Here is a 57,671-nt window from a genome sequence, read left to right as displayed (position 1 = left end):
CCAAATCTCCATTAGCCAAAAATTTTGCCTTTACAGAAGTTGGGCTTCGATAACAGCCGAAAGTTCCAGTTCCCATTCCGTAACCCACTAGCCAGTTTCCTTCTTTAACAGAACCGGGTTCATTTTTGCGGTTTTTCCAGCCAATACGTTCCATTCCGCCTTCGTAACATTCTAAAAGAAATTTACTACTCCACGGTTTATTTTGTTCCTGATCTTTCTCGGCATAATTCAGTTTGCGAAATTCAATCGGATCTAAGTTTAATTTATAAGCCATTTCATCCATCGCACTTTCTAAGGCAAAAGAACCTGTCGCCTCGCCCGGTCCACGCATCCAGATTGGTGTGCACGTATCCAAAGGCACAATTCTGTAACGTGTCGAAACATTGGCACAATCATAAATAAATCGGGACATGTTTACGGTTCCTTCCATGAAATCTTCATAGCTTGAAGTCATTGCAACCGCTTCATGCGTTAATCCAGTCAGTTTTCCATCTTTAGTTGCCCCAAGCCCCATTTTCTGAATCGTGTAAGGTCTGAAACCAACATTGGTAAACATCTGTTCGCGATGCAGTACTAATTTCACAGGACGATTTAATTTCTTAGCTCCAATTAAAGCTGCAATTTCATACGGCCAAGTGTGCAATCCCATTCCGAAAGCGCCTCCAAGATATTCGGCGTGAACTTCAACATCTTCGACAGGCACTCCAAAAACTCCGGCAACACTTCTACGCGTTCCCTCGACACCTTGACTTTTTGTATATAAAATGGGGTTATTTCCCTCCCATTTGGCTATGATATTTGCCAGTTCCATTGGGTTATGCACCTCGGTTGGAATCGTATATTCGGTTTCTAGAACAACCTCAGCATTTTTATAACCGTCATGTTCACCACGATGGTAATCATTTCCTTTATCGGTTTCGACTTTCTTTTCTTTTTCAGCTGCTTTTTTAAGTTCTGTCGAATGCTCTTCTTTAAAATAATCGGCTTTAATTAAACTCGCCGCATATCGCATACGCTCAAAAGTATCGGCAATAACCAAGGCAATGGGCTGATCGTAATACAAAACCGAATCGTCCTTGAAAATCTGCAAGGGCTGACCAAAATTATGCTTATCTTTTGCTTTTTCGTAGCCAGCAGGTTTATCCACATTTAAATGCGTAATTACAGCCAAAACTCCTGGCGCCCATTCCGCTTTTTTAGTATCAATGGTTTTAATTCTTCCCTTCGCAATCGTACTTCCTACCAAACAAGCATAAACAACGCCTGCTGTTTTATATTCTGCCGAATAAGTCGCTGAACCCGTTACTTTAGCAAATCCGTCAACTCTATTAATATTACTTGTCTTGCTCATAATTTAATTATTTTGATGCTGCTATTGTAAGTGCTTCTGCTATTGCATTCTCTCCAAGCGTTATTTTAAAATTATTATCACCGAATCCTTTTGCCCCTTTCATAGACAAATGGCCTGCTTGTTTAAATAGATCTTCCGAAACTGTTTTTCCTTTCAGGAATTTTTCTGTTTCAGTCAATCGCCATGGTTTATGTGCCACACCTCCCATAGCCAATCTGACATCATTTATGGTATTGTTTTTTATATCTAAAGCCACAGCAACAGACACCAATGCAAAAGCATAACTCGTCCTGTCACGAACTTTTAGATAATGCACATTTTTAGTGAAATTATTATCTGGAATTTCAACAGCAGTAATCAATTCTCTGCTGTCAAGTGTATTGTCTTTTTCTGGTGTATTCCCAGGAAGTTTATGAAAATCAGTAAACTTAATTTCTCGTTTTCCTTTTGGACTATCTACCAAAACTGTTGCATCGAGCGCTGCCAAAGCCACACACATATCACTTGGATGAACGGCAATACAACTATCCGAAGTTCCAAAAACAGCCGCCATTCTATTAGAACCGCCAATCGCACCGCATCCGCTTTTTGGTACTCGTTTGTTGCAAGGCATATCGGTATTGTAATAATAAGAACATCTCGTTTTCTGCAGCATATTACCTCCAACTGTCGCCATGTGGCGAATTTGCTGAGAAGCTCCAGCAGCTAATGCTAACGCCAACAAAGGATATTTTTCTTTAATAGAAGCATCTTCGGCAACCTGACTATTTTTTGCCAATGCACCAATCGAAACTTTTCCTTTTAAAAATTCTATTTTCTTTAAGTCTAATCCGTTAATATCAACCAATTTATCTGGAGCGACAATATTCTTCTTCATCAAATCCACCAGATTTGTTCCTCCCGCAATAAACATGGAAGAATCATCTTTTGCTTTTCCCGTAATTGCCGAAGAAGATGACAAAGCTTTAATTATCTGAAAGTTTTTCATATTTCCTTTCCTCCTTCCTTCACTTCCGTTATGGCGTCAACGATATTATGATAAGCACCGCATCTACAGATATTACCACTCATATATTCACTAATTTCTTCTCTGCTATTAGCATGGCCTTCTTTGATACAAGCAATTCCAGACATAATTTGTCCTGGAGTGCAATAGCCGCACTGAAAACCATCATGCTTGATAAAAGCTTCCTGCATTGGATGCAGTTTTTTTCCTTTCGAAAGTCCTTCAATCGTAGTTACCTGTGCGTTTTGCTGCATTGTTGCCAAAGACAGACACGACAAAATTCTAGTTCCATTTACATGCACCGTACACGCGCCACATTGTCCGTGGTCACATCCTTTTTTGGTTCCAGTAAGCTGTAACTGTTCGCGAAGCAAATCTAACAACGTAGTTCTTGGCTCAATATTCAGATTGTGTTTTGTGCCATTTACTTCAATAGAAAGCGGTACTGTTTCTAAATATTCCGCTATTTTTTCATCCCATTTCTTTTCTGTAGCCATAACCAATGAAGGCGGCGTCAGGGCAAGGGCGGTAAAAAGTCCTGATTTCTTTATAAAGTCACGACGCGAATTGGAATCTTCGGGTGTTACTTTATTCTGATTTGTTTTTTTAGAAGCCATTCAGTCTATTTGTTAAATTAGCAAATTCGCTTTTGTCAATCTAACAAATTTAGCGATCTTATGTAAGAAAAAATTATAAAATTCAAACATTACTCTTATTTAGAATAATTACAATTTCTTTCTTTTTTTAACCGCAAAGAGCGCAAAGGATTTTCGCAAAGTTCGCTAAGTTATTTTTCTCTCGCAGATTTGGCAGATAATGCAGATTTTGAATACGATGAAAAGATTTACACAGATTCTTTATGATAGAAATAAATAAAAAATCTGTTTAGATCTGCAAAATCTGCGAGAAACAAAAATTATACACATTAAAATTTTGCGTTCTTTGCGAAAACCCTGTGCGCCTTTGCGGTTAATTTTTTCACGTAGATTAATTCTGAAATTGTATTTTTACTGAACTAAGCCCAAATTATGCCACAACAAGAAATCATTTATCTTGATAATAATGCCACGACCCGTGTTGATGAGCGAGTTTTGAATGCAATGCTTCCATATTTTACTGATTTGTATGCGAATTCAACAGGAACGCATTTAGCGGGATTAACGGTAAAAGAAGCTATTGAAAACGCCGCATGGCAAACGGCAGATTTAATAAATGCCGATGCGGAAGAAATAATATTTACTTCGGGCGCGACTGAGGCAATTAATCTCGCAATTAAAGGTTTAGCCGATCAAAACCGAAAACATATCGTTACCATTCAGACCGAACATAAAGCGGTTCTGGAAACCTGCCATTTTATGGAAAGCATTGGTTTTGAAGTAACTTATCTCCCAACTCATTCTGACGGACTTATAAGCCTTCAATTTTTAGACGAAATAATTACAGATAAAACACTGGTTTTCATAGGAATGTTTTCTAATAACGAAACTGGTGTCATACAAAACATCAGTGCAATTTCTAAAATATTGAAAGCTAAAAATGTGCTTTTTATGTGCGATGCTACACAGGCTGTTGGAAAAATTCCTGTTGATGTAAAAAAACTCGGAATTGATCTTTTGACTTTATCCGCACATAAATTTTACGGTCCGAAAGGAATTGGTGCTTTATATGTTTCGGCGAAAGCCAAAATAAAGTTATCTCCTCAAATTCTTGGAGGCGGACAACAAAGAAAATTACGAAGCGGAACGCTAAATATTCCCGGAATTATAGGTTTAGGAAAAACATCGGAAATTGCTGTAAATGAATTAGAAAAAGATCAAAATAGAATTTCTCTATTAAGAGACAAACTTGAAAAAGGTTTGTTGCAATTTGAAGGTTCTTTTGTAAATGGAAATATAGAAAACAGAATTTACAATACTTCTAATATTTGTTTTCCAGGCGTGAATTCAGAACAGCTGATTTTGGCTTTAGGAAATATTTCTGTTTCGAATGGCGCTTCTTGCTCTGCAGTTACTTCTAAGCCTTCTCACGTTTTAAAAGCCATGGGATTGTCTGATGAAGAGGCTTTGAGTTCGATTCGTTTTAGTTTAGGAAGATTTACTACTTTTGAGGAAATTGATATTGCTATTGAGCGTGTTTTGAGTCTCGCTAGGCAGTTTGCCACGAAGACGCTAAGGCGCTAAGTTTTTTTCTTTTTTTATACTTTTAATCTCGCAAAGCCGCGGAGACGCAAAGTTTTTATGAATTGCTTCCTGTTAGTCTGCCACGAAGGCGCTAAGGCGCTAAGTTTTATTTTTTTTTATACTTTTAATCTCGCAAAGTCGCGGAGACGCAAAGTTTTTATGAATTGCTTCCTGTTAGTTTGCCACTAAGGCGCTAAGACTCTAAGTTTTTTTTCTTTTTGTATGTTTTAATCTCGCAAAGTCGCAGAGACGCAAAGTTAATTTTTGTCATCCTGACGAAGGAAGGATCACACTAGAAACTCCATAAAGTAAATCCTCAATCTTTGTCAACTCCCGCGTGTGATCCTTCCTTCGTCAGGATGACAAACTGCATCTAGAAAAGCCGTGTAAAAAAACTTTGTCACTCTGCAACTTTGTCCCTTTGCCCTTCGCTTCTCTGCAACTTTGCGAGATTAAAAAAAATAAAACTTAGCGCCTTAGTGCCTTTGTGGCAAAATCAAGAAATCAACTTAGAGTAATCTTCCTCGGTATCAATATCAATATTCCCTTTTTCGAAAAGAACTGAAACTACATCTTCAGCATATTTTTTAATGAGCTTTTTAGCGCCTTCTTGTCCTTTTAGCTCTAGAAGTTCTTGAAAGTATTTTTTATGAAATAAAACTGGCGTTCCTAAAGTTTCAGAATAAGCTGAGGCTGCGATTCCTTTTTTGGTTTTATTAGACTCAAAAATTAAATTTTCAAAGACAGAAACCGTTACAAAAGGCTGGTCGCAAACAGCTAAAATGCATTGTTCACAATCTGGATTTAAAAGCAATAATTCCTTAATTCCTTTTACAATTGAAGAAGACATTCCGTTTTCCCATTCCGAATTAAATGAAAATGTTATATCAGTTAAATTAAGCTCTTTTTCAATTAAATCATGGTTTGAACCTGTCACGACTATTACAAATGAATTTTCAACCTTCAAAGCTTCTGAAACGGTGTTTTTCAACAAAGTCGATTCTTTATATTCCAGCAATTGTTTGGGTCTGCCTAATCTGGAAGAATTCCCCGCCGCCAAAATAATAATGCCTGTTTTATTTTGATATCTATTCTCCATAATGAATTTCATCATGAATTTTCCCTTCTTTATATTTCAGCGACGTTCCTATTCTTTCTGAAGCTACAGCTTTTATTTCGGAAACAATCGACAAAGCAATTTCTTCTGATGTTTCTGCGCCAATATCGAGCCCAATTGGAGTATGAATTCTTTTCATCTGCTCTTCGCTTACTGTAATTCCTTCGATCAAAAGATCGTCTAACATTCGATTGAATTTTGACTTCGGACCTAAAATTCCGATATAATGAAAATCGGTTTTTAGCAGCTTTTTCAAAACTGCTAAATCGTATTTGTAATTGTGTGTCATCAAAGCAAAATAAGTCTGATCGTCAATCACAATATTCTCTAAGAATTGTTCTGGATTTACCACCGAAATTTGATCGGCTTTAGGAAACCGTTTTTTAGTTGCATGTGTTGCGCGTCCTTCGCCAATAGCAATTTTCCAGCCTAAAATTGAAGCCATTTTTACTAAAGGCTGAATATCGTTTCCTGCGCCAGCAATTACAAGCGAAATAGAAGGTTTTATGTATTCGATTAAAGCTTCGTTGTCGTTTTCTTCCTGAAGTTTTTTCACTACAGAAGTTTTAGTTTTCAGCACTTCTTTTACATCCGAAATTAAATTTAAAACTTCCTTATTATGATTTAAAACAGGACTGTCTTTTCTAAAAAACAAAGTTGTTCCAATCTGAAAAGCATTTCTTTTCAAAGAAAAAACGGTTACAATTACAGCTTCTTTTCTTTCTAATTCCAATTGCTGCAAAAGCTCGATTGGATTATTTGGAATCTCTTCATCAATATATTCAAAAAGAATATGAACGATTCCGTTGCATCCGAGCTGTAAACCAACTTCCGCATCATCTTCGTTATTCGTATTGTAAGTAACTAATTTATTTTGTTTTTGATGGATTGAAAGAAGTGCTTTTCGTAACGCGTCGCCTTCCAAACAGCCGCCACTTATTGCACCGGTCAATTCTCCATCTTCTGTAACCAGCATTCGAGCGCCAGGCTGTCGATATGACGAACCTTCAACTTTAACGACCGTTGCTAGAGCTGTTTTTTTTCCTTCGGATTTTGCTTGCGAATAGGCTTTCAGAATTTCGTTGATTTCTTTCATAGATACTTCTTCATCAATAGAAACTTAATATTGATGATACTTTTTATTAGCCTAAAAGTAAAAAAATATTACAAACTTAAAGACTGCAAAGTCATTTAAGTTTATAATATTCTTTTTGAAAAGTCTTATTTAAACTGCCTAAATTCTTTTATTCATTTAATTCTAAAAAATAATTCAGCTTAGACTTTATTATTTTTTTGTTTCTGTCTAGCAGATATAGTTTTTCGGGATTTTTACTGTAATAACCGTAATAAATCTGATCTTTTTCTGGTTTATCCCAGTTTAAGATATAGATTGTTCCATCAAGATCTTTCTCTAAACCTCTTTCGGTATTGATAGTACCTTTTTCTTTAAAGTTTTTTTCAGGCTGTTTCCCTTTGTATGTACTAGATAATTGAAATGTATTATCTGCAATATCAATTTTTAAAACCGTTTCTATTCCTTCACAATCTGCACATGGCAGCGTTCCTTCATAAACAGAAATAGTATCATCTGGTTCGTTTTTTTCATTACTAGCAATAGTATCTGTCAAAACAGCATTGTTTCCATCTTTACCATTTTTAGAATTACAAGATGCTATAAGAGCCGATGCAAAAGCAAGAATAATTATTTTTCTCATAATATTTTTTTTATCAAATATAAGGAATATTCTTACTCTATTAATAACTTTAAATTTTAAATCTACAGCGATATCACTCCCATAATAATAGCAGTCTGTACGGCCTCGGCGGTATTGGTTACCTTTAATTTTTCAATAATATTTTGTCTATGGCGTCTTACAGTGTAAACCGAAATATGCATTTCTGTTGCAATTTGTTGGCTTTTATTTCCTTTTGCTACACTAGTCAAAACTTCTATTTCTCTTTTTGAAAGAATATTTTCTGTATTGTTTTTATACTTTTCTGGTTCGATTACCTCGCCTGTTTGAATATTAAAAATTTTTCCTTCAATTCCATTTCGAGGCTGCAAATCTGTTGAAGGCAGATATAAACATAAGGCAAGAGAAATACTTCCGTTATTGAATGTGTTCAAATAGATCGTTCGGTGATTTATATACGTAATTTTATCGTTAGAATCTTTCATTCTCAGACGACTCAAAGTGCTGTAATTACTATATTCTTCTTTTGGAATTTCTTTTAAAAACTGATAAAAATTGAGTTCTAAAACGTGACGCTCAACCAAATCGTCTGAATTGATTTTAGTAAAAATACATTCTTCGAAGGCAGAATCAATTACCATATTTTCATCAGGAAGTCCGAAGATAGAACCGAAACTTCCGGCATAAATATAACTTTTATCGGATTGATAATCGGATAAAACGGCTACACATTGCTCTATTTTGACATAATTGATAACAAATTGTTTGTACATTTCGATATCATTTGATTCTCCAATTTCAAATTTTTGTTCTAAAAACGTAGTCATTAATTGGTTTTCTATTGAAGAATTTTGAGGCATTATAAAGTATAATTGGTTAATTTTAGGTATTGCCTCTTTATTGAAGCCATTCTATTTTTGGAAAACTAAAAATATCACTTTCTATCCCAAAAAAATAATCTATGAAAACATTTTTTTACAACGCCATTATCCTCCTTGGTCTTTCTGCTTTAACGAGCTGCAATACTAAAAACGAAACTGCAAAAACAGCCATGAAAGAAGAAACAAAAACCGATTCTGCATTTGTAAATGGTTCTCCTTGCAATATTAAATTATCTTCTATACATTTTACAAAAGCAGTGAACGGTGCTGATACTTTAATTAAAACCGAAGCTAACGAAAAAGTCATTTTTAAAGCTGGCGAGAAATCTGATTATTTTTCTGATCCAGACGGAAAATTGTCGAATACAACAGCTCCAATGCTTTTATCTGAAGTAGACAATACCAAACCTTTTACGCTTACCACGAAAGTTACGCCTGAGTTTACAGAAAAAGGATTATACAACGCAGGAGTTTTATATATTTATGTGAATGATAGTTTTTATCAAAAATTTTGTTTCGAGCAAGATGAAAGAGGAAATCATCGAGTTGTAACAGTTCGTACGATGGGTACTTCTGATGATAACAATCACGATATTGTAAAACAGCCTTTTGTTTACATGAAAATTTCTTCTGACACAAAAACAGTCGCCAGTTATTATTCGTTAGATAAAAAGAATTGGCAAATGGTTCGTTTATACAAAAACAATTATCCTAAAAAAATCTGGATGGGAATTAGCACACAATGTCCTGTCGATAAAGGAACACAAAGTATTTTTGAAGAAATTAATCTGGAAGAAAAAAGTGTTTCTGATTTTCGCTTAGGAATCTAATCTTGATCTTTTAAGTTATTGAACAAAAACAAATTGTTATTGTTAACATAATTATTTTTTCAAATTGACGTATGATTTATATTACTAAGTTTTGTATTTTTATCTATAGCAAAATAAATATTACCTAACTTTAATAATAAACTACATGGGAAAATTTGTAATTACTACTAGAGCTAATGGAGAATTCCAGTTCAATCTAAAAGCTGGTAATGGCCAAACCATTTTAACAAGTGAAGGCTATACTACAAAAGCGGCCTGCAACAATGGAATTGAATCTGTTAAAAAAAATGCCCCAGACGATGATCGTTATGATAGATTAGAATCTAAAAGCGGAAAACCTTATTTTAATCTAAAAGCTGGAAATGGCCAGATTATTGGTTCTAGTGAAATGTACGAAAGCGTATCTGCAAGAGAAAACGGAATCGAATCTGTTAAGAAAAATGCTCCAGATGCAACAATTGATGATCAGACAGCTTAATTAAAAACTGTTTTAGAAATAAAGAAAAGCGAGGTACAATGCCTCGCTTTTTCTTTATAAATATGTGGTTTATTAATCCAATAAAAACACAATCAATCCTCTTGCTCCATGTGCACCAAGAACCAAAGACTGCTCAATATCGGCTGTTTTTGACGGACCTGCGATGAAAGTTCCAAAACCATATTCCATGTTTCCAATTCTCTGATAAGCCTGCTGCATTGTTGGAACAAGATCTTTTTTATGAACGATAATTGCTAAATATTGTGCTATGAAAGGCGCTACTCGCTGTCCTAAAATATCATCTGTAACCCAAAGTCCGCTATTTTCTGCAACTCCAAAATGTGCTTTTACAACCGTTAATTCAACATCTTGAAGCGAATGCGGATCTACTATTTTCCAATCTAAAGAAGCAATCTCAGAAAGTTCTGGAAGCGTTGTAATTAATCGTTTCTCCAGATTGTAATTCGATTTAATGTAATTGATGATTTCATTATAATCAGCAACTTCTACAGAATCTCCACCAATTCCTTTTAAAACTGTTTTGTAAGTTTCTAAAACATCAAATTGCTCAGAACCTAAAAGATTTAAATCTGGCAGTTCTGAAACCTCATTAGGCTGATTCAGTTTTATTCTTTTTAAAATTTCGCCTTTACTACTCATTCTTTTTATTTTTAGATTCTTTCGCCTTTTTCTTGTACCATTCTCTAAAAGATTCTTCTGGAACATCTGGCATTTCGCGCTGATCGTACCATTTATTCATTTTATTATTGACCATTCCTGGAACGTTCTTCATTACAAATCTTCCCGATTTTCCAGCAATATTAAAAACTGTTGGATTTGCCAATACCGTCGCCATCGTTTTCATCGCAACCGTTTTGGCAGTTGGCGTATGTCCTTCTTTTACCAAAACCTGACGCCATTTGTACAATTGATCGTGAATATCAATTTTAACGGGACAAACGTTGGTACAAGAACCGCAAAGCGTACTTGCAAAAGGCAGATCTGCATTTTTGCTCATATCTAAGTTTGGTGCCAAAATAGAACCAATTGGTCCCGCAACCGCATTATGATAACTATGTCCGCCGCTTCGTCTGTAAACTGGACACGTGTTCATACACGCACCGCAACGAATACATTTTAGCGAATTTCTAAAATCTTCTCTTCCTAATTGTGTACTTCTTCCGTTATCCACAATTACGATATGCATTTCTTTGCCATCTCTTGGTTTCTTGAAATGACTTGAAAAAGTAGTAATAGGCTGTCCTGTTGCGCTTCTTGCCAATAATCTCAAGAAAACGCCTAAATGTTCTCTTTTCGGAATCAATTTCTCAAATCCCATACAAGCAATGTGAACGTCTGCTAAATGCGCGCCCATATCGGCATTTCCTTCATTGGTACAAACCACAAATTCTCCAGTTTCTGCAACCGCAAAATTGACTCCGGTTAAAGCCACTTTTCTAGTCAAGAAAGTATTTCTCAAACTATGGCGAGCAGATTCTGTTAAATACTGCGGATTGAAATTTCCTTTTTCGGTACCTAAATGTTCGTGAAACGTTTCGCTTACATCTTCTTTCTTTAAGTGAATGGCCGGAAGTACAATATGACTCGGTGGTTCTTTACGAAGCTGTACAATATATTCTCCCAAATCAGAATCGATTACTTCAATTCCTTTTTCGGCTAAATAATCGTTTAAATGGCATTCTTCTGTAAGCATCGATTTGGATTTCACCATCTGCTTTACATCATGTTTAGCCATGATCGAATGCACAATTTCGTTATGTTCTTTGGCATCGGCTGCCCAATGTACAATTATTCCATTTCGTTGCGCATTAGCCTCAAATTCAACTAAATAATCATGAATATTAGAAAGTACATTAAATTTAATTTGAGAAGCGGTTTCACGCAAGAGTTCCCAATCTCCAATTTGATGTGCTGATTTATCTCTTTTAGCACGCACAAACCATAGCGTTTCATCATGCCAATTGACACGCTCTACGTCTTTATTAAATTTTGCTGCGGCTTCGCTGTGCTGTATTATTTTTTCTGATGACATCTTATAAAAGTTGTTTTTACCATTAAGACATTAAGTAAATTAAGCTAAACTTTATGAACTTATTTTCTTAGTGATGAAAAGAAAATTAAGTTTTAAAATTCACTTAAGTCTCTTATTTTTTTACCAATTAAATATTTAAACCAAGCTTTATGATCTTAAAATCTTAATGGTAGAAAAAAATTAGTTTTCGAGTGAATTTAATATTTCAGCAATATGAATGGTTTTGATTCTGCTTTTTTGCCTTTTTAGAATTCCATCCAAATGCATTAAACAAGACATATCTCCGCCTGTAATATAATCCACATCATGACTTTCGTGATCTTTAATACGATCTTGCCCCATTTTTACAGAAACTGCTTCTTCGGTAACGCAGAACGTTCCTCCAAAACCACAGCATTCATCTTTTCTGGTCAAAGCAACCAAATCAAGGCCTTCAATATTGTGTAGTAATTGTTCTGGTTTCGAGAAAAATGGTGCGTTCAATTCAGACATCTGCGAAAGCTTTAATCCGCGCTGACCGTGACAGCTTACGTGCATTCCCACTTTAAACGGAAATCTTCCGTCGATATGGTCAATTTTTAAAACGTCGGTTATAAACTCAGTAAGTTCATAAACCGTATTTCGTATTGCTGTTGCCTTCTCTTCTTGTTTTTCGTCATGCAAATGGTCTTTTACATGCAAAACACAACTTCCAGAAGGACAGACTATGTAATCAAATCCAGAAAAATTGGCAATAAAATTGGCGTCGCATACTTTTGTTAAATGCGCATAACCGCTATTGGCCATTGGCTGTCCGCAGCAGGTTTGCCCCATCGGAAATTCGACGTCACAACCTAATTTTTGTAGTAATTCGTAGGTTGCGATTCCTACTTTAGGATAAAATTGGTCGACATAACAAGGTATAAAAAGTCCAATTTTCATGTTGTAGTATTTAGTGTGTTGTTCATTTTGGCGTGTACTGTAAAAATGTAAAAAATACGTTTCTCAGCAAATTTACAACATACAGATCGTTTTTACCTAATGTTTATAGAATTTCAAATCAATTAAATCGTTTTGAATTGGTTTTGGATTCCAATTATCATGAATTGCCAACGCAGCTCCCAAAGCACTCGCCTGCGCCATCGAAGCAGCATAGACTTCAATATCTGGAAAAGCTTCTGCCAATAAATTCATATAAATTGAATTTTTACTGAAACCTCCATCCACAAAAATCTTTTTTACGGGACTGTTATGAATTACCAAATTGGTCGAAAAAACCTGCTGTTCTACCAAATCCAGCATTAATTGATGATAGGCTGTTTCGTAATTTTTATAATGCGAAAGGTCTCTTTTTTGAAAAGGACATTCTTTCAGAATATCAAAATTGTATTTTTTCGGATAGAAAATCTGATAGTTAAGCGCACGTAAATTGGCTACTATTTTTTTATCAAAATAAACTTCTTTGTACGTATCAACAGGAACATTAAAATGTTGCGCCAAACGTTTGGTTTGCACTTCGTGTTCATTTCCTGCAAATAATCGTGCTGCTTTTACAGGTTTTTCTGTGTACTGCATGTAACATAAACAATCGTTTTGCGATTCGTCAAATGTTAAAGGTTTATTATTGAATGGATTTAAAGAAATACTCCAAGTTCCTGTAGACAATAAGACAAATGGCTCAGTAAAATTAATTGTATACGGAATAATTGCCGATGAACTATCGTGAAGACCAACTCCAATTGCCAGATTATCGCGAGTCATAATGACATCTTTTCCAAAATGAATTGGTGGTATTTTATCTGAAATACCTTCTTCTTTCAGCCATTTATGATATTTCATTTTTTTGAAATTCCACAAATTGGTATGACAGCCAATACTGGTAATATCAGCGTATGCTTCATTCGTTAAAAGAAAACTTAAAAACTGCGGCAAGTGCAAGCAGTATTTTACTTTTTCAAAAATTTCGGGTTTTTCTTCTTTCAATCGGTAAATCTGCATTCCCGAATTTAAACTGCCCAAAACAGGAGAAGCTGTTTTTACAGCAAACTTTTTTTCTCCTTTGTATTTTTCATAGAAATGAGATTTTAATTCCTCTGGATAATCTTTTAGATAATTATACAGAGGAGTTAAAACTTTTCCGTTTTCGTCTATATAAACAAAACTTGCTCCGTAAGTGCTGAAATTGATGGCTTTTAAAACATAATCTTTAAGCTCTTTTATTTCAGATAATCGATCTAAAATCCAATTTTTAAGTACTTCGATATCTTCACACGGAAATCCGTCTTCGTCTTTGGTTTCTTCCAGATTAACCGATTTCTCCCAGACAATTTTATAATTTTCGTTAAATAAAAAAACCTTTTTGTTTGTTTTACCAATATCAAAAATCGCAACTACATTCATTCTTTTTAATTGTAAATTGTTAATTATCAATTGTCAATTTATAATTAACAATTAATAATTGATAATTATAATCCCGTTGCCATTGTTTTTAAACCTCTTTCTTCAATCAGATTTTGTCTTACTTGAATCGAACGGTATAATGCTACAGGGTTTAAAGCAGCTCCAGAACGAAGACGCGCTTCGGCAACTAATGCGCGAACATCTGTACGGAAAGCATTTTGAAGAATTTCTTGTGCTTTTACAACGTCATTTTCTTCTTGCGCTTGTTCCAATGCTTTTCTGTCTACAGAAAGTGCCTGAGCATAAGCAATCATAATCGCTTCAACAGATTGCAATAAATCTTCTAATGGATCTTTGATATTATGAGAAGCGTCGATCATCCAGCCTAAATCTTTGGCGTGATTCATTCCTCTTGCATCCATTCCTTCAACCAATTCATTAAAAATTAAGAATAATTGATATGGTTTTAAAGCTCCAGCTGTTAAATCATCATCACCGTATTTTGAGTCATTAAAGTGGAAACCTCCTAATTTGTTTTCCATCAATAATAAAGAAACAATCTGCTCAATATTAGCGTTTGGAAGATGGTGGCCTAAATCGACTAAAGTCTGCGCTTTGTCGCCTAACTTTTTAACATACGAATAAGACTGCCCCCAATCTGCTACAGTCGTAGAATAAAAGTTAGGCTCAGCACATTTATATTCTAAAAATAATTTCCAGTTTGAAGGCAATGCATCGTAGATTTCCTCTAAACTTTCTAAAGTATTTTGATATGCTTTTCTGAAGTTTAACTGCCCAGGGAAGTTAGAACCGTCAGCTAGCCAAATGGTTAAAGACTCAGAACCTAATTCGATTCCGTGTTTAATAACTTCAATATTATGAGCAATTGCTTGTTTGCGAACCGCTTTGTTTACATTTTGTAAAGAACCGTATTTGTAAGTGTGCTCAGAACTTGCTTGATCTTGAAAAGTGTTCGAGTTCATAGCATCGAATTTTAATCCATGCTGATTTGCAAGTGTTTTGATTGCTTTATAATCAGTCGGAATATCCCACGGAATATGAAGTGAAATGGCTCCCGAAGCATTGTTTAATTTGTGAAGCAAACCAACATCTTCAATTTTTTCTTCTAAAGAACGAGGTTCTCCTCCTCCAGCGAAACGTCCAAATCTTGTTCCTCCTGTTCCTAAAGCCCAAGATGGAATTGCAATTTGAAAGTCGATTAATTTTTGAATAATTGCTTCTGTATCATTTATTTCTGAGGCTGTAAAAACTAATTTATTCTGGTGTTTTTTGATTAAATCTTCGTTATGAGATTCGATGTGGTTTGATCCGATTAACATAGTTATTGATATTTTAATAGAGTTTACAAGATATAACTTTTATATTTCTAGTATATTTTTTTAACAAAATAGTGACGAAATTTTTGAAGCTGATTTTACGGATTCGCTATCGCGAAGACGCTGATTTTATTTTCTGGTTTCACGCAGATTTAAAAAGGATTTTAGCAGATAATGCAAATCTTATTTTAATCATCTAAAAATTAAAATCTGTTAGATCTGCTCAAATCTGTCTAAATCTGCGTGAAACAAAAAAACCCGTCTTTTTCAGCGTTTTCGCGATAGCGAATCCGAGTTATCTGCGTTCTATATCTTATGTGTTTTAAATATTTTTTGAACTTATAATTTCTATAGCTGTTAAACTCTGGTTGTACTTCACTTTTTTGTTAAGTTTTCTTTGTTAAAGCGAATTGTTATAGGCTAAAAAAATCTAACGTTCGAAAGAATCGAACGCTAGACCACAAAAAACCACTTTTGCTTAAACAAACTTATATAAAAAACCTAAACAATCTTTATCTATAAAAGCCCATGGCTACGCCACCATCTACGTTTAATGCGTTTCCTGTAGATTTACCAAGTAAACCTCCAACAAAAGCATAACAAGCGTTAGCAATATCATCTGGCAATATGATTTCATTTAATAACGTACGTTTTGCATAGTAAGCCGGAAGTTCTTCAACTGTAACTCCGTATGCTTTTGCACGACCTTCTGCCCATCCGCCAGACCAAATATTAGAGTCTGAAATTACAGCGTCAGGATTTACTGTGTTTACACGAATTTTATCTGCTCCAAGTTCTGCAGCCATTAAACGTGTTAAGTGTGCTTGCGCTGCTTTTGCCGAACCATAACCAGGATTATTCGGACCAGCAACTACAGCATTTTTAGAAACGATATTTACAATATCTCCTCCAAAACCTTGTTTGCGCATTACTTCGATTCCAGCTTTAGAAACAATAAATTGTCCCTTAACCAGAATATCATATAATCTATCCCACTCTTCAAGAGTATGTTCTGCAATAGATTTAGAAATACTAATTCCAGCATTATTCACCACAATGTCAACACCTCCAAAAGCTAAACAAGCTTCATCTAATGCTTTTTCTGTGCTTACTTCGTCTGTAACATTCAATAAAGTGCTAGAAACGGCATCTTTACCAAAAGCTTTAATAAACTCAGCAGATGCACCTTGCAAACGCTCTTCGTTAATATCGTTGATTACCACACAAGCACCTTCTTGAGCGAATTTTTTAGCGATAGCTTTACCAATTCCGCCCGCAGAACCAGTAATTAAAGCTACTCTTCCAGACAATGCTTTTGGTTTTGGCATACGTTGTAATTTAGCTTCTTCTAGTAACCAATATTCAATATCAAAAGCTTCTTGGTGCGGTAAAGAAGTATATTCTGAAACTGCTTCAGCACCTTTCATTACGTTTACTGCATTGATATAATATTCAGATGCCAAACGCGCCATTGTTTTATCTTTAGCAAAAGTGAACATACCAACTCCAGGATATAAAATTACAACCGGGTTTGGGTCACGCATTGCTGGCGAGTTTGATTTTTTACATGCATTGTAATAGTCTTTGTACATGGCACGGTAAGCCTCAAATGCAGGAGCTAATTTTGCTTTTACAGCGGCAACATCAGATAAATCTTCGTTTGGATCTAATTCTAAAACCAATGGACTGATTTTAGTTCTCAAAAAGTGATCTGGGCAAGAAGTTCCCAATGGAGCTAATTTTGAAAGATCATTAGAATTAATGAATTCTAAAACTCTTGCATCGTCTGTATAATGACCAATCATCTGACGCTCTGATGAACAGAAACCTCTTAAGATTGGAGCTACTTTTGCTGCTTTCAATTTACGATCTGCTTCTGGAAGACTATCGATTTTTTTACCTCCAAAAACTGGACGTGTTTTTCCGTAATTATCTTCTAAGTAAGAAGCACATTTCTCGATTACTTCCAGCGTATTGATATAACTATCAAACGCAGTATCTCCCCAAGTAAATAAACCATGAGAACCTAACATGATTCCGCGTAGTTTTTTACCGTTTTTTTCTGCTTCTTCCAAACAAGCTCTCAACTGAAGACCAAGATCAAATCCTGGACGCTGCCAACCTACCCAACCAATTTCTCCGTTAAACAATTCTTCTGTGATTTTCTTTCCATCTTTAGCAGCAGCGATAGCAATTGCCGCATCTGGATGTAAGTGATCGATATGTTTGAACGGAAGAAAACCATGTAATGGCGTATCAATAGAAGGTGCTTTAGAAGCTAAATCGAAAATACAGTGGTTGAACAATTCTACCATTTCATCTTCAAACTCAATACCTCTGTAAACATTTTCAAGGTTACGAAGTCTGTCCAAATACAAAGCTGCACAACCAGATTTTGTCAACGTTCCAATATCACCGCCAGAACCTTTAATCCACATTACTTCAGAAGATTCTCCCGTAAGAGGATCTTTGTCTGTAATTTTCACAGAAGTGTTTCCACCTCCATAATTGGTCAATCTTAAATCAGCCCCTAACAAGTTAGAACGATAAATAAAAAGCGCTACTTCATCACCTGCTAATGCGGCTGCCTTAGCTTCATCCCAAAGGTAGCTTACATGCTTAAAATTCATATTATTAATTGTGTTTGTATTCGACATATAGTATTTTAAATTATTTCTTGTATTTATAATGAGTTACCAATTCCTACCAAAACGATTGCAAGCATAATAAGTCCGATTCCCCAGAAAAAAGTCCTTAAAGTTCTTTTAGAAACTCCTTTCCATTCTTTCAAATAAAATCCCCAAAAGTTTGCTGTTAAAATGATGGTCGCCATATGCAGAATCCATGAACTGGCACCATTTCCAAGTTTGCTTTCTCCCATTCCGTAAAAGAAAAACTGTAAAAACCACATGGTTCCAGCAAGAGCAGAAAACAAGACATTTTTAGTTATTGGAGTCGATTTATCGGTGTAATTTTTAATTGATTTGTTTTTAAAATTTAAATAAAGACACCAGATAAAATTGGACGTTAATCCTCCCCATAGCAAAACCACATAAGTCACGTTGTTTTGAAATAACGGATTTGCACCATTTACTACTGCATGTTCTGCCATAGATTTTCCAGCTTCGATTCCGTAATTAAAGAAGGAACTCAAAATTCCTGAAATCACGGCTACGATCAACCCTTTTACTAAGTTGAAGTCTTTGTCTTTATCTTCGTGACCTGTTGCAAAATCCTTTTCTTTCAGCATTCCTGCTTTTCCAGAAATGGCAATTCCGATTAGATATACCACCACACCCAATAAGACAATCTGACCGCCAGTATTAGTAAGCATGTGAGAAAACGAAATCTTACCCTCTGTTGGAACAATATCATAATAAATGGATGGCACTAAAGCTCCAAATGCAGAGCAGAATCCTAACGTAATTGAATTTCCCAAAGACATTCCTAAATAACGAACGCCCAAACCATAAGTTAAACCGCCAATTCCCCAAATTAACCCCATTGTAAAAGTGAAGGTTTTTATTGATGGAGAAGCTGCTGCAATAATTTCTGTAAAATTTGGAATCGTTAAGTACGCTGCAATTGGTGGCACGATCAGCCAAGAGAAAAATCCTCCTACAAGCCAATAGCTTTCCCAAGCCCAGTCTTTTACTTTTTTAAAAGGCATATAAAAACTACCTGAAGAAAATCCTCCGATAGAATGAAAAATGATTCCTAATAATGATTCCATTTAATAAATTTTAGTTTTTGGTTTGGTAGATAGTGATTTGGTTTTGTAAAATAAGAGAATGTCAAAAACAAAACTGTCCTGTACTATCCTTTACGGATTTTATATTTTTTGTTAAAACTAAAGATTATTAGAAATAACGGCTTGCAATTATTGGGTAAATAAATTTAAAATGGCTATTTTAGCAATCGATTTCGTAATTATTGATTCTTCATTAAGGTCAAAATTTAGAAATCATAAAAAAAAGATTACAAGCCTTGACGAATTCTCTTTTTTATGACCAAAATGATTCTGTGAATTAGATTCTTTTTGAAAGAAGAGATTTTTAAAAAAATTATTTAGAATTAAAATGAGTTTCGCTAAAATGCGAAATAAATTTCCTCACAATGAACATGATTAAACTTATTAAAATAGACGAAGACTCTCGAGTTCCCAAATACAAACAAATTGTTGACTCTATTCTGCAGAACATCGCCAACGGAAATTTAAAAATCAATCAAAAAATTCCTTCTATAAATAGTTTCAGCGAAGAATTCTATATGTCTCGTGATACTGTTGAGAAAGCCTATAATATTTTAAAAGAGCGAAAAATCATTTCTTCCATTAGAGGAAAAGGCTATTACATTACTCGAACAAAATTGGAATCTAAGGTCAATATTTTATTCTTGACCAATAAATTGAGTTCGTATAAAATGAAAACCTACAGCTCATTTATTGATACTTTAGGCGCAAATGCACATGTTGATCTTCAAATTTATCACTGTGATGAGACTTTATTCTTGAATATCTTAGATAAGTTTGAAGGTGCTTACGATTATTATGTCATTACAACACACTTTAAAACAGATGAATTAAAACATTTGAGCTTTACTGATGATGTTGTAAATGCCATTAAAAAAATCCCACAAGAAAAACTGGTTGTTTTAGACAATATAAAATTAGGAACAGGTAATGATGTCATTAAGATTTACCAGGATTTTGAAAATGACATTTATAATGCCTTAAAAGAAGGTCTTTCTAAAATATCTAAATACAAGCGTTTAATTCTAGTATATCCTGATAAAGCGGTTTATCCTTATCCGAGAAGAATTTTGCACGGATTTAGAAAATTCTGTGTGGAACACGAAATCAATTTTGAAATTCTGAGTGAAGTTTACGATGATATGATTCTTAAAAAAGGAGATTTGTTTATTACAATCGAAGAATCTGATCTGGTCAACTTAGTAAAACAGATTCGCGATGAAGAGTTTGTTTTAGGAAAAGATATAGGTGTCATTTCATACAACGATACCCCTTTAAAAGATTTACTTGGCATTACTGTAATGTCAACCGATTTTAATGTTATGGGAGAAACCGCTGCGAGAATGATTTTGAACAAAGAAAAAGGTCAGGTAAAAGTGCCTTTTAATTTTATTGATAGAAATTCGATTTAATCTAAGATGCTAAGCTTCTAAGATACTGAGATACTGAGATATTGAGATACTAAGATACTGAGTTTTTTTTCTTAGCGTCTTAGAAGCTTAGCATCTCAGAAACTTAGAAACTTAGAAACTCATTTTTTATCATATGGAATATATTGATCCCATTCCCATGGCGTGTAGGTGTCTTTTATTCCTGTTTCCAGTAAATACTTAATTATTTTTCCCGTTGGATAACTGTTCGACATGATGACCATTGCAGTTCCTTTGTCTTGAAAAACAATTCCGTAGTGTTGAAAACCTGAACCTTGCCCTTCTTTAAAAGCGCCATAACCATACGGGCTTTTCACTAATCCCCAACCTAGGCCGTATGAAAGTTCTGTTTTGTCATTCCAGTTTCCATCTTCTAATGCTCCTGGTCCGAACTGATTTTTAGAACGAATGCGAATCTGCGGACTAAACATTTCTTTGTATGATTTAGCATTCAATATTTTTTTATTCAAAATTGCAGTTATAAACTTGCTATAATCTTCTATTGTAGTTTCTAGCGTACCTGCTCCTCTCGGTGCATTGTCTTTGTCTTTTTCCTGCATTTTTCCGTTTTCATCATATCCGTAGGCATAATCTTTTTCGAATTTCTCTTGCCATTTATAACTTGAATTTGTCATTCCCAGCGGTTTAAATACTTTTTCCTGAGCCATTTCTTCTAAGGTTTTCCCAGTAATTTTTTCCAAAACTACTTGAAGATACGTAAGCCCTTCACCCGAATAACTGTATCTTGTTCCTGGCTCAAACTTAACTTTCAGCTTTTCATCAGATTCAAACCAACGCCAGTTTGGCAAGCCAGAAGTATGATCGAGACACATTCTGGCGGTTATTTTTTTATATTCTGGATATGATTTTAATTCTGTAAAATCTTCGTGCCATACTTTAAAATCATATTCATAAATTGGTTTCGGAAGATAATCCTGAAGTGGTTTGTCTAAGGTTATGACTCCTTCTTCTGCTAGTTTCATAGCTAAAACAGCAAAAACCGCTTTGCTCAAAGAAGCCCCATAAAGATTGGTCTGTAGCTCTAACTTCTTTTTGGTTTCGACATTACTAAAGCCAAAAGTCTTTATGTAAACAGGTTTTTTGGCATTAAACACGGCTATAGCCAATCCTTTCACATCGGCTTTGCTCATCAGGTTTTCAATAGTGGCGGTCAAACTATCGGTTGAAATTGTACTTCCGTCAAGCCTTTTTATGGTGGAATTTTGCGCTTGAGCAGGAATTATACTTATAAAAAAAATGATTAAAAGAAGATTTTTCATGATTTTAATTTATTAAGCATTAATTAATCAATTCACTCTACTTTCACACAAAGCCTTTTAAGCAATACGTTTACCTCAAACAACTTGATAATAAGTCAAGTAAAATGATTAAGAATTTTATAATTATTTTAAACCCCATTTTTTATTATATTTCAGTCCATATAATCATACAAATATATTCGGCAGAAAAACATAAGGCAATACTTATAAATAACCATTTTTATGAAAAACATAAAAGATGATTTGAGCAAACAGCTTTTGGAGCAAAAAAACTCAGGAAACTTAAATAATAAAAAGGTTTTAAAAACGTGTCAGGAAATGGCACAGAATTTTGCTGATTTAGAAAATGGCATTGCCGTTTTAAGTGATTTATACAACAATAAAAGCTATATCTATTCGGGAAAAATTGCTCAAGAACTTGAGATTTTTAAAGAAGATCAAGTGCAAGAAATTGAGAGCATTTGGGAAGAAGAGCTTTTTGGCAAATTAAACTCAGATGATGTACTGCAAAAATACCTTTTAGAACTTCATTTTTTTCAGTTCATAAAAACGATTCCGACTGAGGAACGAAGAAACTTTTGTGTAATAAGTAAATTAAGAATGAATGACGAAACCGCAGGGAAATCTTTATTGCACAAAATGTTCTATTTTTCAAATCAGTACGAAGATGTAGAATTGGCACTTTGTTTTTATAATTTTGATTTTTCACTAGCTCTTGACTATGAAGGTGCAATAATAAATACTGCAACTGGAAATATTGTAAAACAGAATGTGAAAGAAAATGAATTCTTTCTTTCTGCACGAGAAAAAGAAATTCTTAAAATGCTTCAAGCAGGAAAACAAAGTAAAGAGATTGCAACCCTCCTATTTATTAGCATCAATACTGTAAGCCGTCATCGGCAAAATATTTTGGAGAAAATGAAAGTTAATAATACTGCGGAAGCATGCTCCATTGCCACGAAGCTAAAGTGGATATAGTTTTTTTTTTTAAGATGCTAAGGTTCTAAGATGCTAAGATTCTAAGTTTTTTTTAAAGTTGCTGAGAAATTCTTAATTCTTAATTCTTAATTCTTAATTCTTAATTCTTAATTCTTAATTCTTAATTCTTTATTCTTCATTCTTTATTCTTTATTCTTTATTCTTTATTCTATTAACAAATTCCTCGAAATAACAACCTTTTGAATCTCAGTTGTTCCCTCTCCTATAGTACATAATTTAGAGTCTCTGTAGAATTTTTCTACTGGAAAATCTTTAGTGTAACCATAACCGCCATGAATTTGAACTGCATCATTTGCGATTTTAACACACGCTTCTGAAGCATACATCTTTGCCATAGCTCCTAATGTTGTTACCGGTTTATGCTTTTGTTTCAAGAAAGCCGCTTTATGCAATAATAATTCTGAAGCTTCAATTTCTGTTGCCATATCCGCCAATTTAAAAGAGATTCCTTGGAAATTACTGATTGGCTGCCCGAACTGATGTCTTTCTTTCGAATATTTCAATGCAGCTTCGTAAGCTCCCTTTGCGATTCCTAAAGACAAAGCTCCGATAGAGATTCTCCCGCCATCCAGAATTTTCATTGCCTGAACAAAGCCTTCTCCAACTTCTCCTAATCTATTTTCATCTGGAACACGACAATTATCAAAAACCAGCTCAGCGGTCTCACTGGCTCTCATTCCTAATTTATTTTCTTTTTTGCCTGATGAAAAACCTTTCATTCCTTTTTCAAAAACAAAAGCCGTCATTCCTTTAGAATCACCTTTTTCTCCAGTTCGCACTACCACAACCGCAATATCTCCAGAGATTGCATGCGTAATAAAGTTTTTAGCGCCATTTACAATCCAATGATCTCCATCTTTAACAGCAGTAGTGTTCATTCCTCCTGCATCAGAACCTGTATTGTGTTCGGTTAGACCCCATGCCCCTATATGTTCGGCTGTAGCCAATTTTGGAAGCCACTTTTTCTTTTGTTCTTCGTTTCCAAAAGTTAAAATATGATTAGTGCATAAAGAATTGTGCGCCGCGACCGATAATCCGATTGAAGGATCTACTTTTGAAATCTCTTCTATTACGGTAATATACTCGTGATAACCTAAACCAGAACCTCCATATTCTTCTGGAACCAAAACTCCCATAAAGCCCATCTCGCCAAGTTGCTTAAATAACGGAATTGGAAAAATTTGCGCTTCATCCCATTCCATTATGTAAGGTCTAATATTTTTTTCTGCAAAGTCTTTTATAGACTGTGCGATCATTAGTTGTGTTTCGTTGTAATCAAAGTTCATGAGTTAGTTTCTTTTAGAACTCCAAATATAAACTAATTATTTTTGCTTTTTCAACAGGAAAATCTTTAATTTTTGCCAAATCCTCAATATTATTAAAATTTCCATTCATACTTCTATAGGTTACAATTTGTTTTGCTAGCCCATATTTGAAGTATGAAAATTGAGCCAATTCTTTTAATGAAGCATCGTTTACATTTATTTTCTTCAAGTTTGATGGAATTACAACTTTAAAATGAGCATTTAGTTCATTTATAACTTCAGGTGAAAGCCCCCAAATCTCTTTCATCTGCTCCATCGATACAAATGATCCAACGATTTCTTTCTGCTTCAAGATTCTCGAGGACAACCCTTCTCCTATCCCGTAGATTTTCATCAAATCTTCTTGCGTTGCCTCATTTATATTTATTATTTCTAACTTTTCTTTTTTCGGAAAGTTTTTTACAATGAATTCTTTTTTCTCGACACTATAGTTCTTTTTATTCTGTTTCCAATCTGGAAATTTAAACAAAGGAGAAATTTCCTTTAATAGAGAATCCGAGACTCCAGTAACCGCCTGAAAATCTTCTGCCGAGTTTACATATTTATTTTCTTTACGAAATGCCATTAAACGATCAATTTCTTCTACAGACATTCCGAGCTTATATCCTTTATAATCTGAAATAAAATTAGGATTGAAAAGATAGTCAGCTGGTTTTGCGCTTTTATTAGTTAATTTCTGTTGATCAATTTCTGACTGAAGTGCAAGCCACTTTTCTTTTTCAGAGTTTTTTGCTTCTGAAATACTAAAATCAGATAAGAAATAAAATAACTGCAGTCCTGTCATAATAAGAAAAAGCATAAAAATACCAATCCGTTGCTGTTTAGTAAAATGAAAATATTGGTTTAAAGACTTAAAATTCATGACGAAAATTACTTTTAAAGAATAACTTAAGAAAAATCCTTCAAATTTATCAAGAAAATTAGTAAGAAAAGTAACTTTTAAAAAATTATCGAATCTCTTATAAAAGTCCAATTAATTTAATGAATATCAATACTTACAGAATCTTTCTTACGAGTACCGTAAAAAAAACAAAGATTTTATAACTTAAAACATGATAATTGTTTTTATTTTTTCCAAAAAACAATACATTTGGCACTTAATAACAAATAAACCAATAAAATAATATGTCAATTTGGAGAGTTAAACCTATATCAGCCTTTGAGGCCGATATGAAAAAAAGTGATTTAAAGAGAGTCCTAGGAAAATGGAGCCTTACTGCCATTGGTGTTGGTGCCATTATCGGTGGGGGAATTTTTGTACTTACAGGTACTGGGGCTTATTATCATGCAGGACCAGCATTAGCTATTTCGTTTATAATCGCAGGTATTGCTTGTGTTTTTGCAGCACTTTGCTATTCTGAATTTGCTTCCATTTTACCTGTTGAGGGATCTGCTTACGCATATGCCTACGGTACTATTGGAGAAGTTTTTGCTTGGATAATTGGATGGGGACTAATTCTCGAGTATGCAATGGGATCGATGACTGTAGCGGTTTCCTGGTCCGGATACTTTAATAAATTGCTCAAAATATTTCACATTCACCTTCCTGATTGGTTAACCACAGATCCTGCAAGCTACACAGGAGAAGGTTTTTCTATGAATCTTCCAGCTTTCTTAATCGTTCTTTTAGTTATTTCATTGCTTATTAAAGGAACAAAAAGCGCTGCTAAAGCAAACAACGCAATTGTTATTCTTAAAGTATCTGCTGTAATCTTTGTAATTATTGCTGGTCTTTTCTTTATTAATACAGCAAACTGGAGCCCGTTTATTCCTGAAGCAACTCAGATTATTGAAAAAGAAACTACGCACAATGCTTACGGAATTGGAGGTATTATCTCTGGAGCTGCAGCTATTTTCTTTGCTTATGTTGGTTTCGATGCTGTTTCTACACAAGCTGGAGAAGCTATTAATCCTAAAAAAGATGTTCCTTTTGCAATTATCGCTTCTTTATTAATTTGTACTACTTTATATATCCTTGTTTCTTTAGTACTAACAGGAATGATGAATTACCAAGACTTTAATCCACTAGGAAAATATCCTGAAGCTATCAAAGCTCCTGTTGCTTATGCATTTGATATTGCAGGACAAGGCTGGGCTGGTTCTATTATTACTGTTGCCGCAACTATTGGTTTGGTTTCAGTATTAATGGTAATGATCATGGGACAATCTAGAATTTTCCTTGGAATGTCTAAAGACGGTTTAATTCCATCTGTGTTCTCTAAAGTAAACCCTATTTCTGGAACTCCAAAAACGAACTTAATGATTCTTGGAATCATTATCGCAACTGTTGCTGCTTTTACACCAATCAATAAATTGGCCGACATGACAAGTTTTGGTACTTTGTTTGCCTTTACAATGGTTTGTATTGCTGTTTGGATTTTAAGAGTAAAACAACCAGGATTAACCAGAACATTTAAAGTTCCTGCTTTACCAATTATTGCGGTATTAGGAATTGCAATCAATTCTTATTTAATTTTTAATTTAAGTAAAGATGCACAGTTATTATCTTTTGGATGGCTTATTATTGGTATAATTGTATACTTTGGATATAGCAAGAAAAGATCTAAACTTAACAATCCTACTGAAGAATAATAAATACAACTTCATAAAAAAAGCTCCAAATTTAGATTTGGAGCTTTTTTTTATAAATCAAATACCGATGTTCTTTTTGATCGAATTAAATCTTTTAGGCGAATCCAGAAAGCGAGAGTCAAGTAGACTCCAAACCCTAAACCCGCTGTAACAAAAGAAATGTAGATAAAAAACAATCGCACGCTTGTTACGCGCATTCCGAGTTTATCTGCTAATCTTGAAGAAACATGGAAACCATATTTTTCAAAAAAGAATTTAAGTTTTAAAATTGCTGACATTTCTATATTTTAGATTTAATACTTTAGATTTTTAGATTCCAGACTGCTCAGGATTACAAAAGTACAAATAATCTAATTATTTTTAAGCAGTTCTAATCCGATAGCACATTTTAGACAAGCCTTCCGCTCACAATATTCATTTTTAAGCTCCAATAATGTCTGACTTTCAAATGCAGTTTTAGATTGGATACCAAAAGAATTAAACTTATCCATAATGACGTTTTTCTCTGAAGTTACCTCATTTATAAAATCAATTAAATCTTCTGAAATTGATTCGCCCATAATATTCGAATAAGTAAATTGAAGCGGAATAATGGTATTTATAATCAGGAGATCTATAAATGATTTAGAAAGCGTTTTAGACTTCTTCAGGCTCTCTTTGTCAAATTGATAATGATTTTGCCAATATGAGCTTGCAGACACGCCCAGTAAACGATATACAGCGTCTACAGATTTTAAACCGATAATCTTAGAAAACAAATTTTGATGTTTATGGTATAATGCCGCCAATTGAGAAAGCCTGATTGTTGGAAAATTATCCGGACGAAGTTTAAAAAACTGCAGAGGTTCTGTGTACGTCTTTTCTATTTGATACTTATGCAATAAATAAAAATAACGAAACTTTAAATCTTTATAATACACATCTTCTTTCTCGACCTCCAACAAACCAGCAGTGCCAAAAAGGAGCGATTCTAAATTTTCAATTTCAAAACTTTCTTTTCTGATTACCGAAAACGGGATTGCCATCGAGATTTGCAGAAAGGAATTTCCATTCGTATTTAGTCCAAAATTCTTTGCTAGAAGGCAAAATAAGACCGCTTCCCAATCTTGATTGGTTTCTTCCAATAACTGAGCAATAAATTTAGATTTACGCTCTAATCGCTCAAAAAACAATCTTTCTTGCCAGTTTTTAAAAACAAATCTGTCTATCTCTTTTAATTGCCTTTCGCAGAAAATCCAAGTCTTTGGAGAAACCAATGCCTTATAATTTTCGATTACTTCTTTTGAAACATAATCTTTAAGAACTAAAACAGGAATTTCGGTATTGTTTTCTCTAAAAATAGCCGTGTCATTTTCCCAAACCACATGAAGAATAACATTTTTATAGGCAGGATCTTTCTCGTGATTGTGCAAATACCAATCTGAAGATTTCAAATGAATCTCCACATTGCCCGCCCATTTTTGGTTTCCGATTTCTATGTGAGCATTAAAAAAATCTGGCCCAGCAAGTTCTAGATAATCGCCAGTTTTAAGAATCGTTATCAATTCGCCTTGAACTGATTTTAAATTCAAAGAATCAAATTTCTTGAATTTCCAGATATAATGAAGAAAGTCCTCTTTCATTTTTAGATTTTATAGTAGAATTACAAAATCTAAAAGTAATTAATTTTTAATATTATTCTTACAAAATTAAAATTTTTTAACGAAGCATATATAATTTAGCACAAGCTCTTGCGTCTGACAAAGCTTCGTGGTGATTCAGCTGGATATTCATTTCGCGACAGCAATCACTTAATTTTGTTGGCTTTACGCCTTTAGCTTTGTAGATTTTAACTGTGCATTCCCACTTTGTGGCAATATTTAAATCGTCATAATTTAAGCCATGCAGGAGCATTGTTTTCATTAAAACATTTCGATCAAAACTTTCGTTATGCGCTACTACAACTTTATTTTTTAGCCTCTTTTCAATCTCTGGATAGATCTGAAAGAACGATTTTGCATTCATAGTATCTTTAGGATAAATTCCATGAACACGAATCGTAAAAGGATTATACTCGTTATTTGGCGGTTTAATTAAAGTGACATATTCGTCCACAATAATTCCGTTTTCGACGGTCACAATACCTACCGAACACGGATGATATCCTGTCGCAGTTTCAAAATCTATAGCTGTAAAATTCATTTTCTAATTTTAAAAGACAAATCCATAAATCTAATTGATTTACAACAAGATTTATGGATTATTTATATTTATAAGAGGCTTATTTTATTGCGCCAATAATATCATATTTAGTAATAATGTGATGGTGTCCGTTTCCTAAGTCAACCAAAACAGCATCATTTTCTTTGCTAAAAAGCTTTGAAACCTCTTCAATAGGTGTCCCTAGTTTCACAATTGGGAAAGGCTTGCCCATTACTTCTTTAATTGGTTTTTCGGCAACATTTTTATCCGCAACGTAGCTTCTAAATAAATCTGTTTCGTCAACAGAACCCACAAATCCATTGATATCAACAACCGGAATTTGTGAAATCTTATATTTACGCATACGCTCGATTGCATGCGACACTAATTCTTCGGTACGAACAACGATTAATTCTTTATCAATATGATCTTTAATAACGTCTTCTGCTTTTGTAATGTTTTCTTCTAAGAATCCGCGCTCGCGCATCCAGTCATCATTAAACATTTTTCCAACATAACGGCTTCCAGAATCGTGAAATAATACCACAACAACATCTTCTGGTTTAAAATGTTCTTTTAACTGTAACAGACCTTTTATACAAGCTCCCGCAGAATTTCCAACAAAAATACCTTCTTCAAGCGCAATCTTTCTAGTATAAACTGCAGCATCTTTATCGGTTACTTTTGTAAAACCATCAATTAGAGAAAAGTCAACATTCTTAGGCAAAATATCTTCTCCAATACCTTCTGTTATATATGAATAGATTTCGTTCTCGTCGAAAATTCCTGTTTCATGGTACTTCTTGAACACAGAACCATAAGTGTCAATTCCCCAGATTTTAATATTTGGATTTTGTTCTTTCAAATATTTTCCAACTCCAGAAATAGTTCCTCCTGTTCCAACTCCCACAACAAAATGTGTAATTTTTCCATCCGTCTGTTTCCAGATTTCAGGTCCAGTTTGCTCATAATGGGCCAACGAATTTGACATGTTATCGTACTGATTTACATACCAAGAATTGGGTGTTTCTTCTGCTAAACGCCTTGAAACCGAATAATAGGAACGTGGATCTGTAGGCTCAACATCTGTAGGACAAACAACAACTTTTGCACCAACAGCACGAAGAATATCCATTTTTTCTTTAGACTGTTTGTCTGAGATCACACAAATTAGTTTGTAGCCTTTTACAATTGCAACAAGCGCAAGTCCCATTCCTGTATTTCCAGAAGTTCCTTCAATAATAGTTCCTCCAGGTTTAAGTCGGCCATCTGCCTCTGCATCTTCAATCATTTTTACAGCCATTCTGTCTTTTACAGAATTACCCGGATTAAAGGTTTCGACTTTTGCCAATACTAACGCATCAATTTCAGCAACAATTTTGTTGAGTTTTACCAATGGTGTATTACCAATTGTTTCTAAAATATTATTTGAAAAGTCCATTTTTATTTAAGTTTATTTAGTGGTTCGAAATAAAAAAAGCCAGTTTTTATTGGAAGAAATTCCAAACCAGACCAAAACGCAGTACAAAATCACGATACGGATTATGAGGCGCTGAGTAATAATTACTTTGCGAAAACAAAGCATTAAAATGTTCCGCTTTTAAATAAAAACGTGTCTGGCGTATTCTGGCATTCACAAAGAAATCGAATGTTGCAAAACCACCGATTTTCTTGTCTTGCTGCACAAAAAATTCTGCAATAACAGGGTTATAATCATCTCCATAATATTTGGTAAGATAATTAAAGACAAGACCCGTTTGCATGAATAATGCTTTTTTAAAGAAATGATTCGAATAATAGAATGTATTTCTAGTTACAAAATCAGGTACATTTAAAACTAAATCTGACTGATCTACTTTTTGATACAAAAGGGTATTATCTAATGCAAAAGGTCCAAATTTGAATTCTCTACTAGCTTTTATTTCTAAATAATTAATCACATTTCCGTACTGCATCGGATTAACGATTTGTATATTAGCCGCTTTTTGCGCATCTGTCGCTACATCTGTAAAATACAAATGATCTTTTAATACCGTATACTGAACTTGTCCTGTTAGCCACGGAGTTGTAATTTCTGCACTTAACGAATTAATTTTTTCGTTTTTAAAATCATTTGACCAATTGTACGAAATCCAACTACTTTGGTATAAATTATAATTGTTATTAGGCAGTTTATTAATGTTACGATATCTAAAATCAAACTTAATTTCATCACTCATATCATAACGTAACTTAGCATCTAAATCAGAAAGCGATTCATTGGTGATTGATCTTGAATATAAAAATCTACCATTCCATTTATTTTTCTGATATTCGTACTGAGCACCAAAATTGTTAAACTGTAAATATAAATTGTCTGGAACAGCATTTCCATCTGCATCAACAATAATTCGTCCGTACTGGTAATTTGATCTATAATCGTCAACAAAAAATATAAATTTACCTAGTAGCGAATTTTCGTAAGCCGCTCCAACTTTATTATAAAGCCTTTCATATTTAGTTTGATCGTTAATATTGCTTGCAGCATAAGACTCGCCAAATCTTTGTACTCTACTAGTCGTTCCGTCGTCTGCAGTTACTGTAGAAATTACAGTTGGCTGCTTGTATTCATAATCTTTATACTCATAATTAAATTGATGTGTAAGGTATAAATTATTACTTCCGTCAGTTGGATTCACTCTAAAAGCATGATCAAAAAACAATCTTCTTCCTTTTAAGAATGATTCTGCATCGGTTAAATAAACCTGCAATCTTTGTCTATTTTTATAATCTTGACTATCACTTTCAAAATTGGCATCATTTGTTATACCGCCATTTTCCTCATTCAAAATATCCTGATTTGTAAAATGTGCATTTATCGCATAACGTTTATTAGTTGTGGCATAACTGGTTGTAATCCTTAAATTACCAGCACTAACCAATTGATTATTATAATCTCCTTCAGATCTTAAACCTCTATAGGCAATCGAGAAATTAAGATTTTTAGAGGCATTTAATGTAATAAAAGAATCTACATTCTGTCCTTTTTTTATAGTAGTGTTAAAAAACAATTCTGTAAGAGGCGTTGCGACAGAATAATACCTAATTTGATCTGCTTGCATGTAATTAGAATGCTTTCCGCTAAAACCAATTTCAGGATACGGAGAAAAACTTGTCAAACTATATTGAAGCGTATTTACAGGCTGTCCGATATTAGAAAACTCCATAAGACCAAAAAGATCTTTTCTCAGATGATTTTGCCTATAAGCACTTTTAAGTGTTAGCGACGTATCTGCATAAATAGTATCATGTTCTAAAGTGACAATTTTATACTGATCTATTGTTGCAATCTTTTGTTTTTTCTTTTTTACGGTATCAGTGACACTTGAATATTCTGTATTCATATCTAAATTATTTTTAGAAGCAGTTTTTTTTTCTTGCGAAAACAATAAAGTTGGAACAACTAATAGATATAAAAAAATGAATATTCTCATTTGATGGCTTTGTATAAATTTATTTTGACAAAATTTGCTAAGCAAAGGTAATATAAAAAGGTATAAACGAAAAAACATAATATATAATATGAAGCTTGAATCGCTTTGGTCTTTTGAAACGAAAACCCCGTATACAAAAGTATACGGGGCTCTCAAAAAAAATCAAAATATTTATTATTCTTATTCCCAAACTGGGTATAATTTACTTTGAATATCAATTAAATTGATATGGATTATATTCTAAATATTAGAATTTATCCCAGAACAATTTAGTATTTAATAAATCTCCTCCAATATCAGCAGATGCTTTAGTATAATTTGTTTTATTGATACTTGCTTCTACACCTGGATAAGTATATCTAACAGGAACAGTAAAAATAAGTTTGTTAATAGCTGCTTGAGGCGCTTTTAACACAGGGAAATCCAATCTTCTGTAAGATGTCCATGCTTCGTACCCTCTATTGTAAAGAGCGAACCATGCTTGATTACCAATTTTTTCTTTCCATGTTGCTCCACTTAAAGGATTATTGTAATCTACTTTTGGACTTGCAATGTAAGCATCAATAGCTGTAGTGCTAGTTACTCCCCAGTCTGCCATAGAAGCTTTAATCCCGGCTTCGTAATATACTTTTGCCTGAGCAGAACCCCCTGGAATTAAACTTTTCTCAGCAGCTTCTGCTAATAAGAAATTTAACTCAGCGAAATCAAAGATAGTTCCTGGGAAAACTGGATTGTTTAATGTAGACGTTATTTGTGAATAAGCTGTATAAACATTTGCCGAACCATAAGTTCCACCTGTAAATGTTCTTCCTGCAGGAATAACTGGAGCTGGAGCAGTTAAGTTAGTAAAATATTTAGGCATCCTTGGGTCACCACCAGGAACAACAGCGTCCATAGCAGAAACAAAAGGCTCAGCAGGAATAAAATCAAATCTCTGACTAGTTACTAAATCAGCATATAATGGATTTTGATTTCCTGATGTAGTTAAATAAGTCAATTTTGTATTGTCAGCATTACTCGTCAAAGCACCAGAAGCAAGAGCTGCTTGAACTTGAGTTGTTGCATAAGCTGGATCAACATCAGACATATTAACTGCCATTCTAATGATTAATGAGTTAGCAAATTTTGCCCATTTTGCATTACTTGCCGCATTACCAGAATAGATAATATCTGCAGAACCAAAGTTAGCTACTGTACTATTTGCTTTTAAAACTGCAGCAGATGCACTTAATCTTTTAATAAGATCTTGATAAATCGTTTTTGCATCGTCATAAGCTGGTAAAGGATATTTTTGAATATCAATTGCTTGTGAGTAAGGAACGTTTCCAAAAGTATCTACCAATACGCTATAAGCATAAGCTTCTAAGATATCGATAAGCGCTAATTTATTTTGTTTGATTGCTTCATCAGCAGGAGTTGCAGTAGTTGTTGCTGCAATCATAACTCTTGAATCATGAAAATCAGCTAATACATCTCTGTACAAAACCAAAAAGTGCGTATCTGGAATTTTTCTGTTTGTAATGTTATATTGGCTCTCATCTGGATAAGTTGTCTCTGTCCATTGCTGTGCAAATAATCTAAAAACGTTATTATTCACACTAGTACTAACCATTTGATCGACTAATTTCTTCTCAGCATTGGTAAACAAAAATTCCGCTTTGGTTGTTGTTGGTCTTTTCGGATCAACATTCATATCTGTAATGTCCTGGCTGCACGAAACCATCATACCTACCACAGACATTAATAAAAGTACTTTTTTCATGATTTAAAATTTTAATGTTAGGTTACAACCAATATTTCTTGTTGTCGGAAGTGAACCTCCTGAATAACCTGATGATAAGTTACCTGAACTTATACCACTTTCTGGATCTGCATCTGGAAGATTTTTACTGATGATCCATAAGTTAGAACCTACTAAAGAAAGACGTAAATCATTCAAACCTGCTTTAGCTATAAATTGTTTAGGGAAACTGTAAGTAATGCTTACCTCTCTTAATTTCACATAACTTGCATCATAAACAAATGCTTTTTGTGGGTTATTATTGTAACCATAGATACTTCCAGCCACCTCAGGACTTGGTGTTCTTGTAGTATTAGGAGTTCCATCTTCGTTTACTCCAGGTAAAATAACACCTCCACCATTAGCAAGTGTATTTCTTACAGGATTTCCAAGTTCGTTGTTTCCTGCTGTAGAAGCATACAATCCAGAGCTTTGTCCATAATATTGATCAAGAGAGAAAATATCTCCTCCTTTTTGAACATCGATTAAGAAACCTAAAGAGATTTGTTTGTAAGTGAATTTGTTACGAACACCACCAATCCAATCTGGAGTAACGTTACCAATTACATTATTAGTAGTTGCTGTTTGTAAATACACTCCATTTTTAGTTACTTTTTGTCCATCTGCACTGTAAATAAAATCTTTTCCAAGAATATCTCCATAAGCATGTCCTTTTGTACCAACGATACTAACTCCTCCTTGGAATGTACCAATTGTTAAAACATCAACACCTGGTGTTAAATCTACAACTGTATTCTCATTTTTAGACCAGTTTACGTTAATATCCCATTGGAAATCATTTGTTTTAACAGGAGTTACGTTGAAGATTACCTCAACACCTTTATTTTCTACAGATCCTGCGTTTACGTATCTAGAAGAGTTACCAGTTGCAGTAGAATAATCTACTGGGAAGATTTGGTCTTCACTTAAACTTTTGTAAACACTCACATCAAAACCTACTCTTCTGTCAAGGAATTGCATCTCTAAACCAAGTTCTTGAGATTTAGTTTTAACAGGACGTAATTCTGGATTATTAGCAATGTTTGGTCTTGAATAAAGTTGGTTTGATCCAAATGGATTAAATTTAGTAAATACATCTTGCAATGCATAAGAATCGATACTTCCTTGTGGGTTTTCAGCATAACTTGCTCTTAATTTACCAAAAGTTAACCATGGAGCATTAATATGTTTTGTGAATACATAACTTCCAGAAACAGAGAATGTATTAACATCATTGTTGTCTTTAGGCAATTGAGAGAATGCGTCATTACGTACAGTTCCTTCCAAATAAAGGAAATCTCTAAATCCTACTGAAGCAGATGCATAAACACTGTTTACAGCTGTATTGTCTTCAACCTCAATCGGGAATGGAGAAGCATTTACTGAATTTGATAATGCATAGATTCCAGGAATAATAAGTCCTCCATCTGTAGAAGATAATGTAGATGTACGTCTAGTTCTTAAAGCATTATAACCAACTAAACCTGTTAATGAGAAATCATCATTAAGTTTTTTATTGAAATTTAATGTAAACTGATAGTTTTGCTCAGAAAACATACCAGTATATTTTTGGTATCCTGAACCAACAGCCAAACGGTTAATTCCGAATGTTCCAGCCAAAGATCCTACAGCTTTTCTTTCTTCACGTAATTCTGAATAAGAATCTGTACTAATTTTTCCTGTAGCGTTTAACCAATCTGTAAATTTATAATCTAACTGACCATAACCGATGAAACGATTTCTTTCGTCTGATTGGTAGTTTTTATATCTTGTGAAATATGGGTTATCCCAATATTTAGGATTTGTATTTCCATTAGAAGGATCTGCCATGTTCCATGAAATATTTTGTCCGCCTGAATTTTGGAAAGCTTCTTCCTGAGATTTAATATCCACGTTTGTTCCCCACCATTGACGGAATAAACTCGCAACGTTATCACCACCGTAACCAGTAGTATTTCTACCTTGCGTAGTTTGTGCTAAATAATTAGCAAAAACACTTGCAGATAATTTATCTGTTAATTTGTGGTTGAATTTAATACTTGCGTTATTTTTTCTCAATTCACTATTTGGCAAAATACCATTCTCTTTATAGTTGTTATAATTGATAACGAAATTACTTTTATCTGAACCACCTTCAAAAGAGATTGAGTTATTGAATGTTTGAGCTGTTTGAAAAAACGTTATTGGACCATTTTTAGCCGCTACCCATGGAGATTTTTGTCCAAATTTTGAAGAATATGGAGTATAAGATTCCCAAGTATAAACAGAAAGATTTGGATCAAACGCAACACCGTAAGAAGCATCATCTGTAGTACTTACCACTTGGTTGCCATTTTTATCCATAACAAAAAACGCTCCTGTTGGTCCAACTGGAATTCCATTAGGAGTTCCATCAGTCTTATAAGTTGGTCCGTAACCTTGTCCATATTTGTTTTGGTAAACAGGGAAAGTATTTTTATCAACTGAACCAACACCAAACTCACTTGAAATAGTAACTCCCATACCTTTTTGAGCTTTTCCTTTTTTCGTAGTAATCATGATTACACCATTACCAGCTTGAAATCCGTATAAAGCAGATGCCGCAGCACCTTTAAGAATATTTAATGTTTCGATATCATCTGGATTAATATCCATACCAGCATTACCGTAATCATAAGTATTACGCGCTCCAGCTGTTTGTGCTCCATTGCTTGAATTCACATTCGAGTTATTAATTGGCATACCATCAATAACAATAAGCATTTGGTTATTTCCAGTAAGGTTTTTAACACCTCTTGAAACTACGTTTGTAGATCCTCCAAAGTTTGTATTTTTTCTGATATATACCCCTGCAGATTTACCAGAAAGATCGTTAAGGAAGTTCGCGCCAGTAGTACCACCAACTAAATCTTCTCCTTTTAATTCCTGAGTAGAATATCCAAGAGCTTTTTTCTCTCTCTTAATACCTAATGCAGTAACAACAACACTTTCTAATTCTGTAGTATTACTAGTTAATTTTACACTTAGTGTTGTAGAACTAGCTGCAACTTCTTGCGTTTTCATTCCAATGTAAGTAAAAACCAAGACTTCACTTGGAGTTGCTTTGATAGAGAATTTTCCATCAAAATCTGTTTGCGTTCCGCTTTTAGTTCCCTTAACTAATACACTCACACCTGGAAGAGGCATTCCTGAATTATCGGAAACTATACCCGAAACAGTTCTTTCTTGCGCAAAGGTTAGTTGCGTAATCAGCGCCACCAAAAGCACTAAGAATCCATTTAACTTTAGTTTCATTTTTAAAAATTTTGAATTAGTATGTGGCAAACATCTTAATATTTTCTTAAAAGAACAATGCGCTTTAGTATCTCGTTCTAACATTTTTTTAATATTTCTTTAACATATACTTGTTAATGAATAGTTAATTAACGCAAAAACAATACGATACACAATTTTAAACATAAAATACTGCAATTTTTTTAATCAAAAAATTAACATTTATTTAACATTTAAGATGGCGCTTTTCTTAAAAAAACAGACAAAAAAATAAAATAAAACAAAGTGTATTCTTACAATAAAGCCGATTAAATAAAACATTCTTGACTGAAAATGTTGTATTTGACAAATTTTTAATTTGCTTTTCATCATCAAATCGTAATAATTTGTAAATCAATTCTTCCAAGTTACAAAAATCCTTGATTTCATCTTTTTAGAATACATTTTTAGAAAATCACCAATTATTCATTTCATAAAAAAAATCATAAAAACCAAGTGTTTTCGCGGGTTTTTAACCAATATCGCATACTTATAGTCAATTTAAAAAATAGCGTAATTTCTAACCGTATTACTCCCTGATAGGATTGCTCTAAAAGAGCAATTATTGATTGTATTCATTTGAATCTATTTAACGCTTTTTAGAAAAAAAAGTACAATATTTGCCTTTTTAAAACCTAAAAAAAATGCTCGAAAAAAATTTCTCAGGATTTGTTTTAGAAACTGGAACTGATGAAGCCGGAAGAGGATGTCTAGCTGGTCCAGTTACTGCCGCTGCCATAATTTTACCCGAAAATTTTGAAAATAAAATTCTGAATGACAGTAAGCAGCTTTCTGAAAAAACAAGAGCGCTTTTAAGACCTATTATAGAAAAAGAAGCCCTATGTTTTGCCGTTACGCATTTGTTTCCCGACGAAATTGACGAAATAAACATTCTAAATGCTTCAATGAAGGGAATGCAGGAATGTATTTTAAAATTAAAACACGTTCCCGAATATATTATTGTGGACGGGAACCGCTCTTTGAATGCTAAACTGGGACTAAAAAATAATTTTGGAAAACAGTTTTCTGACGATGAAATTGCACTTTTAAAATCGATTCCGAATCAAAGTATTATAAAAGGCGATGGGAAATACTTAAGCATTGCTGCTGCGTCTGTTTTAGCAAAAACGTATCGTGATGAATACATGGATCAAATTCACGAAGAATTTCCAATGTACAACTGGAAACAGAACAAAGGATATCCAACCAAAGAACACCGTGAAGCCATTAAAGAATTTGGAACCACAAAATATCACAGAATGAGTTTTAGACTCTTACCCGAGCAATTAGAACTCGATTTATTTCCATAAAAAAACGACCTATTCAATAGGTCGTTTTTTTTATTTTTTACTTTTTAAGAATTCTGCAAATGTTTTGGTATCATAATAAAAAGACCTTATGGCAGTAATTTTACCATCCTTCAAATCAAAATGTTCTGAAATCGGAACTGACATTGTTTTGCCTGATTTCTTAGATCTACAGTTTATCGTAAAATAAATGACTACTTCATTTTTGGAAGCATCGCTAAAATAAACGGGTTCTTTTTCTATTTGCAAATCAAAAAACTCAGTCGATTTTGTAAACATTTTAGTCCATTCGCTAAAACCAATATAAGTTCCTCCATAAGGCAAACCTACAGCTTGATTATAAACGGCTCCGTCTGCAATTAAAGCTCCTAAAGCATCAAAATCTCTTGTTTTAAAAAGACTTTCGTAATATTTTGCTACTACTTTCAAATTATCAGCTTCCAGATTTTTCAAAACATCTGCTTCAGAGGGCGCTGCTCCTTTATCCCAAAAACCAATAATTTTACTTACTTGACCTTTTCCATTCAAACGCGCAAAGTCGCGGCCAGCCATGATAAGGTTATTTTTAGAATCGAAAATTTTCCATTCCCAGGTGACATAATTATCTTTTACAATTTTGGCTCCCGAAGTTAAAACGGCATCTGGGTTTTTCTTGTAAAATTCGTTGATAACATTATTAAACGCAGCAGTTCCTTTTATAGAAGCCGAAGGATCTTCAAAAGTACTATCTTCTAACCAGATTGATTTAATCATCTTTAATCTGGTATCGCTGTTTTTTTCCTGCCACACTTTTTCATAAACGGCAACGGGATATAATTTATCTTTCTTTTGGGCAAAAAGACCATTAAGCACAAAAAGAAAACAGAATAAGTAGATTTTTCTCATAAGCAATCAGTTAGAATAAATTTAAATTTAATAGTACAAAACCAAATTTAGCATAAATAGCTAAGAGAACTACAAGAAGTGTAGAATTTGCCATCCCTTCAAAATCTTAACTTTTGCGAAATGGTTTTTCCGTTTTTTGAATATAAATTTAAGAAAAAAACTGCTTTCTATTAAAAAAACAAGCCTGATTTATTATTCAATTCATCACTCAAAATAAAAAACCCGTTTCAAAATCGACGCTTGAAACGGGTTACTTTTTATTAGCAATCATTTTTTAAACAAATTCGGCTTCGAACAGCTCAGTTAAATGTTTGATGATTTTAGCTTTTACTTCTTCTTCATCTACTTTTTCTACTCCAAGTTCTACGTTTAAAGAAGTAACGCCTTTTCCACGAATTCCACACGGAATAATATTGTCAAAATATCCTAAATCGACATTTGCGTTTAAAGCAAATCCGTGCATAGTAACCCAGCGTGAGGCGCGAACGCCCATTGCACAGATTTTACGTGCAAACGGAGTTCCTGCACCAAGCCAGACTCCCGTTTCTCCTTCACTCCTGCCCGATTCTAATCCGTATTCTGCCAAAGTCAGAATTATGGATTCTTCTAATAAACGCAGGTATTTATGGATATCAGTAAAGAAGTTTTCTAAATCTAAAATCGGATAGCCTACAATCTGTCCGGGTCCATGATAGGTAATATCTCCACCTCGGTTGATTTTATAAAAAGTCGCTCCTTTGGCTTCGAGCTGTTTTTCGTTTAATAGTAAATTTTCAAGATCACCGCTTTTTCCTAAAGTATAAACATGCGGATGCTCAACAAAAAGCAAATAATTTGGCGTTGGCAGATCTAGTTCTTCTCTTCTGTTCTTGATTTTTAAATCAACTATATCCTTAAAGATTTCTTCTTGATATTCCCAAGTCGATTTATAATCTTTATTGCCCAGATCCTGAAGTTGGATTTTTTTGTTCATTTTAATTATTTTTCAAACTCAACATCAAAGTTCAGTTTGTCGGGATTCTCCATATAATCCGTAAAAGAGTATTGAATTGTAATCGATTTTCGATCGTCGCTAAACAAAGCTGTTGGATTAGAGACTTTCTTAATTTTTTTTGGAAAGTGATATTTTACAATATAGCTAGACGAAGCAAACATCATTTTAGACATATCTCCAGCCGAATCTTTTGCCTTTGCCGCCTTTTTCTGCTCATCGACTACTGCTTTTCTTGTAAATTTCTTTCCGTCATAAGTATAACTTAATTTACTGCCATTATCTCCGAAACCGCTTCCCATAGGATTTGTGCCTCCTTCTAATTTTTGCAGTGTACCTAATGTCTGCAAAATATCCTGAAGTTCGTTTACATTTTTAAAATCAGTCGACATTTTCATTAAAAACTGCTTTTTCTCCGAACTTATTTTCGTTGATACAATATAACTCTCCAGTTTTTTAAGTTGTTTTTGGGTTTCTGGCGACAACTTGGCAATACTGTCCTTTTTATCTTCAAACACTTTTTTGAAAGTAAAAGTAGTATCAATATCTTTTTTGTTGTCTCCCATTTGCCCAGCAATCTGATCACCAGCCATTTCCATTAAAGCAGAACCATCCATATCTACAGAGAATTTCCCAGTTCCGTTATCGTTTATGTAAATATTCTCAGTGAAAGTACAGCTAGTTAAAGTCGCTATTAAAAAAGAAAAACTAAGTAGTTTATATAGTTTCATTAATGTTCTATTTTTTATCAAAGATACAAAGACTATTTTTTAAAAACACATTTTATCGAAAACCTCGAATTATTGCTCAAATTCTACTTTAAAACCAAAATCTACACTACTCTCCTGCATATTATCCAAAGGAACTTCTACAGTAAAACCTTTTCTATCTTTTGTTAGTACTGCATTTTTAAGCGAAACTGTTTTAATCTTTTTTGGAAATTGATACTCAGCGGTATATTTACATTCTTTCATCATTTCTTCCATTTTTTTAGAGAATGGATCGTCGCTTTTATCTTTCTTGTTTTCTTTTTTCTTTTTAACTTTTTTATCGTCTTTCGAAGGAGTAACCGTTTTAATGAAAACCTTACCATCATAAAAAATGGTGGTATTAGACTTTTCTTCTGGCTTTGGCGCAGCACTTAAAGCTCCTAATCTCTTTTTATCTGTCGCAGCCAGCGCTTCTAAACTTTCGGCAGGTGTTGCAATAGTTTTAAAATCTGTTCCACTAGGAAAATCAATTGCCATAGTGTATTCAAATTGCTGTTTTTCGTCGTTTACTTTCATACTAACTTTAAAATTCTCCAAAATTTTAAGTTTCTCTTTTTCTTTCTCCAGCATCTCGATTTTCTCTTTATCCGCATCTGGTAATTTAGAAATACTGTCGCTTAACTTGTTAAGCATATCTTTGAAGGTAAAAGTAGTGTCTACGACTTTATTGACTTTAGTCGAATCACTTTTTTTCATCCCCATTTTATACATCGGAGACATATCAAAACCGTAAGAAAAAGTTCCAGAACCATCTTCGTTCATAGTCATCTTTTCTTTAAGGATACAGCTAGTAAAACAAAATGCAATAAAAAAGCAAAGTAGAGTTTTTTTCATAATTGAGGTTTAAGTTATTCAAGCGAAGATACTTTCTTTTAAGAATTATTTTAGTTTCATTTTAAAACAACTTCAAATTTGTCATTTAAGGCTTTATCCAAACCCTGTAAATGAACAACTTGATATTAGAGCATATTTTACATTTGTTAGAAACAAGTTTATCCCAACAGCTATCGGTGCCGACTAAAGTTGATTGAAACCCAATAATTTGATGCTGCAAAAAATCTAAAAACTGCATTAAAAAATCTACATTCTTTTCTTTATCTTTGCACACTTAAAAAAATAAAGCAAAAATGGCATTATCAGAACAAGAAATCATCAGAAGAGAAAAACTTCAAAACTTACGCAACTTAGGAATCAATCCTTATCCGGCTAATCTTTTTCCTGTAAATCATACATCTAAGCAGATAAAGGAGTCATTTGAAGAGGGTAAGAAGGTTATCGTTGCGGGTCGTTTGATGAGTGTTCGTGATCAAGGTAAAGCTTGTTTTGCTGAGTTGCAAGATAGCGAAGGACGTATTCAATTGTACGTAAATCGTGATGTTTTGTGTGAAGGTGACGATAAAACTTTATACAATCAAGTATTCAAAAAATTAACCGATTTAGGTGATTTTATTGGTATTGAAGGTGAATTGTTTACTACACAAGTTGGTGCAAAATGTATTCGTGTTTCTGGTTTTACTTTCTTGAGTAAAACTTTACGTCCGCTTCCGTTGCCAAAAGTTGACGAAGAAGGAAATGTTCACGACGCATTTAATGATGCTGAGTTACGTTACAGAATGCGTTATGTAGATTTAACAGTAAACCCACAAGTTAAAGAAACGTTCATCAAACGTACTAAATTATTCAGTGCGATGCGTGGTTATTTTAACGATGCAGGATATTTGGAAGTTGACACTCCGGTTTTACAATCAATTCCTGGTGGTGCTTCGGCAAGACCATTTATTACGCACCATAACTCGCTTGATATTCCGCTTTACATGCGTATTGCAAATGAGTTGTATTTAAAAAGATTAATTGTTGGTGGATTTGAAGGTGTTTATGAGTTCTCTAGAAACTTCCGTAACGAAGGTATGGACAGAACACATAACCCTGAGTTTACTGCAATGGAAATATATGTAGCTTACAAAGACTACAACTGGATGATGGAGTTTGCTGAAGGTTTATTGGAGCATTGTGCAATTGCTGTAAATGGTACAAGCGAAGTTACTTTTGGCGAGCACAAAATCAACTTTAAAGCGCCTTATGCACGTGTTACAATGACAGATTCTATCAAACATTTTACAGGTTTTGATATCTCAGGAAAAACAGAACAAGAATTGTTTGAAGCTGCAAGAGGAATGGGAATCGAGGTTGACGAAACAATGGGTAAAGGAAAATTAATTGATGAGATTTTTGGAGCTAAATGTGAAGGAAATTATATTCAGCCAACTTTCATTACAGATTATCCAAAAGAAATGTCTCCGCTTTGTAAAGAGCACCGCGATAATCCAGATTTGACGGAGCGTTTTGAATTAATGGTTTGCGGAAAAGAAATCGCAAATGCGTATTCTGAATTAAATGATCCAATTGATCAAAGAGAACGTTTTGAAGATCAAATGCGTTTGGCTGCAAAAGGTGATGATGAAGCAAACGGAATTATCGATGAAGATTTCTTAAGAGCTCTTGAATACGGTATGCCTCCTACTTCTGGAATGGGAATTGGAATGGATCGTTTGATTATGTATTTAACAAACAACGCCTCTATTCAAGAAGTTTTATTGTTCCCTCAAATGCGTCCTGAGAAAAAACAACTAATTGAACTTTCTGATGAAGAAAAATTCATTGTAGATTTATTGAAAGGAAATGATAATAAAATGGATCTTCAGCAATTAAAAATTACTGCAAATTTAAGTGGTAAAAAATGGGATGCATCTATGAAAAACTTATCTAAACACGGTTTGACTAAAGTTGCTGTTGAAGGTGAATTTAAATTTGTAGAATTAGTGGGGTAAATTTGTCCTATTTTATTATAAATACAGCCCGATAGGTTTATAACTTATCGGGTTTTTCGTTTTATTTACATAACTTTGATTAATTAAAATGCATTATTATGAGCACTTTAGAAATAAAATTAGAAATCTTTGATAAACTAAAAAATATTGAGGATGTCAGTCTATTAGAGAAGATAAGAAATCTTCTAAAAAATGCAGACTCTACAGATGTTTATCAATTTGATCAATATGAATTGGATATGCTGAAAGAAAGTGAAGAAGACATAAAATATGGAAGAATAATTTCTCAAGAAGATTTAGACAGGGAAGATCTAGAATGGCTGTCAGAATAATTTGGACTAATACTGCAGTTAATCAAAGAAGAAAAATATTGAATTATTGGAATAAAAGAAACAAATCAAAAACGTATTCAAGAAAATTAATTTCGGAAATAACACAAAGAACTAAGTTCCTAGTTGACAATCCGGAAATTTACGTTAAAACCACCTTTCCCGACATCAGAACCTCAACATTAGGACATTATAATATCTTTTATAAAACAACCTCAAAAGAATTGATCGTTATAGCATTTTGGGATAATAGACGAAATCCAAAAATCCTTTCTAAAATTCTAAAGAAGTAATCATAGAAAACGCGACAGGTTTTAAAAACCTGTCGCGTTTCTTTTTTTTAACGAATACTTCTTCTATCACATTTAAAACAAAAATCAAAAATTTCACTTAAAAAACTGAAAAACAACACTTTACTTTTTCTAAATTGTTTTACAAAAAAATACTTTCACAAACCTTGCTATAACATTAAAAAACAAAACAAAATTCGGTTGGCATTGTATATTTAATTGATTCTGTTTTTGCTTTTTTTTAGCAAACAAATTACTACATTTGAAGAAAAAATAGACTTTATGTAAAGTCTATTTTTTTTTTAACCCAAACCCATTCAATTAACATTTTTCAACCAATCCTTTAAATGAAAATTAGAAAAATCGCCCCAAACGAAGACTTAGAAACAACAGTCAACAAAAAAAGAAATCGTTACAAAATTGCTATCATCGCTGTTATCTTTATTTCAGCTGCAGGATTTTTAGGATTTAAATATTTTACTCCTAAAAAAGAAGCAGTTTGTTTAGGCACAGATACCAAAATCTATGATACCTACAAAAACGCCGTTGTACTTGTAAAGCATAAATATGGCTATTTTGCTAAAATTAATGGAAAAGAAATTCCGCTTAATGTTGAAGATGCTAAGGAAGAAACCATTTACGGAACAGGCTTTTTTGTAGATACAGAAGGAGACATGATTACCAATAGACATGTTTTACAGCCTTGGAATTCAACTGAAGAAGAAAGTGAAAAAGTAAATACTACTATTCGAAATCTACGAATGAAGATTGCTTCTATCCTTACTACCGATGTTTCTGAAGAGGATTATGAAAGTTTTATTAGCAACAATTGGTCACATGCTTCAGTCTCGTATGATGAAGGTGAAGGAGAGGGAGAATATGAAGAATCGAGCGAAGAAACTAGTGAGTCAGCAGGTGAAGAATTTGTTAGTTCTAATGAAACAGAAACAGATACATCGCAAGTATCAACTGATATAGCAGCATCTATTCCAGTGAAAGAATATGTTTCTGCAGAAAATATTGAAGTGTATGTAAAAACGGTAGACATTCAAGTTGCACTTCATAATTCTGATAGCGAATGGATTAATTGTGAAATGAAAAAAGTTTCAGATGACAGCAATATTGATTTAGGTATTTTGCAAGTAGCTGATCATAAAACCCCTCAAACCGTTACCAATATTATAAGTCTTGACAATATTGTTGAAAATGATACTTCTCTAGCTCCAGGGCAAAAAGCGATAATGGTGGGCTATCCGATGGGAATAGATTTGGCACAAACCAATTCTGGCATAAAAGTGCAGCTTTACAATGGCCAAATAAGTAAAGAATCTGATGGCAACAAAATTCAATACAGTATAACTTCTACACATGGTGCTAGTGGATCGCCTGTTTTTAATGAATGTGGCCAACTTATTGCAGTTAATTTCAGTGGATTCGATCAGGTTCAGGGTTTCAACTTTGGAATTGTAGCTAAGCATATTCAAGCACTCTAATTTGAAGAAATCCAAAAAAAAGACGCTTAAATCTAATCGGGTTTTCACATTTCCAATCAAATAAAAAAATCGACTTAATCAATTATGAATAAATTTTTTAGCATCTGTGCACTACTGTTCTGTGGTGCCGCTTTTTCACAGATTCCAACTCTGGATGTCGAAAATCAGAAAAAAAATTCGGTAATCTTACAGGAGGTAAAAATTGAAACCAAAATTTTAGGAAATCTTGCTTCAACTACAGCTACTTATACATTTTACAATCCTGGGGACAGAATTTTAGAAGGAAATTTTACCCTTCCGTTGCCAGAAGGAGTAAGTGTCAGTGGTTATGCTTTAGACATTAATGGAAGCCTAAGAGATGCTGTTCCTGTTCCAAAAGAACGAGCTAAAGAGGTATTTGAAAGTATTGAAAAAAGAAATGTAGATCCAGGTATTATTGAAAAAGTAGCTGGAAACAATTTTAGAACTAGAATTTATCCCATTACAGCTAGAGGCAGCAGATTTATTAGAATTACGTACAATCAGGAATTGAAAAATTCGGCTACTGATTATCAGTATTTTTTAAGCTTTGCCAATGCGGTTAATATCCCAAAATTTAATCTGAAAGTAATAGTTAATGAAAGTTTAGCCACTCCTAAAATTACGGAAAATCCAGATGGAAGTTTTACTTTTCAGAAAAAAGGGAATCAATGGGTTGCTGAAATTAATAAAGTAAATTTTACGCCAAATGAAAGCCTTAAAATAGCTATTCCAAAAGTAAACGAATCGTCTAATGTGATGTTTCAAAAAGCTTCTGACGATAAATCTTATTTTACGGCAAGTGTTGCGATGAATTTCCCTGTAAAGGAAAAAGCAAAATCTCAAAAAATTGCTATTATTTGGGATAATTCATTTAGCGGATCAAAGAGAGATCGCCAAAAAGAACTTGACTTTCTTAATGCTTATTTTTCAGACAACAAAAATGTTGCAGTCTCTTTTGTTCTTTTAAATAATGTCCTTGAAAAAACAGAAGAATTTACTGTTTCTGGAGGGAACTGGAATGCCTTAAAAGACAGAATTCTTAATCTGAAATATGACGGTGGAACTGATTTTGGCGCTTTAAAAGAAATTTCATCAATAGACGAATATCTTTTGTTTTCTGACGGAATTTCAAATTTTGGAGATTTAACTTTAAAATTCAAAAAACCGGTCAACACTGTAACGAGCACACCAACTTCTGATTTTAATCTGCTGAAACTTTTAGCATCACAATCTGGAGGAAATTTTATCAATCTTAACGAATTAGATACGCAATCTGCTCTTAAAACATATAAAAGACTTCCTATTTTATTTTTAGGTTTTAAAGAAACCAATACGCTTCAAGAATTGTTTCCAAATGTTGGAACTGCCGTAAACGAACCAGTGAACCTATTCGGAATTTCATCTTCAAACTTGAATAAACTTACTGCTGTTTTCTCAGTAGGAGATAAAAAATTTGAAGTGCCTGTAGATTTTAATAACGCTGTACAAGTAGACAATTGGCCTCTTGCACAATTTTGGGCGCAACGAAAAATTAATGATCTTGAACTTAATTCAACACAAAACAGCGATGAAATTAGAAATCTGAGCGAACAGTTTGGGGTTGTAAGCAAGAACACTAGTCTTATCGTATTGGAAGATGTTAATGATTATGTGCGTTTTGGCATCACACCTCCACAGGAATTATTGCCAGAATACAACAAAATCGTTTCGCAAAACAAAAAACAAATATTAGAAAAAAGAAGAAATCTTCTATCTAAAGCTTTTGATAAAACACGAGAATTGACAACTTGGTGGAATAGCGAATTTAAACCTACAGAAAAAAAACAGTATCCTACCATTTCTAAGCAGTCACAAAAATTGTCATCGGCAGAAGAAAGTGTTGTTAGCGATAATGCTGTACATTCTGCAGAAAGTAGAGTAGGCGACAAAAAAACAGCTACAGGTAAAATAACTTTGGTAGATGTAGAAAGTACTCAAGAGTATATGAAAGATTTTCAGTCTTTACAATCACCTGAATTGATCTACCAGAAATATCTTGAAAATCGTCCGAAATACGAGAAACAGGTAACGTATTATTTTGATGTTTCTAAATTGCTTTTCAAAAAAGGAGACAAAGCACTTTCTTTAAAGGTTTTAAGCACACTGGCAGAACTTGATTTGGAAAATGAAGAATTGTACAAAACGATCTCTTACTTATTGAAACAAAGAGGTAATTATGAAAAAGAATTGTGGATTACCCAAAAAATTCTAGAATGGAGACCATTTGATCCTCAAAGTCATAGAGATTATGCATTGGCTTTGGTAGACAATAAAAAACCTCAAGAAGCTCTTAATATTTATAAAGGCATGCTGTATCAGGAATATACCGATGAGATTTCTGTGAGAGATAATGGTATTGAAGAAATCTTGATAATGGAAATCAATAATATTTTGAGCCAAAACAAAAATGTTGATGCAAGCAAAGTTGATGATCGTTTAAAAGCAAATCTTCCAGTCGACATTCGCATTGTTATTAACTGGAATAAAGACAATACAGACATAGATCTTTGGGTTACAGATCCAAGAGGAGAAGATTGTTCGTACTCGCATAAATCTACCGAAATTGGAGGAAGATTAAGCAACGATTTCACCCAAGGTTTCGGCCCTGAACAATTTTTACTTAAAAAAGCGATCAAAGGGAAATATAAAATCAAAACGAATTTCTTCGGTGAGAGACAGAATATTCTTTCTGGACCAACCACTGTAATGGCAGAAGTTTATCTTTACTATTCTGATGGCAGACAGGAACGAAAAATTGCTGTTTTCCAAAGTCAAAAAGAAAACAAACGTGAAAGTGATAGTAAAATTTTAATTGGAGAATTTGAGTTTTAGGAATTACAAAGCTTACAAATATTCAAACCCGACAGTTTTTAAAATCTGTCGGGTTTTTTATTTTTAAAACGAATATTTCTCCAATTTCTTTCCTTGAATATCCAAAACCTTTGTACTCTCTTTTGGAACATCTCCTTTTATAACTTCTTGAACTGAAGGATTAGACGGATATTTCCCACCTTTCATTTTTAGAAGATGAAATTTTCCTCCGCTTTCAAATATCAAATCATAAAATTTTTCATTTGATGAAGTGGTTACATAAATTGGAAAATCGGTCACAGTGAAACGATTGATTACCATACCTTCATTCTTCAAAATATAACCTGAACAGCCTCCGCTTCCGCAGAAATAAGAATTTGAAAAACCAACAAAATACTCCTCTTTCTTATCGTTATTTAAATCGAAAGCTTCATAATAGAAAAACCTATCTTCTTTTGCCATTGCGGGCAGATCTTTCTTCAATAAAACCAACAATTGTTTTCGAATTAATTCTACTTCTTTATTATTTTTCTCGGAAACTTCACTTAAATCGGCCGTTCCGCCAAGAGTTTTAGACAAGGTATCTTGAACAATTGTTTTTACAATATTTTTTGAATTGTCTTTGTTTTGGCAAGAAGATAATGCCAAAATCGCAATTAAAATCAGAATTCCATTTTTCATAATCTGATGTTTTAAATTCATGATAATTTACACTAACAATGCTGCTTTATTTTCTATATCATTCTGCGTCAATAATGATTTTATATTATTGAAAGTCACCAATGCAATTTGAGTTAAAGCTTCGTTGGTAAAAAATGCTTGATGCGCTGTTACCAATACATTCGGAAAACTCATTAAACGCTGAATCGCGTCATCTTGAATAATGTCTGCCGATAAATCTCTAAAGAATAATTTTTCTTCTTGTTCGTAAACGTCAATTCCTAAATAACCTATTTTCCCTTCTTTTAAGCCTTCAATAACCGACGATGTTTCTATTAATCCGCCGCGGCTCGTATTGATAATCATAACACTGTCTTTCATGAAAGTCAGTGAAGTTTTATTGATTACATGTTTCGTCTGATCGTTTAAAGGGCAATGCAACGAAATAATATCACTCGCCTTGAAGATCTCTTCTAAACCAACAAAAGAAACGCCGTCTTTTTTCATTTCATCACTTTCAACAATATCATACGCCAAAACTTTACAGCCAAAACCTAATGCTATTTTAGAAAATGCTTTTCCTATATTTCCAGTTCCTATAATTCCAATTGTTTTTCCGAATAAATCGAAACCTAATAATCCGTTTAAAGAGAAATTCTGTTCGCGAACTCTATTATAAGCTTTGTGTGTTTTTCTGTTTAAAGTTAAAATCATTGCCATAGCATGTTCGGCAACCGCTTGAGGAGAATATGCAGGAACTCGGCAAACTTTTATGTGGTGTTTTTTAGCCGCTTCTAAATCGACATTATTAAAACCAGCGCAACGTAAAGCAATTATTTTTACTTTTTTTTCTGCTAATTGTTTAATAACCGTTTCGTTTATAATATCATTTACAAAAACACAAACAATCTCGCATTCTTCGATTAAAGCAACAGTCTGCGGATTTAACTGTGTTTCAAAAAAGTCCAGCTGAAAACCAAAATCTTCATTGTATTTATTGAAAAACGTTTTGTCGTAAGGCTGGGTCGAGAAAAAAGCGATTTTTTTTGCGCCAAGATTTAAGCTCATAATAGTGAATTATTTATGTTTTATTATTTCTAAAATTCCCTTTTGGCAGATAATACAGCCATCCAAAACCAATTAAAAATAAAATAAGCGAACCTATAAATGCTGGAATCAAAATCTCTTTATTATTATCTAATGCATTGTTTAAAGCGGCATACAACAACCAAATTTGGATGCTTACATTTAAGATTAAAACAAATATTAAAGTAGAAAGAATAACATTCAACTTATTTGGATTTGCCTGATTTTGGCTTTTTCTAAATGTACTCATAATATATTTCTTAAACAATTAACTCGCTCTATTTTCAAAAGCTTTTACAAAAATCTTTTCTCCTTTTAAAACTACTTCCAACTGAGGCAACGCTCTTGGCGGAGGTCCTGCAATAACATCTCCGGTCAAAGCATCAAAAGAACCTTCATGACAAGGACAATGAATAATTCCTGTTCCCGGTTTGTAATAAACGGCACACGAAAGATGTGTACATTTTTGTTCAAAAGCTCTAAACATGCCACTTTCTAAATGCACTAAAATATACGGAATGGTACTTCCTTCAATCACAAAACCTCTCGTTCCGCCTAACGGAATATCTTTTACATCGCATACAAAATGTTCGCCCATCACTTCATCAGCTGGCAGTAAATAGGCTTTTGCCGCTACCAATCCGCTACCCACCATTAAACCACCAGAAACCAGCGTAAGGAATTTAGCAAAATCACGTCGGCTAACTTGTGTCGATTCCTGCTTTTTATAAGGAAAATCTTTTTTCCAATTTTCTTTTAAATTATCTTCTTTAGACATGGATTTTAGATTTAGAATATTCGTAATTCGTTGCTTCCCTTCGGCATCATGATATTTACTTTTGTATTTACACGCTCTTTTCCAAATAAAAATGAATTTACAGGCGTACTATTTGGACGCATTTCTTCGATTTGAGCACGAGTACCATAAAATAATGCACCGCTTGGGCAAACCGTAGCGCACATTGGCTTTTTGCCAACGCTCGTTCTATCGTAGCACATATTGCATTTCATCATTAAATCGTATTCTTCCATTTTCTTCGGAACTCCAAACGGACAAGCCATCACACAATTGGAACATCCAATACAGCGTTCTGTATTTGCAGTATGAACTACTCCGAATTCATCTTGCGAAATCGCATCAGCTGGACAAACATTGGCACAAACTGGATCTTCACAATGCATGCAAACCTGAACTGTGGTCTGAATGGTAACGGCACGCTCTACATAATTAACATGAATCATCGATTCTTGGCCATTGGTTTCGCATTCAGAACAGGCCATCTCGCACGCTTTGCAGCCTATGCATCTTTGTAAGTCTACAAAAAACTCTTCGTTTTTATTATAATTAGTCAAATTCATAATTGTTGCTTTTTATAGATTAAACACTTGCATAAGCATTTGATTTGTCTGATGAATTTTCGATTTCTCCCAAAGGTTCCAGCTTACAAGCACAAACTTTGAACTCTGGAATTTTAGAAATAGGATCTAAAGTTCCCGGCGTTAACTGATTGGCAGATTTTTTCCCTGGCCAATGATACGGTACAAAAACAGTATCTTTTCGGATGGTTTCTACAATATTGGCTGGGAAAATTCCTTCGCCTCTTCGCGTAGAAACTTTTACTAGTTCTCTCTGCTGAATATTATATTTCTGAGCCATTTCCGGATGAATTTCCAACAATGGTTCTGGAAACTGATCTACCAGTTTTCCGATTCTTCTTGTTTGTGTTCCGCTTAAATACTGAGACACAACTCGTCCCGTAGTTAATATTATCGGATATTCTTCATCTGTAATTTCTCCTGGCAATTTATAAGGAGCAGGATTAAAATGTGCTTTTCCGTCTGGAGTTGCAAACTTTTTATCTTCCCATAATCTTGGCGTTCCAGGATGATCTTCGGTTGGACATGGCCAGAAAACACCCATATTATCTTCTACTTTTTTATAGGTAATTCCGTTGTAATCTGCTGTTCCTCCTTTTGAAGCAACACGCAATTCATTAAAAATGGCTTCGCTGTCAGCGTAGGTAAACTTATCTTCCTCCCCTAACCTTTTGGCCAATTCTAATAATATTGAAGTATCGGTTCTGGCGTCTCCCGGAGGTGTTACAGCTTGCCGAATTCGGATAACTCGTCCTTCAGCTGAAGTTGTTGTTCCTTCCTCTTCTTCCTGCAATGAACCCGCTAAAACAATATCCGCATGACGGGCAGTTTCATTCAAAAAGAAATCTATCGCAACATAAAACTCTAATTTTTCAAGAGCAGAACGCACATAATTATTGTTTGGAAGAGATACTAACGGATTAAAACAAATCGAAATCAATCCTTTTATTTCACCGCTATGGATCGCTTCTATAATTTCATAAGCTGTAATGCCTTTATGCGGCATATCTTCTTCCTTAATTTTCCAGACATCGGCAATGTATTTTCGATGATCCATATTTTCTATATCACGATTTCCAGGCAGCTGATCACATTTATGACCGTGCTCTCTTCCACCCTGACCATTTCCTTGTCCGGTAATCGTTCCGTAACCGCAATAGGGTCTTCCAATTCTTCCAGTTGCCAAAACCAGATTAATGCATCCCAAAACATTATCGACACCTTTTGAGTGATGTTCGATTCCTCTTGCGTGCAGTAAAAAACTCGTTTTTGCTTTTCCCCATAATTCGGCCGCTTCTTTAATTTTTTCTTTTGCAATTCCTGTAATCTCTTCGGCCCATTCTAACGTATACTCTTTTACAGCATCAATCGTTTCTTGAAATCCTGAAGTATGATTATCAATAAAATCATGATCTAACATATCGTGATCTACGAGATATTTCAGCATTGCACCATACAAAGCAGAATCAGTTCCTGGCCTTACATCCAAATGAATATCGGCCGTTCTTGCTAACGGAATAACACGCGGATCAACAACAATCAGCTTTGCACCTCGGTCTCTGGCTTTCCAAATCCAATGGGTTAAAGTGGGAAACGTTTCGCTGATATTCGCTCCAGCCACTATAATAACCTCAGCATATTCTAAATCGGAATAATTGTTTGAAGCGCGATCTAAACCAAATGCTTTTTTATTTCCTGCGCCAGCACTTACCATGCAAAGGCGTCCGTTGTAATCTAAATTTCTTGTTTTTAAAGCTACTCTAGCAAACTTCCCAACCAAATAACTTTTTTCGTTGGTAAGCGAAACTCCAGACAACATCGAAAACGCATGTTTCCCATATTTTTCCTGAATTCTTTTGATTTCAGAAACGGTTTTATCCATTGCTTCATCCCAAGTAGTTTGTTCAAAACCTTTGCCCTCTACTCTTTTTATTGGATGCAATAATCGGTCGGGATGATTGTTCTGCATATAGCGCTGAACACCTTTTGGACACAAACGCCCTTCGTTGAACGGAAATTCCATCCAAGGCTCAAAACCAACCACTTTATTGTCTTTTACAGATAATTGAATACCGCACTGCATGCCGCAGAAACAGCAATGCGTTTTAACCGTTTTATCTGGTTCATCACGTCCTGAATATCCTTCTTTTGGCGTATAATTCAGATGCGGACCAAATGCTTCAATTATTTTTTCAGTTGATACAGGTAGTTTTGCCATGATTTTTTTTGTTATTTTTTTGTTTCAAGTTTCAAGTTTCACGTTCTGCGACGAAACTTGAAACCTGAAACCTGAAACTATAATTTTATCCAAATAAATTTCCGCCTTCGATTCTTGCTTTTAAATGTGCTTTTGCCAAACGATCTCGTTTTCCTTCGGGACTTAAATCCAAGTGTGAATTTCCTTCATCATCACTAAAATCAAAACCCAATTGTTTGGTTACAATTTTTAAATCATCAATATGAAGCTGTGTTGCAAAAGGTTTTCCTGTTTCTTTACAGATTGCCATTCCTTTTTTCATTCCTTCCTTTTTGTAAATATGCGCTCCAATTTGAGCCGGTCGCTGAATGATGTGGAAGAACTTTCCAAAGGGAATCCATATCAAAAACATAATAACCGTTACGGCATGAATTACGGCTAGAAAATCATACGCGAATCCTTTCATAAACTGATAAGAATAGGTTAGACATAAACCTGTAACCGAAATTGCAATTAATAAAAGAAGTGGCAGTAAATCGCCTTCAAAAGTCTGTGTGGCAATTAACCCTGGATTGGTTAAACGTCTTCTTAAATAATAAAGAGATCCAAAAATAACCAGATAAGAAGACCAGTTTAAGGCATGGAAAGTCAGAAATGCCATGATAGAATCCAATCTGAAATCCATTACTTTAAAACCAAAAAAATGAGCTTCATAAACTGAAATAGAATTGGGTGCCAAAGTAAAATGGATCCATCCAAATGTGAGCGGGAAAGTAATAGCAAAAGCCGAAAAACAGCCAATTGCAATACAAAAGTGAGCCAGCCATCTGTATTTTCCTCTTGGATAAATGAATTTCTGAAAAGCAATATTCTGAACTGATTCTTTTCCTAAGAACCACAAATGCGAAAATACTTTTCCTGTAAAGAGAAAATGAATGCCGCGTTTGAAATACATCCAAGTTGGCGGGCGTTGCAGCCAAACCGTATAGCGATACACAACTCCGAAAAATGCAAACAGAGTTCCGAACAGATAGGTAACCAAAGCCGCATCAAAATTTTGCAATTTTCTTGATCCATAGAAAACCAATACGACCATAAAAACCGAAGCGGCCGTTGCAATTAATAAAGCTTTTGTATTAAATGTTTTTTCTTTCATGACAGATTATTTTCGATCAATATCTTTAGCCATTTCAGGCAGTTTTTCTTTTGTCATTTTCACAATTACACGATGCATCCATATTAAACAAGTTAGAGATAATGCCAGAATAAAAAGCCACGAGCTCGTCCAGAATCCTGTAAATGATAATAAATACCCGAAAATAATAGGCCCGAAGAATCCGCCTAAACCACCTAAGAGTCCGACCATTCCGCCAATTACTCCCACTTCATTAGGAAAATAATCTGGTATATGTTTGTAAACAGCAGCAGAACCAATTCCCCACGAAATTCCTATTAGAATAACCAAAACCAAATACACCCACATATTGGCTTCAAAATGAATTTGTGTAATTCCTTCTGCCAATAAATCTTTCTTTTGCACTTTTTGGTTTTGCTCTACAACCACTTCCTGCCATGTTTTTTTGGATGGAAAAAATTTAGAATGCGGCTGACTTTCGTCTTTCTGGGCGATGTTATATTCTTTATTATCTATTACTATTTTATCTGGCGCTACAGACGTAACTGTTCCTGCTTTGCTAGATAATAACCCGCTTCCTGATGTTGTAATATCCATTTTCGGAAATAATAGTAAAAAGCTTAAAACAACTGAAGAACTCAAAACCCAATACATCACTTTTCTAGCCCCGAATTTATCCGATAAAAAACCTCCAAAAGCACGTACGACACCTGCAGGCAAACTAAAACAAGAAGTAAAGATTCCCCCTAAAACTAAAGTAGTGTGATAGACATTCATAAAATTTGGCAGAAGCCATTGTGAGAAAGTAACAAACGACCCAAATACTAAGAAATAATAAGTTCCGAAACGCCAAACACGCACACTCTTTAAAGGCTGTAATAATTGTTTTACCGTTTTGGACTGTGCTTCGATTTTTTTGTTTTTGGCAAAAATCAGAAATACAATTCCCATCAATAATAAAGCAGAACCGTAGAGAATAGGCAGCCATTTCCAACCATTTTCGGGATCGCTTTCTGAAAATGTACTTAATAAAGAAGGTGCAAGAAATGGTGTAATTGAGGCTCCTGCAGTTCCCATTCCGAAAATTCCTAAAGCCCTTCCCTGCCATTCTTTCGGATACCAAACAGAAGTTGATGCTACGCCTACAGCAAAACTAGTTCCGACCATTCCGAATAAAAAACTTAAAATGGCAAAAACAGTAAAAGAAGTTGCAAAGGGTAAAAGAAACAATGGAATTGAGGCCAAAATCAATAAAGCAGAATGCACAATTTTACCTCCAAACTTATCAGTTAAAATTCCCATTGGCAATCTCATAATCGATCCTGTAAGAACAGGAATCCCTAAAAGCCAGCCGATCTGTACAACACTCCAGTTAAAAATTTCCTTATCAACTAAAAAAGTGACCAGTACTCCGTTGAGTGTCCAGCATGCAAAACAGATTGCAAATGCCAAAGTGTTTAAAAAAAGGATGCGGTGGGCTTGGGAAAGATCTGCCATAGAATAAAGTATTAAATTGTGTTTTTGAAAATCTATTACTGAAATATGGGAATCATGGAAATTGCTTTTACTAAACAACAAAAAAGCAATAGTTTACTAAAGTTAAAAAAAATATCCAAAGCAAAGCACTTACTGTCAAATATTTAGCGTTATAATAATCTTATTTAAATTCATTCTTAGAAAAACTGGTAATCAATCTGTTAAATAAAACACAATTTCAAAAGAGTGATTAAACCTGTTTTAATTAATAAAGTCTAATCTGTAAACAATTAAAAAACTTGAATATGAAAAAATTATTTATTGCAGCTATGTTATTTGTTGGAATAGCAAGTTTTGCACAAGAAACGGATCAAAAACCGGCGCGTGAGCAAAGAGAGAGAATGACTCCGGAACAGCGTAATGAGAAACAGCTTCAAAAACTGACTACAGAATTAAGTTTAGATGCTAGTCAGCAAGCACAGGTAAAGCAACTTTTAGCAGATAGAAGTGCAAAAGCTGAAAAATTTAGAGAAGCTAGAAAAGAAAAAAAGGATAGCAACACAAAACC

The 57,671-nt window shown here is 34.0% G+C and carries 49 protein-coding genes (2 of these 49 running past the window's edge); 13 read left to right on the top strand and 36 right to left on the bottom strand.

Going from position 1 to position 57,671, the window contains the following annotated elements:
- The 3 genes in view from ACFO3N_RS15700 to ACFO3N_RS15690 are tightly spaced (at most 7 nt apart) and all read right to left on the bottom strand, a layout consistent with a single transcriptional unit that may run on beyond the window.
- On the bottom strand, nt 1-1,351 hold the 5' portion of the coding sequence (locus ACFO3N_RS15700) for a xanthine dehydrogenase family protein molybdopterin-binding subunit (RefSeq protein ID WP_379799182.1). The gene continues 854 nt to the left of window position 1, outside the view; only the first 1,351 of its 2,205 coding nucleotides appear in the window; the start codon lies at nt 1,349-1,351; its stop codon lies off the left edge, out of view.
- Nucleotides 1,352-1,358: 7 nt separating this feature from the next.
- Nucleotides 1,359-2,339 (bottom strand): FAD binding domain-containing protein, encoded by a 981-nt coding sequence (locus tag ACFO3N_RS15695; RefSeq protein ID WP_379799180.1) that lies wholly within the window; start codon nt 2,337-2,339, stop codon nt 1,359-1,361.
- Entirely contained in the window at nt 2,336-2,974 is a 639-nt protein-coding gene (locus ACFO3N_RS15690; protein ID WP_095930758.1) for a 2Fe-2S iron-sulfur cluster-binding protein, read from the bottom strand. Before ACFO3N_RS15690 ends, ACFO3N_RS15695 begins: the two co-directional genes overlap by 4 nt.
- Nucleotides 2,975-3,385: 411 nt before the next feature.
- Here ACFO3N_RS15690 and ACFO3N_RS15685 point away from each other — a divergent pair, with 411 nt between their 5' ends.
- Nucleotides 3,386-4,537, top strand: coding sequence for a cysteine desulfurase family protein (locus ACFO3N_RS15685; protein WP_379799177.1), 1,152 nt, complete (start codon nt 3,386-3,388; stop codon nt 4,535-4,537).
- Between the two features lie 496 nt (nt 4,538-5,033).
- Here the strand turns inward: ACFO3N_RS15685 and ACFO3N_RS15680 are convergent, their stop codons facing one another.
- From ACFO3N_RS15680 to ACFO3N_RS15665, 4 genes are all read right to left on the bottom strand, one after another.
- Entirely contained in the window at nt 5,034-5,651 is a 618-nt protein-coding gene (locus ACFO3N_RS15680; protein WP_379799175.1) for a nucleotidyltransferase family protein, read from the bottom strand.
- Nucleotides 5,626-6,750 (bottom strand): XdhC family protein, encoded by a 1,125-nt coding sequence (locus ACFO3N_RS15675; RefSeq protein WP_379799172.1) that lies wholly within the window; start codon nt 6,748-6,750, stop codon nt 5,626-5,628. The genes ACFO3N_RS15680 and ACFO3N_RS15675 overlap by 26 nt, the downstream gene beginning before the upstream one ends.
- Nucleotides 6,751-6,898: 148 nt before the next feature.
- Nucleotides 6,899-7,369, bottom strand: coding sequence for a copper resistance protein NlpE (locus ACFO3N_RS15670; protein WP_379799170.1), 471 nt, complete (start codon nt 7,367-7,369; stop codon nt 6,899-6,901).
- A 62-nt stretch (nt 7,370-7,431) separates the two neighbouring features.
- Nucleotides 7,432-8,175: a response regulator transcription factor gene (locus ACFO3N_RS15665; protein ID WP_379799168.1), complete on the bottom strand. Its 744-nt coding sequence runs from the start codon at nt 8,173-8,175 to the stop codon at nt 7,432-7,434.
- A gap of 134 nt (nt 8,176-8,309) precedes the next feature.
- Between ACFO3N_RS15665 and ACFO3N_RS15660 the strand changes: the two genes are divergently transcribed.
- On the top strand, nt 8,310-9,059 hold the full coding sequence (locus ACFO3N_RS15660; protein ID WP_379799166.1) for a DUF1349 domain-containing protein: 750 nt from the start codon (nt 8,310-8,312) through the stop codon (nt 9,057-9,059).
- Nucleotides 9,060-9,204: 145 nt separating this feature from the next.
- Nucleotides 9,205-9,537 (top strand): YegP family protein, encoded by a 333-nt coding sequence (locus ACFO3N_RS15655; protein ID WP_379799164.1) that lies wholly within the window; start codon nt 9,205-9,207, stop codon nt 9,535-9,537.
- Nucleotides 9,538-9,609: 72 nt separating this feature from the next.
- Here ACFO3N_RS15655 and ACFO3N_RS15650 read toward each other — a convergent pair whose 3' ends face one another.
- The 7 genes from ACFO3N_RS15650 to rhaT all read right to left on the bottom strand — a co-directional run bounded on the left by ACFO3N_RS15650 (nt 9,610) and on the right by rhaT (nt 19,039).
- Nucleotides 9,610-10,197 carry a LutC/YkgG family protein gene (locus ACFO3N_RS15650; protein ID WP_379799162.1) on the bottom strand — a complete coding sequence of 196 codons (588 nt, stop codon included), beginning with the start codon at nt 10,195-10,197 and terminating at the stop codon, nt 9,610-9,612.
- On the bottom strand, nt 10,190-11,590 hold the full coding sequence (locus ACFO3N_RS15645; RefSeq protein WP_379799160.1) for a lactate utilization protein B: 1,401 nt from the start codon (nt 11,588-11,590) through the stop codon (nt 10,190-10,192). The genes ACFO3N_RS15650 and ACFO3N_RS15645 overlap by 8 nt, the downstream gene beginning before the upstream one ends.
- Before the next feature lie 180 nt (nt 11,591-11,770).
- Nucleotides 11,771-12,511 (bottom strand): (Fe-S)-binding protein, encoded by a 741-nt coding sequence (locus tag ACFO3N_RS15640; RefSeq protein WP_379799158.1) that lies wholly within the window; start codon nt 12,509-12,511, stop codon nt 11,771-11,773.
- A 96-nt stretch (nt 12,512-12,607) separates the two neighbouring features.
- Nucleotides 12,608-13,969, bottom strand: coding sequence for an FGGY-family carbohydrate kinase (locus ACFO3N_RS15635; protein ID WP_379799156.1), 1,362 nt, complete (start codon nt 13,967-13,969; stop codon nt 12,608-12,610).
- A 65-nt stretch (nt 13,970-14,034) separates the two neighbouring features.
- Nucleotides 14,035-15,309 (bottom strand): sugar isomerase, encoded by a 1,275-nt coding sequence (locus ACFO3N_RS15630; RefSeq protein ID WP_379799154.1) that lies wholly within the window; start codon nt 15,307-15,309, stop codon nt 14,035-14,037.
- A gap of 509 nt (nt 15,310-15,818) precedes the next feature.
- Nucleotides 15,819-17,963: a bifunctional aldolase/short-chain dehydrogenase gene (locus ACFO3N_RS15625; RefSeq protein ID WP_379799152.1), complete on the bottom strand. Its 2,145-nt coding sequence runs from the start codon at nt 17,961-17,963 to the stop codon at nt 15,819-15,821.
- Between the two features lie 26 nt (nt 17,964-17,989).
- Nucleotides 17,990-19,039, bottom strand: coding sequence for an L-rhamnose/proton symporter RhaT (gene rhaT / locus ACFO3N_RS15620; RefSeq protein WP_379799150.1), 1,050 nt, complete (start codon nt 19,037-19,039; stop codon nt 17,990-17,992).
- A 389-nt stretch (nt 19,040-19,428) separates the two neighbouring features.
- Between rhaT and ACFO3N_RS15615 the strand changes: the two genes are divergently transcribed.
- Complete coding sequence (locus ACFO3N_RS15615) at nt 19,429-20,469, top strand: GntR family transcriptional regulator (RefSeq protein ID WP_250837173.1); 1,041 nt, start codon at nt 19,429-19,431, stop codon at nt 20,467-20,469.
- A gap of 119 nt (nt 20,470-20,588) precedes the next feature.
- Here the strand turns inward: ACFO3N_RS15615 and ACFO3N_RS15610 are convergent, their stop codons facing one another.
- The gene (locus ACFO3N_RS15610; RefSeq protein WP_379799148.1) at nt 20,589-21,767 is read right to left on the bottom strand and encodes a serine hydrolase domain-containing protein; all 1,179 of its coding nucleotides are present in this window, start codon (nt 21,765-21,767) and stop codon (nt 20,589-20,591) included.
- A 222-nt stretch (nt 21,768-21,989) separates the two neighbouring features.
- Here ACFO3N_RS15610 and ACFO3N_RS15605 point away from each other — a divergent pair, with 222 nt between their 5' ends.
- Entirely contained in the window at nt 21,990-22,745 is a 756-nt protein-coding gene (locus ACFO3N_RS15605; protein ID WP_379799146.1) for a response regulator transcription factor, read from the top strand.
- Nucleotides 22,746-22,909: 164 nt separating this feature from the next.
- Here ACFO3N_RS15605 and ACFO3N_RS15600 read toward each other — a convergent pair whose 3' ends face one another.
- Nucleotides 22,910-24,052, bottom strand: a complete 1,143-nt coding sequence (locus ACFO3N_RS15600; RefSeq protein WP_379799144.1) for an acyl-CoA dehydrogenase family protein — start codon at nt 24,050-24,052, stop codon at nt 22,910-22,912.
- A 13-nt stretch (nt 24,053-24,065) separates the two neighbouring features.
- Nucleotides 24,066-24,953: a ComEA family DNA-binding protein gene (locus ACFO3N_RS15595; protein WP_379799142.1), complete on the bottom strand. Its 888-nt coding sequence runs from the start codon at nt 24,951-24,953 to the stop codon at nt 24,066-24,068.
- Nucleotides 24,954-25,216: 263 nt separating this feature from the next.
- Between ACFO3N_RS15595 and ACFO3N_RS15590 the strand changes: the two genes are divergently transcribed.
- Nucleotides 25,217-26,683, top strand: coding sequence for an APC family permease (locus ACFO3N_RS15590; RefSeq protein WP_095928756.1), 1,467 nt, complete (start codon nt 25,217-25,219; stop codon nt 26,681-26,683).
- Between the two features lie 50 nt (nt 26,684-26,733).
- On the opposite strand, the gene ACFO3N_RS15585 is transcribed toward ACFO3N_RS15590, so the two are convergent.
- The 7 genes from ACFO3N_RS15585 to ACFO3N_RS15555 form a co-directional block, all read right to left on the bottom strand.
- The gene (locus tag ACFO3N_RS15585) at nt 26,734-26,961 is read right to left on the bottom strand and encodes a PspC family transcriptional regulator (RefSeq protein WP_008466940.1); all 228 of its coding nucleotides are present in this window, start codon (nt 26,959-26,961) and stop codon (nt 26,734-26,736) included.
- A 72-nt stretch (nt 26,962-27,033) separates the two neighbouring features.
- On the bottom strand, nt 27,034-28,305 hold the full coding sequence (locus tag ACFO3N_RS15580) for a DUF2851 family protein (RefSeq protein WP_379799140.1): 1,272 nt from the start codon (nt 28,303-28,305) through the stop codon (nt 27,034-27,036).
- A 76-nt stretch (nt 28,306-28,381) separates the two neighbouring features.
- A complete protein-coding gene (locus tag ACFO3N_RS15575; protein WP_379799138.1) occupies nt 28,382-28,864 on the bottom strand; it encodes a 3'-5' exonuclease in 483 nt (160 codons plus the stop codon).
- Between the two features lie 79 nt (nt 28,865-28,943).
- Nucleotides 28,944-30,305 (bottom strand): pyridoxal-phosphate dependent enzyme, encoded by a 1,362-nt coding sequence (locus ACFO3N_RS15570; RefSeq protein ID WP_379799136.1) that lies wholly within the window; start codon nt 30,303-30,305, stop codon nt 28,944-28,946.
- Between the two features lie 46 nt (nt 30,306-30,351).
- Nucleotides 30,352-32,337, bottom strand: coding sequence for a putative porin (locus ACFO3N_RS15565; protein WP_379799134.1), 1,986 nt, complete (start codon nt 32,335-32,337; stop codon nt 30,352-30,354).
- A 247-nt stretch (nt 32,338-32,584) separates the two neighbouring features.
- Nucleotides 32,585-34,099, bottom strand: a complete 1,515-nt coding sequence (locus ACFO3N_RS15560; protein WP_379799132.1) for a SusD/RagB family nutrient-binding outer membrane lipoprotein — start codon at nt 34,097-34,099, stop codon at nt 32,585-32,587.
- 3 nt (nt 34,100-34,102) lie between these two features.
- Nucleotides 34,103-37,390 (bottom strand): SusC/RagA family TonB-linked outer membrane protein, encoded by a 3,288-nt coding sequence (locus ACFO3N_RS15555; protein ID WP_250833883.1) that lies wholly within the window; start codon nt 37,388-37,390, stop codon nt 34,103-34,105.
- Nucleotides 37,391-38,052: 662 nt separating this feature from the next.
- Here ACFO3N_RS15555 and ACFO3N_RS15550 point away from each other — a divergent pair.
- Nucleotides 38,053-38,718: a ribonuclease HII gene (locus ACFO3N_RS15550; protein ID WP_379799130.1), complete on the top strand. Its 666-nt coding sequence runs from the start codon at nt 38,053-38,055 to the stop codon at nt 38,716-38,718.
- A gap of 30 nt (nt 38,719-38,748) precedes the next feature.
- On the opposite strand, the gene ACFO3N_RS15545 is transcribed toward ACFO3N_RS15550, so the two are convergent.
- From ACFO3N_RS15545 to ACFO3N_RS15530, 4 genes are all read right to left on the bottom strand, one after another.
- Nucleotides 38,749-39,600, bottom strand: coding sequence for a nuclear transport factor 2 family protein (locus tag ACFO3N_RS15545; protein ID WP_379799128.1), 852 nt, complete (start codon nt 39,598-39,600; stop codon nt 38,749-38,751).
- Nucleotides 39,601-39,874: 274 nt separating this feature from the next.
- On the bottom strand, nt 39,875-40,573 hold the full coding sequence (gene lipB, locus ACFO3N_RS15540) for a lipoyl(octanoyl) transferase LipB (protein ID WP_095928748.1): 699 nt from the start codon (nt 40,571-40,573) through the stop codon (nt 39,875-39,877).
- A gap of 5 nt (nt 40,574-40,578) precedes the next feature.
- Nucleotides 40,579-41,322 (bottom strand): hypothetical protein, encoded by a 744-nt coding sequence (locus ACFO3N_RS15535; RefSeq protein WP_379799126.1) that lies wholly within the window; start codon nt 41,320-41,322, stop codon nt 40,579-40,581.
- A 69-nt stretch (nt 41,323-41,391) separates the two neighbouring features.
- Nucleotides 41,392-42,195: a hypothetical protein gene (locus ACFO3N_RS15530; protein WP_379799124.1), complete on the bottom strand. Its 804-nt coding sequence runs from the start codon at nt 42,193-42,195 to the stop codon at nt 41,392-41,394.
- A gap of 293 nt (nt 42,196-42,488) precedes the next feature.
- Here ACFO3N_RS15530 and lysS point away from each other — a divergent pair, with 293 nt between their 5' ends.
- The 5 genes from lysS to ACFO3N_RS15505 all read left to right on the top strand — a co-directional run bounded on the left by lysS (nt 42,489) and on the right by ACFO3N_RS15505 (nt 49,193).
- Entirely contained in the window at nt 42,489-44,189 is a 1,701-nt protein-coding gene (gene lysS, locus ACFO3N_RS15525) for a lysine--tRNA ligase (protein ID WP_095928745.1), read from the top strand.
- A 98-nt stretch (nt 44,190-44,287) separates the two neighbouring features.
- Nucleotides 44,288-44,521 (top strand): hypothetical protein, encoded by a 234-nt coding sequence (locus tag ACFO3N_RS15520; RefSeq protein ID WP_379799121.1) that lies wholly within the window; start codon nt 44,288-44,290, stop codon nt 44,519-44,521.
- On the top strand, nt 44,506-44,811 hold the full coding sequence (locus ACFO3N_RS15515; protein WP_379799119.1) for a type II toxin-antitoxin system RelE/ParE family toxin: 306 nt from the start codon (nt 44,506-44,508) through the stop codon (nt 44,809-44,811). Before ACFO3N_RS15520 ends, ACFO3N_RS15515 begins: the two co-directional genes overlap by 16 nt.
- Nucleotides 44,812-45,155: 344 nt before the next feature.
- Nucleotides 45,156-46,301, top strand: coding sequence for a S1 family peptidase (locus tag ACFO3N_RS15510; RefSeq protein WP_379799117.1), 1,146 nt, complete (start codon nt 45,156-45,158; stop codon nt 46,299-46,301).
- Between the two features lie 84 nt (nt 46,302-46,385).
- Entirely contained in the window at nt 46,386-49,193 is a 2,808-nt protein-coding gene (locus ACFO3N_RS15505) for a VIT domain-containing protein (protein WP_379799115.1), read from the top strand.
- 63 nt (nt 49,194-49,256) lie between these two features.
- Here ACFO3N_RS15505 and ACFO3N_RS15500 read toward each other — a convergent pair whose 3' ends face one another.
- The 8 genes from ACFO3N_RS15500 to ACFO3N_RS15465 form a co-directional block, all read right to left on the bottom strand.
- Nucleotides 49,257-49,853: a hypothetical protein gene (locus tag ACFO3N_RS15500; RefSeq protein ID WP_379799113.1), complete on the bottom strand. Its 597-nt coding sequence runs from the start codon at nt 49,851-49,853 to the stop codon at nt 49,257-49,259.
- A gap of 27 nt (nt 49,854-49,880) precedes the next feature.
- Nucleotides 49,881-50,900: a 2-hydroxyacid dehydrogenase gene (locus ACFO3N_RS15495; protein WP_379799111.1), complete on the bottom strand. Its 1,020-nt coding sequence runs from the start codon at nt 50,898-50,900 to the stop codon at nt 49,881-49,883.
- Nucleotides 50,901-50,913: 13 nt separating this feature from the next.
- The gene (locus ACFO3N_RS15490) at nt 50,914-51,168 is read right to left on the bottom strand and encodes a DUF6755 family protein (RefSeq protein ID WP_095928740.1); all 255 of its coding nucleotides are present in this window, start codon (nt 51,166-51,168) and stop codon (nt 50,914-50,916) included.
- Nucleotides 51,169-51,186: 18 nt separating this feature from the next.
- Nucleotides 51,187-51,696 (bottom strand): QcrA and Rieske domain-containing protein, encoded by a 510-nt coding sequence (locus ACFO3N_RS15485; protein WP_379799109.1) that lies wholly within the window; start codon nt 51,694-51,696, stop codon nt 51,187-51,189.
- An 11-nt stretch (nt 51,697-51,707) separates the two neighbouring features.
- The gene (locus tag ACFO3N_RS15480) at nt 51,708-52,277 is read right to left on the bottom strand and encodes a 4Fe-4S dicluster domain-containing protein (protein ID WP_379799107.1); all 570 of its coding nucleotides are present in this window, start codon (nt 52,275-52,277) and stop codon (nt 51,708-51,710) included.
- Between the two features lie 19 nt (nt 52,278-52,296).
- Entirely contained in the window at nt 52,297-54,513 is a 2,217-nt protein-coding gene (locus tag ACFO3N_RS15475) for a molybdopterin oxidoreductase family protein (protein WP_379799105.1), read from the bottom strand.
- 85 nt (nt 54,514-54,598) lie between these two features.
- Nucleotides 54,599-55,648 carry an MFS transporter gene (locus tag ACFO3N_RS15470; protein WP_379799103.1) on the bottom strand — a complete coding sequence of 350 codons (1,050 nt, stop codon included), beginning with the start codon at nt 55,646-55,648 and terminating at the stop codon, nt 54,599-54,601.
- A gap of 6 nt (nt 55,649-55,654) precedes the next feature.
- On the bottom strand, nt 55,655-57,124 hold the full coding sequence (locus ACFO3N_RS15465; RefSeq protein ID WP_379799101.1) for an MFS transporter: 1,470 nt from the start codon (nt 57,122-57,124) through the stop codon (nt 55,655-55,657).
- A 284-nt stretch (nt 57,125-57,408) separates the two neighbouring features.
- Here ACFO3N_RS15465 and ACFO3N_RS15460 point away from each other — a divergent pair, with 284 nt between their 5' ends.
- Nucleotides 57,409-57,671 carry the 5' portion of a hypothetical protein gene (locus ACFO3N_RS15460; protein ID WP_379799232.1) on the top strand. It continues 178 nt past the right edge of the window, so the window shows 263 of its 441 coding nt (coding positions 1-263); its start codon is at nt 57,409-57,411; its stop codon lies off the right edge, out of view.

The sequence above is a fragment of the Flavobacterium chungangensis genome, assembly GCF_042654045.1.
Taxonomy (GTDB): domain Bacteria; phylum Bacteroidota; class Bacteroidia; order Flavobacteriales; family Flavobacteriaceae; genus Flavobacterium; species Flavobacterium chungangensis.
The sequence above is the reverse complement of the archived record's forward strand: the minus strand, read 5'-3'. Positions and strand labels throughout refer to the sequence as shown.

Excerpts from the sequence above, each read along its gene's own strand:
- ACFO3N_RS15695 (WP_379799180.1), bottom strand. The coding sequence starts at position 2,339 with ATGAAAAACTTTCAGATAATTAAAGCTTTGTCATCTTCTTCGGCAATT.
- ACFO3N_RS15690 (WP_095930758.1), bottom strand. The coding sequence starts at position 2,974 with ATGGCTTCTAAAAAAACAAATCAGAATAAAGTAACACCCGAAGATTCC.
- ACFO3N_RS15685 (WP_379799177.1), top strand. The coding sequence starts at position 3,386 with ATGCCACAACAAGAAATCATTTATCTTGATAATAATGCCACGACCCGT.
- ACFO3N_RS15680 (WP_379799175.1), bottom strand. The coding sequence starts at position 5,651 with ATGATGAAATTCATTATGGAGAATAGATATCAAAATAAAACAGGCATT.
- ACFO3N_RS15675 (WP_379799172.1), bottom strand. The coding sequence starts at position 6,750 with ATGAAAGAAATCAACGAAATTCTGAAAGCCTATTCGCAAGCAAAATCC.
- ACFO3N_RS15670 (WP_379799170.1), bottom strand. The coding sequence starts at position 7,369 with ATGAGAAAAATAATTATTCTTGCTTTTGCATCGGCTCTTATAGCATCT.
- ACFO3N_RS15665 (WP_379799168.1), bottom strand. The coding sequence starts at position 8,175 with ATGACTACGTTTTTAGAACAAAAATTTGAAATTGGAGAATCAAATGAT.
- ACFO3N_RS15660 (WP_379799166.1), top strand. The coding sequence starts at position 8,310 with ATGAAAACATTTTTTTACAACGCCATTATCCTCCTTGGTCTTTCTGCT.
- ACFO3N_RS15655 (WP_379799164.1), top strand. The coding sequence starts at position 9,205 with ATGGGAAAATTTGTAATTACTACTAGAGCTAATGGAGAATTCCAGTTC.
- ACFO3N_RS15650 (WP_379799162.1), bottom strand. The coding sequence starts at position 10,197 with ATGAGTAGTAAAGGCGAAATTTTAAAAAGAATAAAACTGAATCAGCCT.
- ACFO3N_RS15645 (WP_379799160.1), bottom strand. The coding sequence starts at position 11,590 with ATGTCATCAGAAAAAATAATACAGCACAGCGAAGCCGCAGCAAAATTT.
- ACFO3N_RS15640 (WP_379799158.1), bottom strand. The coding sequence starts at position 12,511 with ATGAAAATTGGACTTTTTATACCTTGTTATGTCGACCAATTTTATCCT.
- ACFO3N_RS15635 (WP_379799156.1), bottom strand. The coding sequence starts at position 13,969 with ATGAATGTAGTTGCGATTTTTGATATTGGTAAAACAAACAAAAAGGTT.
- ACFO3N_RS15630 (WP_379799154.1), bottom strand. The coding sequence starts at position 15,309 with ATGTTAATCGGATCAAACCACATCGAATCTCATAACGAAGATTTAATC.
- ACFO3N_RS15625 (WP_379799152.1), bottom strand. The coding sequence starts at position 17,963 with ATGTCGAATACAAACACAATTAATAATATGAATTTTAAGCATGTAAGC.
- rhaT (WP_379799150.1), bottom strand. The coding sequence starts at position 19,039 with ATGGAATCATTATTAGGAATCATTTTTCATTCTATCGGAGGATTTTCT.
- ACFO3N_RS15615 (WP_250837173.1), top strand. The coding sequence starts at position 19,429 with ATGATTAAACTTATTAAAATAGACGAAGACTCTCGAGTTCCCAAATAC.
- ACFO3N_RS15610 (WP_379799148.1), bottom strand. The coding sequence starts at position 21,767 with ATGAAAAATCTTCTTTTAATCATTTTTTTTATAAGTATAATTCCTGCT.
- ACFO3N_RS15605 (WP_379799146.1), top strand. The coding sequence starts at position 21,990 with ATGAAAAACATAAAAGATGATTTGAGCAAACAGCTTTTGGAGCAAAAA.
- ACFO3N_RS15600 (WP_379799144.1), bottom strand. The coding sequence starts at position 24,052 with ATGAACTTTGATTACAACGAAACACAACTAATGATCGCACAGTCTATA.
- ACFO3N_RS15595 (WP_379799142.1), bottom strand. The coding sequence starts at position 24,953 with ATGAATTTTAAGTCTTTAAACCAATATTTTCATTTTACTAAACAGCAA.
- ACFO3N_RS15590 (WP_095928756.1), top strand. The coding sequence starts at position 25,217 with ATGTCAATTTGGAGAGTTAAACCTATATCAGCCTTTGAGGCCGATATG.
- ACFO3N_RS15585 (WP_008466940.1), bottom strand. The coding sequence starts at position 26,961 with ATGTCAGCAATTTTAAAACTTAAATTCTTTTTTGAAAAATATGGTTTC.
- ACFO3N_RS15580 (WP_379799140.1), bottom strand. The coding sequence starts at position 28,305 with ATGAAAGAGGACTTTCTTCATTATATCTGGAAATTCAAGAAATTTGAT.
- ACFO3N_RS15575 (WP_379799138.1), bottom strand. The coding sequence starts at position 28,864 with ATGAATTTTACAGCTATAGATTTTGAAACTGCGACAGGATATCATCCG.
- ACFO3N_RS15570 (WP_379799136.1), bottom strand. The coding sequence starts at position 30,305 with ATGGACTTTTCAAATAATATTTTAGAAACAATTGGTAATACACCATTG.
- ACFO3N_RS15565 (WP_379799134.1), bottom strand. The coding sequence starts at position 32,337 with ATGAGAATATTCATTTTTTTATATCTATTAGTTGTTCCAACTTTATTG.
- ACFO3N_RS15560 (WP_379799132.1), bottom strand. The coding sequence starts at position 34,099 with ATGAAAAAAGTACTTTTATTAATGTCTGTGGTAGGTATGATGGTTTCG.
- ACFO3N_RS15555 (WP_250833883.1), bottom strand. The coding sequence starts at position 37,390 with ATGAAACTAAAGTTAAATGGATTCTTAGTGCTTTTGGTGGCGCTGATT.
- ACFO3N_RS15550 (WP_379799130.1), top strand. The coding sequence starts at position 38,053 with ATGCTCGAAAAAAATTTCTCAGGATTTGTTTTAGAAACTGGAACTGAT.
- ACFO3N_RS15545 (WP_379799128.1), bottom strand. The coding sequence starts at position 39,600 with ATGAGAAAAATCTACTTATTCTGTTTTCTTTTTGTGCTTAATGGTCTT.
- lipB (WP_095928748.1), bottom strand. The coding sequence starts at position 40,573 with ATGAACAAAAAAATCCAACTTCAGGATCTGGGCAATAAAGATTATAAA.
- ACFO3N_RS15535 (WP_379799126.1), bottom strand. The coding sequence starts at position 41,322 with ATGAAACTATATAAACTACTTAGTTTTTCTTTTTTAATAGCGACTTTA.
- ACFO3N_RS15530 (WP_379799124.1), bottom strand. The coding sequence starts at position 42,195 with ATGAAAAAAACTCTACTTTGCTTTTTTATTGCATTTTGTTTTACTAGC.
- lysS (WP_095928745.1), top strand. The coding sequence starts at position 42,489 with ATGGCATTATCAGAACAAGAAATCATCAGAAGAGAAAAACTTCAAAAC.
- ACFO3N_RS15520 (WP_379799121.1), top strand. The coding sequence starts at position 44,288 with ATGAGCACTTTAGAAATAAAATTAGAAATCTTTGATAAACTAAAAAAT.
- ACFO3N_RS15515 (WP_379799119.1), top strand. The coding sequence starts at position 44,506 with ATGGCTGTCAGAATAATTTGGACTAATACTGCAGTTAATCAAAGAAGA.
- ACFO3N_RS15510 (WP_379799117.1), top strand. The coding sequence starts at position 45,156 with ATGAAAATTAGAAAAATCGCCCCAAACGAAGACTTAGAAACAACAGTC.
- ACFO3N_RS15505 (WP_379799115.1), top strand. The coding sequence starts at position 46,386 with ATGAATAAATTTTTTAGCATCTGTGCACTACTGTTCTGTGGTGCCGCT.
- ACFO3N_RS15500 (WP_379799113.1), bottom strand. The coding sequence starts at position 49,853 with ATGAAAAATGGAATTCTGATTTTAATTGCGATTTTGGCATTATCTTCT.
- ACFO3N_RS15495 (WP_379799111.1), bottom strand. The coding sequence starts at position 50,900 with ATGAGCTTAAATCTTGGCGCAAAAAAAATCGCTTTTTTCTCGACCCAG.
- ACFO3N_RS15490 (WP_095928740.1), bottom strand. The coding sequence starts at position 51,168 with ATGAGTACATTTAGAAAAAGCCAAAATCAGGCAAATCCAAATAAGTTG.
- ACFO3N_RS15485 (WP_379799109.1), bottom strand. The coding sequence starts at position 51,696 with ATGTCTAAAGAAGATAATTTAAAAGAAAATTGGAAAAAAGATTTTCCT.
- ACFO3N_RS15480 (WP_379799107.1), bottom strand. The coding sequence starts at position 52,277 with ATGAATTTGACTAATTATAATAAAAACGAAGAGTTTTTTGTAGACTTA.
- ACFO3N_RS15475 (WP_379799105.1), bottom strand. The coding sequence starts at position 54,513 with ATGGCAAAACTACCTGTATCAACTGAAAAAATAATTGAAGCATTTGGT.
- ACFO3N_RS15470 (WP_379799103.1), bottom strand. The coding sequence starts at position 55,648 with ATGAAAGAAAAAACATTTAATACAAAAGCTTTATTAATTGCAACGGCC.
- ACFO3N_RS15465 (WP_379799101.1), bottom strand. The coding sequence starts at position 57,124 with ATGGCAGATCTTTCCCAAGCCCACCGCATCCTTTTTTTAAACACTTTG.